This is a genomic window from Streptacidiphilus fuscans (genome assembly GCF_015690355.1).
Classification (GTDB): domain Bacteria; phylum Actinomycetota; class Actinomycetes; order Streptomycetales; family Streptomycetaceae; genus Streptacidiphilus; species Streptacidiphilus fuscans.
This window is the reverse complement of sequence record NZ_JADPRT010000027.1, coordinates 1-57,671: the sequence shown is the minus strand read 5'-3', so window position 1 is coordinate 57,671 and position 57,671 is coordinate 1. Positions and strand designations below refer to the sequence as shown.

At 71.7% G+C, this 57,671-nt stretch carries 40 protein-coding genes and 1 rRNA gene (1 of these 41 running past the window's edge); 12 read left to right on the top strand and 29 right to left on the bottom strand.

Annotated elements, in window-relative coordinates; all coding sequences use genetic code 11:
• The 4 genes from I2501_RS38180 to I2501_RS38165 form a co-directional block, all read right to left on the bottom strand.
• Positions 1-1,216 carry the 5' portion of a polyribonucleotide nucleotidyltransferase gene (locus I2501_RS38180; RefSeq protein WP_196198715.1) on the bottom strand. 986 nt of this gene lie to the left of the window's left edge, so the window shows 1,216 of its 2,202 coding nt (coding positions 1-1,216); it begins with the start codon at positions 1,214-1,216; its stop codon lies beyond the left edge, outside the window.
• Positions 1,217-1,608: 392 nt separating this feature from the next.
• Positions 1,609-1,899 carry a 30S ribosomal protein S15 gene (gene rpsO, locus I2501_RS38175; protein ID WP_196198702.1) on the bottom strand — a complete coding sequence of 97 codons (291 nt, stop codon included), beginning with the start codon at positions 1,897-1,899 and terminating at the stop codon, positions 1,609-1,611.
• 112 nt (positions 1,900-2,011) lie between these two features.
• Positions 2,012-3,451 (bottom strand): type VII secretion integral membrane protein EccD, encoded by a 1,440-nt coding sequence (gene eccD, locus I2501_RS38170; RefSeq protein ID WP_196198701.1) that lies wholly within the window; start codon positions 3,449-3,451, stop codon positions 2,012-2,014.
• A 281-nt stretch (positions 3,452-3,732) separates the two neighbouring features.
• Positions 3,733-4,596 (bottom strand): LysR substrate-binding domain-containing protein, encoded by an 864-nt coding sequence (locus I2501_RS38165; RefSeq protein ID WP_196198700.1) that lies wholly within the window; start codon positions 4,594-4,596, stop codon positions 3,733-3,735.
• A gap of 105 nt (positions 4,597-4,701) precedes the next feature.
• On the opposite strand from I2501_RS38165, the gene I2501_RS38160 reads away from it, so the two are divergent.
• From I2501_RS38160 to I2501_RS38150, 3 genes are all read left to right on the top strand, one after another.
• Positions 4,702-6,627, top strand: a complete 1,926-nt coding sequence (locus I2501_RS38160; RefSeq protein ID WP_196198699.1) for an alkyl/aryl-sulfatase — start codon at positions 4,702-4,704, stop codon at positions 6,625-6,627.
• A gap of 114 nt (positions 6,628-6,741) precedes the next feature.
• Complete coding sequence (gene eccCa / locus I2501_RS38155) at positions 6,742-10,692, top strand: type VII secretion protein EccCa (RefSeq protein WP_196198698.1); 3,951 nt, start codon at positions 6,742-6,744, stop codon at positions 10,690-10,692.
• 430 nt (positions 10,693-11,122) lie between these two features.
• Positions 11,123-12,556 (top strand): APC family permease, encoded by a 1,434-nt coding sequence (locus I2501_RS38150; RefSeq protein ID WP_196198697.1) that lies wholly within the window; start codon positions 11,123-11,125, stop codon positions 12,554-12,556.
• A gap of 201 nt (positions 12,557-12,757) precedes the next feature.
• Here I2501_RS38150 and mycP read toward each other — a convergent pair whose 3' ends face one another.
• The 4 genes from mycP to eccB all read right to left on the bottom strand — a co-directional run bounded on the left by mycP (position 12,758) and on the right by eccB (position 16,666).
• Complete coding sequence (mycP, locus tag I2501_RS38145) at positions 12,758-13,945, bottom strand: type VII secretion-associated serine protease mycosin (RefSeq protein WP_328806892.1); 1,188 nt, start codon at positions 13,943-13,945, stop codon at positions 12,758-12,760.
• Between the two features lie 209 nt (positions 13,946-14,154).
• Positions 14,155-14,454 (bottom strand): WXG100 family type VII secretion target, encoded by a 300-nt coding sequence (locus I2501_RS38140; protein WP_196198695.1) that lies wholly within the window; start codon positions 14,452-14,454, stop codon positions 14,155-14,157.
• A gap of 115 nt (positions 14,455-14,569) precedes the next feature.
• Complete coding sequence (locus I2501_RS38135; RefSeq protein ID WP_196198694.1) at positions 14,570-14,881, bottom strand: WXG100 family type VII secretion target; 312 nt, start codon at positions 14,879-14,881, stop codon at positions 14,570-14,572.
• Between the two features lie 198 nt (positions 14,882-15,079).
• Positions 15,080-16,666 carry a type VII secretion protein EccB gene (gene eccB, locus I2501_RS38130; protein ID WP_196198693.1) on the bottom strand — a complete coding sequence of 529 codons (1,587 nt, stop codon included), beginning with the start codon at positions 16,664-16,666 and terminating at the stop codon, positions 15,080-15,082.
• Between the two features lie 218 nt (positions 16,667-16,884).
• Between eccB and eccE the strand changes: the two genes are divergently transcribed.
• The 3 genes from eccE to I2501_RS38115 all read left to right on the top strand — a co-directional run bounded on the left by eccE (position 16,885) and on the right by I2501_RS38115 (position 22,029).
• Positions 16,885-18,234, top strand: a complete 1,350-nt coding sequence (eccE, locus tag I2501_RS38125) for a type VII secretion protein EccE (protein WP_196198692.1) — start codon at positions 16,885-16,887, stop codon at positions 18,232-18,234.
• Entirely contained in the window at positions 18,234-19,013 is a 780-nt protein-coding gene (locus I2501_RS38120; protein ID WP_236048036.1) for a hypothetical protein, read from the top strand. Before eccE ends, I2501_RS38120 begins: the two co-directional genes overlap by 1 nt.
• A gap of 484 nt (positions 19,014-19,497) precedes the next feature.
• Entirely contained in the window at positions 19,498-22,029 is a 2,532-nt protein-coding gene (locus I2501_RS38115) for a nucleotide-binding protein (protein ID WP_328806891.1), read from the top strand.
• An 80-nt stretch (positions 22,030-22,109) separates the two neighbouring features.
• On the opposite strand, the gene I2501_RS38110 is transcribed toward I2501_RS38115, so the two are convergent.
• From I2501_RS38110 to rimP, 10 genes are all read right to left on the bottom strand, one after another.
• The gene (locus I2501_RS38110; protein WP_196198691.1) at positions 22,110-23,054 is read right to left on the bottom strand and encodes a bifunctional riboflavin kinase/FAD synthetase; all 945 of its coding nucleotides are present in this window, start codon (positions 23,052-23,054) and stop codon (positions 22,110-22,112) included.
• A 68-nt stretch (positions 23,055-23,122) separates the two neighbouring features.
• Complete coding sequence (locus I2501_RS40065; RefSeq protein WP_196198690.1) at positions 23,123-26,524, bottom strand: serine protease; 3,402 nt, start codon at positions 26,522-26,524, stop codon at positions 23,123-23,125.
• Positions 26,525-26,795: 271 nt separating this feature from the next.
• On the bottom strand, positions 26,796-27,710 hold the full coding sequence (truB, locus tag I2501_RS38100; protein WP_196198689.1) for a tRNA pseudouridine(55) synthase TruB: 915 nt from the start codon (positions 27,708-27,710) through the stop codon (positions 26,796-26,798).
• Between the two features lie 7 nt (positions 27,711-27,717).
• Positions 27,718-28,863 carry a DHH family phosphoesterase gene (locus tag I2501_RS38095; protein WP_196198688.1) on the bottom strand — a complete coding sequence of 382 codons (1,146 nt, stop codon included), beginning with the start codon at positions 28,861-28,863 and terminating at the stop codon, positions 27,718-27,720.
• A 2-nt stretch (positions 28,864-28,865) separates the two neighbouring features.
• Positions 28,866-29,354, bottom strand: a complete 489-nt coding sequence (gene rbfA / locus I2501_RS38090; protein WP_196198687.1) for a 30S ribosome-binding factor RbfA — start codon at positions 29,352-29,354, stop codon at positions 28,866-28,868.
• Positions 29,355-29,438: 84 nt separating this feature from the next.
• Positions 29,439-29,735, bottom strand: a complete 297-nt coding sequence (locus I2501_RS38085; RefSeq protein ID WP_196198686.1) for a DUF503 domain-containing protein — start codon at positions 29,733-29,735, stop codon at positions 29,439-29,441.
• A gap of 143 nt (positions 29,736-29,878) precedes the next feature.
• Positions 29,879-32,947 (bottom strand): translation initiation factor IF-2, encoded by a 3,069-nt coding sequence (infB, locus tag I2501_RS38080; RefSeq protein ID WP_196198685.1) that lies wholly within the window; start codon positions 32,945-32,947, stop codon positions 29,879-29,881.
• 139 nt (positions 32,948-33,086) lie between these two features.
• Entirely contained in the window at positions 33,087-33,386 is a 300-nt protein-coding gene (locus I2501_RS38075) for a YlxR family protein (RefSeq protein ID WP_196198684.1), read from the bottom strand.
• 164 nt (positions 33,387-33,550) lie between these two features.
• A complete protein-coding gene (nusA, locus tag I2501_RS38070) occupies positions 33,551-34,546 on the bottom strand; it encodes a transcription termination factor NusA (RefSeq protein WP_196198683.1) in 996 nt (331 codons plus the stop codon).
• 36 nt (positions 34,547-34,582) lie between these two features.
• Entirely contained in the window at positions 34,583-35,170 is a 588-nt protein-coding gene (rimP, locus tag I2501_RS38065; RefSeq protein WP_196198682.1) for a ribosome maturation factor RimP, read from the bottom strand.
• 144 nt (positions 35,171-35,314) lie between these two features.
• On the opposite strand from rimP, the gene I2501_RS40895 reads away from it, so the two are divergent.
• The 3 genes from I2501_RS40895 to I2501_RS38050 all read left to right on the top strand — a co-directional run bounded on the left by I2501_RS40895 (position 35,315) and on the right by I2501_RS38050 (position 38,056).
• A complete protein-coding gene (locus I2501_RS40895) occupies positions 35,315-36,328 on the top strand; it encodes a ferritin-like domain-containing protein (protein ID WP_328806890.1) in 1,014 nt (337 codons plus the stop codon).
• Positions 36,329-36,461: 133 nt separating this feature from the next.
• Positions 36,462-37,388 carry an aminoglycoside phosphotransferase family protein gene (locus tag I2501_RS38055; protein ID WP_196198681.1) on the top strand — a complete coding sequence of 309 codons (927 nt, stop codon included), beginning with the start codon at positions 36,462-36,464 and terminating at the stop codon, positions 37,386-37,388.
• A 101-nt stretch (positions 37,389-37,489) separates the two neighbouring features.
• The gene (locus I2501_RS38050; RefSeq protein ID WP_196198680.1) at positions 37,490-38,056 is read left to right on the top strand and encodes a hypothetical protein; all 567 of its coding nucleotides are present in this window, start codon (positions 37,490-37,492) and stop codon (positions 38,054-38,056) included.
• On the opposite strand, the gene I2501_RS38045 is transcribed toward I2501_RS38050, so the two are convergent.
• From I2501_RS38045 to I2501_RS38000, 10 genes are all read right to left on the bottom strand, one after another.
• Positions 38,016-38,585: a GNAT family N-acetyltransferase gene (locus I2501_RS38045; RefSeq protein ID WP_196198679.1), complete on the bottom strand. Its 570-nt coding sequence runs from the start codon at positions 38,583-38,585 to the stop codon at positions 38,016-38,018. The genes I2501_RS38050 and I2501_RS38045 overlap by 41 nt on opposite strands.
• 49 nt (positions 38,586-38,634) lie before the next feature.
• On the bottom strand, positions 38,635-39,483 hold the full coding sequence (locus I2501_RS38040) for a GNAT family N-acetyltransferase (RefSeq protein WP_196198711.1): 849 nt from the start codon (positions 39,481-39,483) through the stop codon (positions 38,635-38,637).
• Positions 39,484-39,660: 177 nt separating this feature from the next.
• Positions 39,661-40,821 carry a flavodoxin-dependent (E)-4-hydroxy-3-methylbut-2-enyl-diphosphate synthase gene (ispG, locus tag I2501_RS38035; protein WP_196198678.1) on the bottom strand — a complete coding sequence of 387 codons (1,161 nt, stop codon included), beginning with the start codon at positions 40,819-40,821 and terminating at the stop codon, positions 39,661-39,663.
• A gap of 119 nt (positions 40,822-40,940) precedes the next feature.
• A complete protein-coding gene (locus I2501_RS38030; RefSeq protein WP_196198677.1) occupies positions 40,941-42,251 on the bottom strand; it encodes a M50 family metallopeptidase in 1,311 nt (436 codons plus the stop codon).
• A 114-nt stretch (positions 42,252-42,365) separates the two neighbouring features.
• Complete coding sequence (dxr, locus tag I2501_RS38025; RefSeq protein WP_196198676.1) at positions 42,366-43,598, bottom strand: 1-deoxy-D-xylulose-5-phosphate reductoisomerase; 1,233 nt, start codon at positions 43,596-43,598, stop codon at positions 42,366-42,368.
• A 232-nt stretch (positions 43,599-43,830) separates the two neighbouring features.
• Positions 43,831-46,245 carry a S53 family peptidase gene (locus I2501_RS38020; protein WP_196198675.1) on the bottom strand — a complete coding sequence of 805 codons (2,415 nt, stop codon included), beginning with the start codon at positions 46,243-46,245 and terminating at the stop codon, positions 43,831-43,833.
• Positions 46,246-46,546: 301 nt separating this feature from the next.
• Positions 46,547-48,502, bottom strand: a complete 1,956-nt coding sequence (locus I2501_RS38015; protein ID WP_196198674.1) for an acyl-CoA dehydrogenase family protein — start codon at positions 48,500-48,502, stop codon at positions 46,547-46,549.
• A gap of 87 nt (positions 48,503-48,589) precedes the next feature.
• A complete protein-coding gene (locus I2501_RS38010) occupies positions 48,590-50,035 on the bottom strand; it encodes an aldehyde dehydrogenase family protein (RefSeq protein ID WP_196198710.1) in 1,446 nt (481 codons plus the stop codon).
• Between the two features lie 170 nt (positions 50,036-50,205).
• On the bottom strand, positions 50,206-51,771 hold the full coding sequence (locus I2501_RS38005) for a PucR family transcriptional regulator (RefSeq protein WP_196198673.1): 1,566 nt from the start codon (positions 51,769-51,771) through the stop codon (positions 50,206-50,208).
• A gap of 210 nt (positions 51,772-51,981) precedes the next feature.
• A complete protein-coding gene (locus I2501_RS38000) occupies positions 51,982-54,108 on the bottom strand; it encodes an ATP-binding protein (RefSeq protein ID WP_196198672.1) in 2,127 nt (708 codons plus the stop codon).
• 337 nt (positions 54,109-54,445) lie between these two features.
• On the opposite strand from I2501_RS38000, the gene gabT reads away from it, so the two are divergent.
• The 3 genes from gabT (at position 54,446) to I2501_RS37985 (ending at position 57,418) form a co-directional block, all read left to right on the top strand.
• Positions 54,446-55,801, top strand: a complete 1,356-nt coding sequence (gabT, locus tag I2501_RS37995) for a 4-aminobutyrate--2-oxoglutarate transaminase (RefSeq protein WP_196198671.1) — start codon at positions 54,446-54,448, stop codon at positions 55,799-55,801.
• A gap of 145 nt (positions 55,802-55,946) precedes the next feature.
• Complete coding sequence (locus I2501_RS37990; RefSeq protein ID WP_196198670.1) at positions 55,947-56,558, top strand: C40 family peptidase; 612 nt, start codon at positions 55,947-55,949, stop codon at positions 56,556-56,558.
• A gap of 251 nt (positions 56,559-56,809) precedes the next feature.
• Positions 56,810-57,418: a phosphatase PAP2 family protein gene (locus I2501_RS37985; protein ID WP_196198669.1), complete on the top strand. Its 609-nt coding sequence runs from the start codon at positions 56,810-56,812 to the stop codon at positions 57,416-57,418.
• Between the two features lie 128 nt (positions 57,419-57,546).
• Here the strand turns inward: I2501_RS37985 and rrf are convergent.
• Positions 57,547-57,663 (bottom strand): 5S ribosomal RNA (gene rrf, locus I2501_RS37980).
• Positions 57,664-57,671: the final 8 nt, after the last annotated feature.

Here is a 57,671-nt window from a genome sequence, read left to right as displayed (position 1 = left end):
AGTACGGCGGGAAGTTGTAGTTGTGCATGTAGCGCTTGCGCGTCTCCGGGGAGAGCGTGTCGAGCTGCTGCTCCATCCGGAGCATGTTCAGCGTGGTGACACCCAGGATCTGGGTCTCGCCGCGCTCGAACAGCGCCGAGCCGTGGACGCGCGGGACGACCTCGACCTCGGCGGCCAGGGTGCGGATGTCCGTGATGCCACGGCCGTCGATGCGGACCTTCTCCTTGACGATGCGCTGGCGGACCAGCTTCTTCGTCAGCGCGCGGTACGCGGCGGAGATCTCCTTCTCGCGACCCTCGAACTCCGGCAGGAGCTTCTCGACGGCGAGGTCCTTGACGCGGTCCAGCTCGGCCTCGCGGGCCTGCTTGCCGGGGATGGTCAGGGCCTGGGCCAGCTCGTCCTTGACCGCGGCGGTCAGCGCCTCCAGGACGTCGTCCTGGTAGTCGAGGAAGACCGGGAACTCGGTGGTCGGCTTGGCCGAGTGGGCGGCCAGCTCGGCCTGCGCCCGGCACAGCTCCTTGATGAACGGCTTGGAGGCCTCGAGGCCGGCGGCCACGACCTCCTCGGTCGGCGCGGTGGCGCCGCCCTTGACCAGCTCGATGGTCTTGTCGGTGGCCTCGGCCTCGACCATCATGATCGCGACGTCGCCGTCCGGGAGGGCGCGACCGGCGACGACCATGTCGAAGACGGCCTCCTCCAGCTCCTTGTGCGTCGGGAAGGCGACCCACTGGCCACGGATCAGCGCGACGCGGACGCCGCCGATCGGGCCGGAGAAGGGCAGGCCCGCCAGCTGCGTGGAGGCGGAGGCGGCGTTGATGGCGACCACGTCGTAGAGGTGGTCGGGGTTGAGCGCCATGACCGTCACGACGACCTGGATCTCGTTGCGCAGGCCCTTGACGAAGGACGGGCGCAGCGGGCGGTCGATCAGGCGGCAGGTGAGGATGGCGTCCTCGGAGGGACGGCCCTCACGGCGGAAGAAGCTGCCGGGGATGCGCCCGGCGGCGTACATCCGCTCCTCGACGTCGACCGTCAGCGGGAAGAAGTCGAAGTGCTCCTTCGGCTGCTTCGACGCACTGGTCGCGGAGAGGACCATGGTGTCGTCGTCGAGATAAGCGACCGCCGAACCGGCGGCCTGCTTGGCAAGGCGGCCGGTCTCGAAGCGGATGGTGCGGGTGCCGAAGCTGCCGTTGTCGATGACGGCCACGGCCTCGTGCATGGTGTTGTCTTCCACCCGGAAGATCTCCTTCTTTTGTCCTCTAGGTGGAGCGCCCCCGCGCTTGTCCTGAGTCTCACGGCCTGGACCTGGCCGGTCTTCGATCGAAGCTGCCGGGCGGAGCACGCGTCCTGCGTCTGCTCCTCCGGCGGCCACTACCGAGGACCGGCGCCTGGCTGGCGCTGGCTCGGAATGCGTGTGGACGCTCCGCGTCCGTGCCCGACCGCCGTGTGCGGACGGACACCCTTCCCTTCACACCTTACGCACGGACTCTTTCCCACGCGTGCGTAAGGCACAACCACGCGGTGTGGCGTGGCCGGCCGCGCCGGAAATCAGCGTGGCCACATGTGCCGAAGGGCGGCCCCCCGATTGGGAGCCGCCCCCGAGCGAGGTGACTAGCGAGCGGCGCCGGCGGCACCACGGCGGATGCCGAGGCGGTCCACCAGGGTGCGGAAGCGCTCGATGTCGGTCTTGGCCAGGTACTGCAGCAGGCGACGGCGCTGACCGACCAGAAGCAGCAGACCACGACGGGAGTGGTGGTCGTGCTTGTGGAACTTGAGGTGCTCGGTCAGGTCCGAGATGCGGCGGGAGAGCAGCGCGATCTGCACCTCGGGGGAGCCGGTGTCGCCCTCCTTCTGGCCGTACTCGGCGATGATCTGCTTCTTGACGTTCTGGTCGAGGGCCACGCCCACTCCTTAGGTGTTCGGTTGCCGAGCGCCCCTGGTCTGCTTCACAGGTTCTGATGTACTCGGCGGGCGGGACGGTCCACAGGGGAGTCCCGGCGGACCAGCCTACCAGTCAGCCGGTGAGGCCCCTGACCGTCGAGTAGATGTCCAGGACGGCCAGCGCCAGCGGGATCAGCGCGGCCAGCGTCAGGCCGTCGATCACGTCGAGCAGGCGACCCCAGAACGGCGAGACGCCCTTCTCCGGGACCACCAGCGCGATCGCGACCAGGATCGCGGCGCCCGCGCCGATGCCCGCGGCCATGATCAGCGTGCGGATGTCGATCGCCGACGAGTTGCGCATGTTCATGTAGAGGAACAGCGGCATGTGCAGCGCGATGCCCACGACCAGCAGCGCGAGGCTGCCGAGGCCGGACGCCAGCAGGCACATGACCTGCGAGGTGTGGCGGAACAGGCGGGCCCGCATCATCGTCGAGACGCCGAGGGCGAGCGCCAGCAGCTCCGGCCAGGTGCTGTCGGTGAAGGCCAGCACGACGCAGCTGCCGAGGACGACGGCGGCGCAGCCGCCGACCATGCCGACCAGCAGCTCGTGACCGCGACGCGCCTGCATGGCGATCCGCTTGAGGTCGACCGGCTCGGGCTCCTCGTTGCGTGCGCTGGAACCGCTCTGGGTCGGCGCGTGGAAGCCGACGGGCAGCCGGGCGAAGCGCGAGGAGAGCGAGGGCAGGAAGCCCATCAGCCCGACGGCGACGACCGCGGACCCCGCCGCGACCTCGGTCGCCGAGGCGTTGGTGAGCACGCCCGCGAAGGTCGACAGCGTGCCGACGGCGGAGACCAGCGCGGCGGCGACGAAGACCGCGTCACCGGCCGGCATCAGCGCGGCGAGCAGCACGGAGGCGAGCAGCACCACGATGCAGCCGACCAGGAACTGGATCCGGCCGGGCCCCTGCATCTGACCGGGCGAGACGATGCCCGTACCGGCGAGCAGGGCCAGCGGCAGCGAGGCCAGGCCGAGGGCGAGCGCGGAGCCGCGGTCGTCGTAGACGCGCGCCCGCACGCCGGAGAGCGCGATCAGGACGACGGCGCTGACGCCGGCGATCACGCCGGGCAGGCTGTGCATGTCGTGCGTCAGGTCCGAGAACCAGAGCGCGAAGCCGAGCAGCGCGAGCACGATCACGCCACCGATCAGGCCCGCCATCCGCATGAGGCCCGGACCCCACTGGCTGCGGTCCTCCGCGACGCTGGACGCGATGGCGTCGGCGACGTCGTCGTAGACGGCGGGAGCGAGCGACTCCGCGAACGGACGGAGGCTCAACAGCTCTCCGTCACGCACCTGTTGGGCCTGCAGCGGCAGGCTGCTGTCCAGGACGCTGCCGTCGCGCCGTACCAGGTGGAACCCGGTGGGCGCGCCGTCCGCCTGCTGCTGTCCGGAGAGCCGGAGCACCTCCGGGTAGATGTCTGCGAGCGGAACGTCCTCTGGCAGCGCGACATCGATGCGGCTGTCCGGTGCGACGACAGTGACCCTGCAGAATCCGGTCGTGGCGCTGGTGCTCACGTGGTGGCCTCCCCCTAACCGTGGCTGACAGCCGTTCACCCTATACGGACACGGACATGACGTACGCCCAGGGTTCCCGGGAACCGCTGCTCGGATGTGAACCTTTTGTACAGATCACGGATGCCCTTGGGCTGCGAGGGAGGTTGCACCTCCAGGGGCGCGGGGAACTGCGCGAACAACCACTGATGAGCGGATGGCCCTGTGCGTTCGCCGAACCATCTGCGTGGGTGGCTTGGCGCGCAGTTCCCCGCGCCCCTGGAGGAGTTGCAACTCCCCCAGGGCTACGACTCCTTCGCCGTCTGCAAGAACGCCTCCGCCGCAGGCGGGAGGGTGCCGGGGCGGCGGAGGAGCGCCAGCGTCCGGCTGACCGGTGGGGTGAGGGCGCGGACGACCGCGCCGCGCGGTGCGAGCGTGGGTGGGGCGATCACGGCGAGGCCGCCGGAGGCGATCAGCGGGCCGACGGCCTCGCGGTACGCGGACTCCACCGCGATGGTGGGCGTCACGCCCGCCTCCGCGAAGAGGCCGTCGGTCATCTCCCGCCAGGCGGTGCCCGGCGCGCCCACCGCCATGGGCAGGCCAGCGAGTTCGGCCAGGGTCACCGGCTCCTCGCCGGACCCGCACTCCGCGCCCGGCGGGAGGATCGCCGCCATCTCGACCTCCCGGAGCGGCTCGACGACGAGCCCCTGGCTCTCCGCGACCGGCACGTAGGACAGGCCCAACTGCGCGTCGCCCTCGCGCAGGTCGCGGGCGAGGAACGGCGGGCGGCGCGGTTCGACGAGGCGGACGGTGACCGCCGGATGGCGCCTGCGGAAGCGGGCCGTGAGCTCGCCCGCCGCGTCGACCGCCGCGGGCTGGACGACCAGGTCGACCCGGCCCGCGACCAGGCCCACCACCGAGGCGACCGCCTCCCGCGCCGCGACGAGGTCCAGGGCCACCCGCCGGGCGGGCCCGACCAGCGCCTCGCCCGCCGAGGTGAGCACCACGCCGCGTCCGGCGCGTTGGAACAGCCGTGCGCCGAGCTCGCGTTCCAGCGCGCGAATCGCCTGGGAGAGGGAGGGCTGCGCCAGATGCAGTGCGTCAGCCGCGCGGGTGAAGCCGCCGTGTTCGACGACCGCGAGGAAGTAGTCGAGTTGCCGTGCGTCCATGCCCCCACCCTGTCATCACCCCGCCACGACCCATAGGACCGACCTATGGATCCGGTGCACAACGCGTATTGGACGCCTTGCTGACCGCCCGGCGTTACTGGTGCGATGACGACCGACCCGCGCGCCCCGAAGGGCGCCACCGAGGCCACCCGCGCGGCGCACGCCGCCCTCGCCGCGCGACTGCGGCTCGACGACCGCGCCGACTTCGAGCGTGCCGAACGCGGCCTGCTGGCGCGGACCGAGGACGACGCGATACTGAACGCCTTCGGGCTGCCGAGCTGGGACTTCACCGCCAACCGTGCGCTCGCCGCGACACCTGCGGCGCCGGAGACGGTCAACCCCTCGCTGTGGCGGCAGGCCCGGCTCAACGCGGCGCACGGGCTCTACGAGGTGACCGAGGGGATCTACCAGGTCCGCGGCTACGACCTCGCGAACATCACCTTCGTGCGCGGCGAGCGCGGCTGGATCGTGATCGACCCGCTGACCGCCGCCGAGACCTCCGCCGCCGCGCTGGCCGCGGTGACCGCGCACTTCGGCGAACTCCCCGTCACCGCCGTGGTCTACACGCACTGCCATGTCGACCACTTCGCCGGCATCCGCGGTGTGGTGAGCGACGAGGACGTGGCGTCGGGCCGGGTCCGCGTCATCGGCCCCGAGGGGTTCCTGCAGCACGCCGTCAGCGAGAACGTGATCGCGGGGACCGCGATGAGCCGCCGCGCGCTGTACATGTACGGGATGCTGCTGCCCAAGGGCGCGCACGGGCACGTCGACACCGGCCTCGGCCGGGCCGTCGCGGGCGGGACCTGGGGGCTGGTGCCGCCGACCGAGACCGTGTCGGAGACCGGGACCGAGCTGGTGGTCGACGGCGTCCGGATGGTCTTCCAGGTGACGCCCGGCACGGAGGCTCCGGCCGAGATGAACTTCCTCTTCCCCGACCACCGCGCGCTCTGCCTCGCCGAGAACTGCTCGGCGGTGCTGCACAACCTCTACACCCCGCGTGGCGCGGAGGTGCGCGACGCGCTCGCCTGGTCCGGCTACATCGACGAGGCGCTGCGCGACCACGCGCCCGCCGCCGACGTCGTCTTCGCCTCGCACCACTGGCCGCGCTGGGGCGCGGAGGACATCACCGCGTACCTGACCAAGCAGCGCGACGCGTACCGCTACCTGCACGACCAGACCATGCGGCTGGCCAACCAGGGCCTGGTCGCGACCGAGATCGCCGAGCAGCTGGAGCTGCCGCCGGGGCTGGCCGACGAGTTCTTCCTGCGGGACTACTACGGCACGGTCAACCACAACGCCAAGGCCGTCTACCAGAAGTACCTGGGCTGGTTCGACGCCAACCCGGCCCACCTGCACCCGCTTCCGCCGGTCGAAGCGGCGCGGAAGTACGTGGTGTACATGGGCGGAGCCGAGGCCGTCCTGGAACGGGCCAGGGAGGACTTCGCCAAGGGCGAGTACCGCTGGGTGGCCGAGGCGGTCAACCACGTGGTCTTCGCCGACCCGTCCCACCAGGATGCGCGGCTGCTGCAGGCCGACGCCCTGGAGCAGCTGGGCTACCAGGCCGAGTCGGGGCCGTGGCGCGACTTCTACCTGACCGGCGCGCTCGAACTCCGGCAGGGCACACCGGAGTTGCCGGGGCTACGCAACCCGGTCCAGCCGGACGTGCTGCGCGGGATGCCGGGTTCGATGCTGCTGGACTACCTGGCGGTCCGCCTTGACGGCCCGCGTGCGGCCGGGCGGGCGCTCCGGCTGGAACTGCGCCTTGTCGACGCGGGCACCGCGCATCTGGTCGAGCTCTCCCACGGCACGCTGCATCACCGCGTCTGCGCGCCGGGCACGGTGACGGAACCGGACGCCGTCGTGTCCCTCACCCGTGCCGCGCTGGCTGGGCTCGCGGACGACGCCACGACGTTTCCGGAACTGCTGAGTGATCGAACGATCGAGGTGCTGGACGGACGATCGGATGCCCTTTCGGACTTGCTCGAACTGCTCGTGACGTTCGATCTGTTCTTCCCCGTGATCGAGCGGTGAGCGTGGACCGATAGGATCGCCGCCTGCGGACAGCGGTGCCAGGGGGCGCAAGCGCCTGCCGGTCACCGGGGGACTAGGGGCCGATCCGGCCCGAGGGACAAGGCTGGTGCCGATTTGAGTGTGGTGACCGTCAAGCGACCGCCAAGGGCGTACCCCCCGGCGGTTCCGACCGAGGACGTGAGGCTGGAGTCTCCTCCGGAGCTCCCTCGCGACGACGGTCAGGCCTGGTGGCAGTCGTTGCTGCCGATGTTGGCGACGGCCGGTTCTGCGGCCTTCTTCTTCATGCCCGGCGCCCAGACCATGATGAAGGTCATGGGCGGTCTGATGGTCGCCTCCACGGTGGCCATGGCCATCGCGCAGCTGAACCAGCAGCGGCGCGGAGGCGGCGGCAGCATCGACGACGAGCGCAGCGACTACCTCAAGTACCTGTCGCAGGTGCGCAAGCAGGTCCGTCGTACCGCGACGCTGCAGCGTGACTCACAGCTGTTCACGCACCCGCAGCCGGACCAGCTCTGGTCGGTCGTCGCCGACGGCCGCCGGCTCTGGGAGCGCCGCCCGAGCGACCCCGACTTCGCCCAGGTGCGCGTCGGCCGCGGGCCGCAGCAGTTGCTCACCCGGCTGGTGCCGCCGCAGACCGCGCCGGTCGACGAGCTGGAGCCGCTGACGGCCGAGGCGATGAAGACCTTCCTGTCGTCGCACAGCACGCTGCCCGACCTGCCGCTGGCGGTCTCGCTGCGCGCCTTCTACCACCTGAGCGTCTCCGGCGACCCGGACACGGTCTACGGGACGCTGCGGTCGATACTCGCGCAGCTGACCACGCTGCACTCCCCCGACGACCTGGTCGTCGGCGTCGCCGCCGCGCCCGGTGCGCTGCCGGACTGGGAGTGGGCCAAGTGGCTCCCGCACACCCAGCACCCCCGGGAGACCGACGGCGCCGGCTCGCTGCGGATGCTCTGCACCTCGCTGGACGAGCTGGAGGAGCTGCTCGGCGAGGAGCTCTCCGGCCGCGCCCGGTTCCACCGCGACTCGGCGCCGGTCCCGGACCAGAAGCACCTCGTGGTGGTGCTGGACGGCGCGGCCGTCGGCGCCGACTCGGTGCTCGCGAACGGCGACGGCCTGCAGGGCGTCACCGTGATCGAGGTGGTCCCCGGCGACATGGACGAGCCGCGCGGCGCGCTGTCCATCACGGTCACCCCCGACCAGATGCAGCTCCGCTCCGCCTCCGGCGCGGTCTACAGCGGTTCGCCGGACATCCTGTCGGCCTGGCAGGCGGAGGCGCTGGCCCGCCAGCTCGCACCGCTGCGCCTGTCGGCGGGCGGCGACGACGAGCCGCTGCTGGCCAACCTCGACTTCACCGACCTGATGGGCGTCGGCGACGCCGCCTCGGTCGACACCGCCCGCACCTGGCGTCCGCGCCCGGTGAACGAGCGGCTGCGCGTCCCGATCGGTCTGGGCGCGGGCGGCGAGCCCGTGGTCCTGGACCTCAAGGAGGCCGCACTCGAGGGCATGGGCCCGCACGGCCTCTGTGTCGGCGCCACCGGTTCCGGCAAGTCGGAGCTGCTGCGCACCCTGGTGCTCGGTCTCGCGCTGACGCACTCGTCGGAGACGCTGAACTTCGTCCTCGCCGACTTCAAGGGTGGTGCGACCTTCGCCGGTATGGCGGACATGCCGCACACCTCCGCGATCATCACCAACCTGGCCGAGGAACTCACCCTGGTCGACCGCATGCGCGACTCGATCACCGGTGAGCTGAACCGCCGTCAGGAACTGCTGCGCGCGGCGGGCAACTTCGCCAACATCCACGACTACGAGCGGGCCCGCGCCGCCGGCGCCCCGCTGGAGCCGCTGCCCTCGCTGCTGCTGATCATCGACGAGTTCAGCGAGCTGCTCACGGCCAAGCCGGACTTCATCGAGATGTTCATCCAGATCGGCCGTATCGGCCGATCGCTGGGCGTGCACCTGCTGCTCGCCTCGCAGCGCCTCGAAGAGGGCAAGCTGCGCGGCCTGGACACCTATCTCTCCTACCGCATCGGTCTGCGCACCTTCTCGGCCGCCGAGTCGCGCGCCGCGCTGGGTGTGCCGGACGCGTACCACCTGCCGCCGGTCCCCGGCGTCGGGTACCTCAAGTTCGGCACCGACGTGATGGCTCAGTTCAAGGCCGCCTACGTCTCCGGCCCCTACCGGGCGGGCAGTGCGCAGACGTCGTCCGGCCGGGTGCGGAAGGCGCTGCCGGTGCTGTTCACCGGCTCGCCGGTGGCGCTGCCGCTGCAGCCGATCGACGAGGAGCCCATCGTGGCTCCCGTGGCCAGGCAGGACGACGCGCTCGTGGACACGGTCCTCGACGTGATCGTCGACCGGCTGGAGGGGCAGGGTCCGCCCGCCCACCAGGTGTGGCTGCCGCCGCTCAACGAGGCGCCCTCGGTCGACCAGCTCTTCGGCGCGCTTGCCGTCACCCCGGACCGCGGCCTGTCCGCGCCCGAGTACACCGCGCAGGGCCGCCTGGTGGTCCCGGTCGGTCTGGTGGACAAGCCGTTCGAGCAGCGCCGCGACCTGATGTACGTGGACTTCTCCGGCGCGGCCGGTCACGGTCTGGTCGTCGGTGGTCCGCTGTCCGGCAAGTCGACGATCCTGCGCGCGATGATGACCTCGTTCGCGATCAGCCACACGGCCGCCGAGGTGCAGTTCTACTGCCTCGACTTCGGCGGTGGCGGCATGATCGGCATGCAGGGCATGCCGCATGTCGGCGGCGTCGCCGGGCGGCTGGACGCCGACAAGGTACGCCGGATGATCTCCGAGGTCTCCGGCGTGCTGAACCGGCGCGAGGAGCTGTTCCGGTCCCAGCAGATCGACTCCGTGGCGACCTTCCGCTCCCGTCGCAAGCAGGGGATGCTGCCGGACGAGCCCTACGGCGACGTCTTCCTGATCATCGACGGCTGGCTCAGCTTCCGCCAGGAGTTCGAGCAGCTGGAGCCGCTGGTCGCGGACATAGTGCAGCGTGGTCTGGCCTACGGCATCCACGTGCTGATCACGGCCAACCGCTACGGCGAGGTCCGGCCGGCGCTGAAGGACCTGCTGCAGACGCGCATCGAGCTCAAGCTCGGTGACCCGATGGAGTCCGAGATCGACCGCAAGGTCGCGCAGAACGTGCCCGCCGGTGCGCCGGGGCGCGGTCTCACCTCGGACAAGCTGCACTTCCTCGCCGGTCTGCCGCGCCTGGACGGCTCCAGCAACGTCGAGGACCTGTCCGACGGCGTGGCCGCGTCGGTCCGCGCGATCTCGGACAACTGGCAGGGGCCGCGCGCTCCGCAGGTCCGGATGCTGCCCGACCTGCTGCCCGCCGAGCAGCTGCCGAAGGCCTTCGAGACGCCGGAGCTCGGCATCGCCATCGGTGTCGACGAGAACGCGCTGGCGCCGGTGTACCTCAACTTCGACACCGACCCGCACTTCATCATCTTCGGTGACGGCGAGACCGGTAAGACGGCGCTGCTGCGCCTGCTGCTCAAGGGCATCACCGAGCGGTACACCCCGGAGCAGGCGCTCATCGTGATCGGCGACTACCGCCGCTCGCTGCTGGGTGTGGTCAACACGCCGCACCTGTTGGAGTACGCCGCCGCGCAGCCCGCGCTGCAGGCCTTCCTCGGCGACGTGCGGGGCTCGATGGAGCGCCGCATCCCGGGCAAGGACGTCACCCAGGAGCAGCTGCGCGACCGCAGCTGGTGGAGCGGGCCGGAGCTGTTCCTGGTCGTCGACGACTACGACCTGGTCGCCACGTCCACCGGCAACCCGCTGCAGCAGCTGCTCGAGGTGCTGCCGTTCGCCAAGGACGTCGGTCTGCACATCATCATCGCCCGCCGCTCCGGCGGCGCCGGGCGTGCCCTCTTCGAGCCGATGATGCAGCGGCTGAAGGAGCTGGGCGCGCAGGGCATCGTGCTCTCCGGCGACCGGGACGAGGGTGTGCTGCTGGGCAACGTGCGACCGCAGATCCTCCCGCCCGGCCGAGGTGTGCTGGTCACGCGTCGCCGTGGCTCGTTCACCGTCCAGACGGGCTGGTCGCAGCCGCAGTAGCCGCATCGTTATCCGGACGGTTTGGGTCCAAGACCGCTCGATCCGTAGCAGGCCGAAAGGGCCGCTGAGTGATTCGTCACTCGGCGGCCCTTTTGTCATTGTGCGAAGGGTGGATCTCGATCACATGATCATTAATGCGCGTTAGCATCGATGGCAAGGCTGTTGCATGGCCATGCATTGGATCGGAAGGCGATGGAAGCTTTGAGTCATTTCAGACATATCGCTGACTGGACATCAGATTAGTTGTGTTAGCGAATCCCGGCAACGGAATCCGAAGCAAAACCGGCCTTGACGCCCCGTTAACGGCAGGGTTCCATAACGGGGACCGGGAGCGACTCACAGCAGCACCAGCGACAGCGCCAGGAGGCGATAGCGCTCCCCCGCGACCCGACCGTTGCAGCACCTGATGCACGAGCCGAACGGAACGCCCATGACCGACATCCTGCGCCGCCCAAGTGACGGCACAGCGGAGTCCACGCCGCACATCGAGGCGGCCGAGCCGCAGAAGCTCAAGCGTTCCATCGGCGTGGTCGGCGGCACCCTGCTGACCCTGTCGTGCCTGACCCCGGCGTCCTCGCTCTTCGTGATCGTGCCCGCCTCGCTGGCCGTGATGGGCACCGGCACGGCGCTCGCGCTGATCATCGCCATCGTGCTCTGTATCGGCGTGGCCTGGTGTTACTCCGAGCTCGGCACGCTGGTCCCCAGCGCCGGCGGCGAGTACGCCATGGCCGGGCACACGGTCGGCCGGTTCACCGGCTGGCTCGCCTTCATCCAGGCGCTGCTGGTCGTCCTGATCGTCCCGCCGGTGATCGCCCTGGGCACCGCCCAGTACCTGTCGCCGATCGTCCACATCGACCCCAAGGTCATGGGCGCGATCGTGATGCTCGCGGCCACCGTCATGGGTCTGCTCGACCTGCGCGCCAACGCCTGGATCACCGGCATCTTCCTGGTGCTCGAGGTCGTCGCCGCCAGCCTGGTCGCGATCCTCGGCTTCGCGCACAGCAACCGCTCCGCCTCGGTCCTGTTCCACCCGGAGCTGCCCGGCGCGCACGGCGGCGTCAGCATCGTGACCATGGGCACGATCATCGCCGGCCTGGCCGGCGCGCTCTTCATCACCCAGGGCTTCTCCACCGCGGTCTACCTGGCCGAGGAGATGGAGCGCCCGCACCGCACCGTCCCGCGCACCGTCCTGTGGACGCTGGGCATCGGCTCCGCGGTCATCCTGATCCCGGTCATCGCGATCACCCTCGGCGCCCCCAGCCTCGACGCCCTGGCGGGCGGCGACATCTCCTCGATGGTCACCCAGTGGAGCAACTCGGCCGTCGGCACCTTCGTCAGCCTGGCGATCGCGATGGCGATCATCAACGCGGCGATCGTCATGGTCATCCAGAACTCCCGCGTGCTGTACTCCTCGGCCCGTGACAAGGCCTGGCCGGAGCCGATCAACCGCGCCTTCACCAGCCTGAGCAAGCGCTACGGCTCGCCGTGGATCTCGACCCTGGCGGTCGGCGTCCCCGGAGCGATCCTCTGCTTCGTCAACCTGGACACGCTGAGCGCGGTCACCGGCGTCTCCGTCGCCCTGCTGTATCTGTGTGTGGCCGTGGCTTCCCTGGGTGCACGTCGCGGCCCGCACAAGGCCGCGAAGGCCTACCGGATGCCGCTGTGGCCGGTCGTCCCGATCATCCTGATCGTTGTCCTCCTCTACGTGGTCAAGGTGCAACCGCTCTCCGCGCTCTGCTGGACCGGCGGAATCACCGCGGCGGCGGCCCTCTACTGGGTCTTCTACCTCCGCCCCCGCCCGGACACCCGCTGGATCATCACCGTCCCCGAGGACGAGAAGGAAGCCTCCGAGCTGGTGGACTGACGTCCGTAGCCCCACACCCTGAGAGCCCGCCCCCGCGCAGTGCGCGGGGGCGGGCTCTCACGTTTACGCAGAGGGACGTTGCACTACCTCAGGGGCGCGAGGAACTGCGCGACAAGCCACCCACGCAGGTAGAGCACCGAACGAGCAGGGCCATCCGCATGTCAGTGGTTTCTCTCGCCCTGAGGTCGTGCAACTGAACGTTCAGCGGGTGACCGGGCGCGCGGCGCGCTTCTTGTTGTCGCGGAGGACCGTGGCCGTGCCGGCGATGGCGACGAGGCCGATCGCACCGAGCGTCAGAGCGAACAGCGCCGCGCGCTGGTCCTTCTGCTGCTGGGTCTCGCCGAGGGCGAAGGGGCGGGCCTGGACCGGCGACGCGCCGGTCGAGTTCGGCGCGGTCGGGACCGCCGCGTCCTCCGGCGGGGAGTTGTCGGTGACGGCCGCGACCGGGTCGACGATCCCCCAGCCGATGTCCGCGTTCGGGCCGGAATCCGTGCGCTGCGCGGTCTGCTCGATACGGGCGACGATCTGCGCCGGGGTCCAGTGCGGGTACTTCTCCCGCAGCAGCGCCGCCACCGCCGCCGCGTACGGCGCGGCGAAGCTGGTGCCGTTGTCGACGCACTGGCCGCCCTTCGGCACCGTCGAGACGATGTCCACGCCGGGCGCGGCGACGGCCACCGACTTGCCCATCTCCGAGAAGCCGTCGGCACGCTCGTTGTTGCGGTCGGAGGCGCCGACGCCGAGGACGCCGGGCAGCGCGGCCGGATACGTGGGCACGCTCTCGTTCTCGTTGCCCGCCGCGGCCACGACCACGATCCCCTTGGCGATCGCGTTCGCGACCGACACGGCCAACTGGCTGCTCGCGTTGATGCCCTGGTAGGGCTGGCCGTTGGAGTCGGTCAGGTCCTGCGAGATGTTGATGACCTGCGCGCCGTGGTTGGCCGCCCAGTCGATCGCCTGGCTCAGCGTCTGCTCGGTCGCGGTGCCGGGCTGGCCGTCGTTCTGGCGGATCGACAGGATCGTCGCGTCCGGCGCGAGACCCTGGAAACCGGTGCCCGAGCCCGGGCGGGCGGCGATGATGCCGGCGACCATGGTGCCGTGGCCGATCGGGTCGGTGGTCGAGGTGCCGGACTGGCTGCTCTTGAGGAAGTCCTGGCCCGCCACGACCGCGCCCGCCAACTGCGGGTTGTTGTCGTCGACGCCGGAGTCGATCACGGCGACGGTGACGTTCTGGCCCTTGAGGTTGCCCAGCTGGGACATCAGCACCCGCTGGAGCGCCCACGGCTCACCGGGGATCGACGCCGCAGGGAAGGTGCACTGACCGTCGGAAGCGAGCGTGGCCTGCGCGGGACCGGAGGAGCCCAGGGGTTGTCCGAAGGGCAGAGCGGGCACGGCGGTGCATGCGAGGGCGCATGCGGCGACGGCCAGAGCCCTGCGGTGGTGCCTGTTCACGAATCCGGTCCCCCAGGATGATCAGGAAAGACGCCGCACGCGCCCGCGCCGGCCCCCGCGTGAGCGGGAGACCGGCGCGCGGCGCGTCGACGCGATGTTCGCGCGCGATACGGCGCGCGGACGGGCACGCTCAGGAGCGTGCCGAGGCGTCAGGCGCCCCAGATCGAGGCGTTGCGGTTCTCGGTCGCCTGGTAGTTCTGCGCGGCGCTGTCGAGCGCACCGGCGATCTGCTCCAGCACGGAGTGCAGGTCGGCGGCGGAGGTGTCCCACTCGCGCTGGCGGGCCTGGTAGCCCTCCTGCGCCTTACCCTCCCAGCTCGCGGCGATGCGCTGCACGCCCGCCTTCAGGTCGTCCAGCTGCTGCTGGACGCGCTGGGCGGTCTGGCGCACGTCGGACGACGCCTGGGACACGGTGCCGAAATTGACGAGAATGTGGCCGGAGTTGGCCATGGTGTCTCCCTCATCGGTTCTGAACAGGTGATCGCGGACTCACGCGACACGCGTCGTCCGCCGCGGTCGGGCGGCCCGCCCTGGGCGGGCCGGGAACAAGCCGTACGGCTCGGCGTCAGCCGAGGGCCGAGGTGATCTTGTTCAGGCCCGAGTGCTGCTCCTGCTCCGTCGCGGTGTACTGCTTCGAGGTGTTGTCGATCGCGTCCTTGATCTCGCTCAGCACGCGGTTGAGCTTGGTCGCGTCCTCGTTCCACTTCTGCTGAAGCGCCGAGTACGCGGACGCAGCCTCACCCTGCCAGCCACTCGTGATCGAGCTGACCACGTTGTTCAGCCGGCTGAGCTCCTGCTGGATCTGGGAGTTGACCTCGGAGATGCGGGAAGAGAAAGCCCGCATCTCGTCGGCAGTAGTCCTGAACTGACCCGCCATGTAGCACCGTCCCCCATGAGACAGACCTGTGAGAAGAACCGGATGTCCGACATGTGCCGCCCCCGGCCGACGTCACCGAGAGGTGATGTCTTGTAGCACTCTAGCCGTCCTGTACGACAGCCCCAACACCAGGTCTGGCCGAAGTTCGTGCCGATGCGGTACGGAAACGGTCACAGCCCGGTGTCGTCTGACCGATCGTCAGGACCCTTGCGGCGTCTCGGCTGCGTCCTTCGAGAGCATCGGTCCCGAGGGCACCATGCCCGCGAACGAGCCGGGGACCGGGAGCGGCTGGACCTGCCCGTAGCCGAGCCGGGCCGCCGCGGTGTCGTTCTGGCCCGAGCCCGCTCCGGCACCCGCCGCACCGCCTGCCGCACCGCCCGCGGCGCCGGCCGAACTCCCGCCGCTCGCACCGCCGTTGGAGCCGGACGTGCCGCCCGAGGTGCTGCCGGACGTGCCGCCGGACGTGCTGCCGCTGTTGCCGTCCGAGTTCATCTGCACGGGGTAGCGCAGTCCGGTGTCGGTCAGCAGGTAGACCTGACCGCTGCCGCCCTGGCCGCTGACGGCCTGGAGCAGCATGCCGGTGCCCGGCGTGACGTAGACACCCGCGCTGCCCGAGTTCTTGTTCACCGGGAAGTTCTGCCCGACCCAGACGCCCAGCTGCGCGCCGGACTGACCCATGCCGCCGCCGTACACCGCGCAGGCGGCCATCGCGTTGCCGGACACCCCGTTGTTGGCCTGGGTGACGCTGTCCTGCGGCCAGTTCTTGGTGCTCTCGAACGGCGCGAGCTGGTTGGCCCCGGCCATGTTGAACTGGCCGACGGACTGCTCCTGGGTGCTGTTGTGCAGCGCCGCGACCAGGCCCCGGGCGAAGTCGGAGATCCGGTGCGGCCCGTCCTGCAGCAGTACGTAGTGCATGACGTTGCCGCTCGGGTCGGTCGCCTGGAGCAGGTCGCCGATCTTCGCGCCGGAGTAACCGACACTCTGGCCGGAGTACGGCGTGCCGTAGCCCGGGATGTCCGCGCGCGGCAGCGAGATCGCGTCTCCCTGCTGCAGCGTCGCCAGCCACGCGTCGGTGACCTGCTGCGGCTTGCCGTAGCTGAGACCGAAGGCGGCGTCGGCCAGGGTCTGCCCCGAGTCCCCGTTGGTCTCCAACTGGTGTGCCACACCTGACGAGTCGACCAGGTAGGAGTTCTCCGGGGTCTGCACGTACAGCGCCTGGTGCGGGCTCAACCGGCCCTGGCCGCCGACCGCTCCGGCCTCGGAGCCGCCCAGCACGAACAGCTTCTGCCCGACCGGGTCGCCGCTCGTCGCGTCCGAACGGTCGCACGCCGCCCAGGTCTTGGGCGTCGCGGCGTCCGTCGCCGACGGCAGGCTGTCGGGAGCGTAGGGAATGCCGACCGTGACGCCGTGGGAGACGCCGGGCGCGTTCAGCGCCGAGTCCTCGATGTACTCGACACCCGAGTTGCCGCTCAGCAGCAGCCGGGCCGACGCGATGTTGAGCACCGGGTGCAACTGCCCACCCAGCATGACGTATCGGGTGGTCGTCTCCTTGTCGACGATGACGTCGTTGGCGCCCTGCCACCCCTTGGGCGCGGACGGCTTCAACATCCCGTAGGCGCCGAAGGCCGCTATCGCGACCGCACCGAGGACCAGGCTCGGCACCACCGCACGCAACGCCTTGGGCGCGTCGTCGACGTTCCCGCCACCCGAAGGCTGCAGGAACGCCGCGACCGTGCGCCGCCGTGCGAACGTGTAGGCGCTGAGCTCATTGCGGCGTGATGCCATCCCCTTGCTCTCCCCGTTCCTTCGAGCTTCCCCTCGCGCATGCCGTACGTACGGTACGGGTACGGTGTTGCGATCAGCCAACCGGGCCGGGGTTTTGCTCCCGGGCGGTTTTCCGGAAAGCTTCACTCGCGGGTTCCTCGGAACCGGCTCACCAGCACGCCGCACCGAACTCGCCAGAGGCGGTGCGGAGCAGACGACCTGAAGGGGTGCCTCGGGGGATGCCCAGCCAGACCGCTTCGCGCCGCGCGCCGTCGGCGCCAGCTCGCGCGCAGGCCGCGCCGCCGGCCCAGAACGCGCCGGGCGACGTCACCGTCCGGATCCGACCGCGACCGGGGCTGCTCGGTCCGGTGCGGCTGTCCCAGCTGATCGTGGTCGAGGCCGTCGCCGCGGCCGTGCTGATCGGCTGGGTGCACGGCCGGATCGCACTGATCGTCGGCGGAGCGATCGGGGTCCTGCTGCTGATCGCGGCGCTGCTGCGCTTCGGCGGCCTGCCGCTCGGCGACTCGATGCGCGCCCGTGCCGCGCTGAAGAACCGCACCCGCCGCGCCGCGTCGGCCCCTCAGGGCCCGGACGTCGACCCGGCGTTGGCCCCGGTGCTGGAGTGCGAACCCGCGCTGCGGGTCGTGCAGCACACCATCGAGGCCGACGGTGTCGGCACGGTGCGCCGCGACCGCCGCGAGATCGGCATGGTCGGCGACGGCACGTTCCTGAGCGCGGTGATCCAGATCGAGGCCCCCGACCGGCCGCTGCGCCCGGTTCCGGGCACCGTGAGCCTGCCGCTCGACCTGCTGGCGGAGGGCCTGCGGGCCGACGACGTGGTGGTCGACTCGGTCCAACTGGTCCAGTACGCCCAGCCCGCGCCCGCGCCGCACCTGCCCGAGCAGGCGCTGGCCTCCCGCGCCTACCGCGAGCTCCCGCACGGCGCCACCACCCCCGGCCTGCGGATGACCTGGGTCTCCGTCCGCCTCGACCCGGAGCTGTGCCGCTCCGCCGTGGCGGCCCGCGGCGGCGGCGAGCTCGGCGCCCGCAAGGCGCTCCAGCGCGCCGTGGACCAGCTCGCCAGCCGACTTTCCGCGACCGGCCTGCGCGCCACGGTGCTCGACGCCGCCCAGGTCACCTCGGCGATCGCGACGGCCACCTGCCCCAACCCGGTCACCACGACCCAGGGCCGTGGCGCGAACGCGGGCCAGGCGGCCGCCGCCGGAGCGGTCGCGCGTCGCACGGCCGAGACCGCCAAGGCCTGGCGCTGCGACGACCGCTGGCACCGGACCTACTGGGTCGGCCAGTGGCCGCACCTCGGCCCGCAGACCACGCCCGAGCTGGTCAACCTGCTCACCGGCACCCCGGTGCTGGGCAGCAGCTTCGCGCTGACCCTGCGCCAGGCCGGGACCGGTGCGGTCGCACTGAGCGGCCACATCCGCGTCATCGCCCGTGGCGAGAGCGAACTGACCGCAGCCGCACGGCAGTTGGAGACGCGCGCACGCAGCGCCGGGGCCGGGCTGGTACGACTGGAACTGGAGCAGGTGCCGGGCGTTCTGGCGACCCTGCCGCTTGGGGGGACGCGCTGATGGCCACTTCCACGCACCGCCGGGGCCCGTCCGGCCCGGTCACCGACTCGACGTCCCGCAGCGGGGGCCCCCTCCGGCGCGCCGTCGCCGGCTTCGGCCTGCCCGGCCCGCACCGGGAACAGCACGTGCTGACCCTCGACCAGTTGTCCTCGGTCCGCCTGCCCATCGGCGACGACGGCGTCGTCGTCGGCCAGGACGGCAGCGGCGGACCGGCCGTGCTGAGCCTCTTCCGGCCGCGCCCGTACGACGTGGTGCTGGTCGGCGGCATCTGGACGGCCCAGCTGATCGCGCTGCGTGCCGCCGCGACCGGCGCACGCGTCGCCGTGGAGACCGGCCGTGGCCAGGCCTGGGGCCCGGTGGCCCAGGCGGCGGGCGGCGGCCAGCCGTGCATGACGGTGCATCCGATCGGCCGGCTCGGCCCTCAGGGCGCCACGGTCGCCGGTCCGGTCCTGGTCGTGCGCGACGCGGGCCCGCGGCCCGGACGTTCCCGGCTCTCCGCCGCGCCCTGGCAGGCGATGCTGACGCTGATGCCCTACCTCGCGGAGGGCGCGGACCGCCTGCTCGGCTCCGCGGACCTGGTCGGCGTGCAGCGAGTGGCCCCGCAGGAAGCCGAGTTGATCGCCCGGGTGCTGCAGCTCCCGGCGGCGGAGGCGGCGGCGCTGCCCAACCTCGGCGACGGCGTGACACTGTGGACCAACCGCCGCACCCGGAGCTTCGTCCAGGGCGGCCCGACCCCGTCCGAGGCCCAGGTGCTGGGCCAGGCACGACGCATGGACTGACCCCCGGACGCGGGCCGAACGCGGGCTGGTGCACGCGGACCGAACGCGGGTTGTTGAGCCCGCGCGGCTGACCGCGCATGGTTGAACGGAGCGGACCGCCGACGGTGGCGGTCCACCTCCGGGTCGGGGCGGTTCCCGGCCCGGAGCGCGTCGTCCGATGGGGATCCAGTGCGCATCGGGTGAACTTTCGACAGATTTTCGACGGTCCGTCGGGACGGTGAACGGGGTTCGGGCGAACGTCGGGTCCGCGCCGGACGGGCGTGGTTCCGGCCCCCGGTGAGTCCGCGTCGGATCCGGGCAGGTCCGTGCCGGTCCCCGGCCGTGACCAGGTGTGGACAGAGCTTGACGTGTTGAGCGACTTCGGGACACCGTCAGGTGGAGTGACGGACGCTGCCTGGAGCCTGCTCCGGCGGAGGGGCTGCCGAGCCGTCGGTTCCGCCGATTACTCTGGTGGTTCTGCGAGGCAAACGAGAGGGCGAGCACAGTGACCAGCGATCGCGACGGCGTCTATGTCGGCGACCAGACGCCCGACGAGGACGAGGAGTGGTCGGACGCGCCTGACTACACCCCTCCCGCCTGGTACATGCAGAATGCCCCGCAGGTGGGGAGCCAGGCTCCCGCGCCCGTCCCCCAGCAGGGCGGATACCCGGCGCCCGCACCCGCACCCTCGGGTGAACCCGGCGCGCAGCAGCAGTCCTTCGCGCCCCCGGCCCCCGCGGCCTACGGTCCGCAGGGCGGCCAGCCGCCTGCGCCTGCCCCCTTTCCGCCTGCGCCGGTTCCGCCCATGCCCGCGCCGACGGACGGCTCCGCCATGCCGCCGCAGCTGAGCGGCACCCCCTTCGGCCCGCCCGCGCCCGGTGCGCCGGGTACGCCCGGCGTCGATCCGGCACTCGCGGCGTTCGGCCCGACGCCCGGCCCCGCAGCTCCTCCGGCAGCTCAGACTCCCCCGGTTCCTCCCACGCCTCAGGCGCCGCCGACGGGTCAGCCATCGGGCGGCGACCCGGCGCTGGCAGCCTTCGGGCCCGCTCCGGCGCCCGCTCCGGCGCCCGCCCCGGCGGCGGGTCCCGACAAGCCCGCAGAGCAGACGCCGGCACCGTCGGCTCCGGCTCCGGGTGCGCCCGGCGTCGACCCGGCGCTCGCGGCGTTCGGCCCGACGCCCGGCCCCGCTGCTCCCGCCCCGGCACCGGCAGACGGCCCGGAGAACGCCTCCGACGCCCCCTCGGCCGAGAACTCCGCCGCGCCCGGCGCCCCGGCCCAGCCGCTGCCCGGCCCGCCGCAGAACACCTCCAACGGCGGGGTCCCGTCAGCTCCTGGCATCCCGTCAGGTCCTTTCGCGCCGCCTGCCGGTCCGGCTGCGGACGCGGCGGTTCCGGGCCAGCCGCCGTTCGGCCCGCCGCCGGGCCAGCCGCCGTTCGGCCCGCCGCCGGGCATGCCGTCGCCCGTGCCCGGGCCGGGGTACCCGCCTGCGGGCGCACCGGAGGGTCAGCCCCAGCCGCCCCAGCCGGGTCCTTTCGGGCCGCCGTCGGCCGACGCTCCCCCCGGCCCGCCCGCCGGGCCGGGTTACCCGATGCCCCCGCAGCCGGGGCAGCCGACGGCTCAGCCGCCGATGCCGCCCGCGACCCCGTACAGCGCGGACCAGCAGCCGTACCGACCGGCCACCCCCGCGGGTGAGCTGCCGGTCCCGCCGCAGTACCAGCAGGGCATGCCGCCCCAGAACGAGAACCCGTGGGGTGCGCCGCAGGCCGGTCCGCCCCAGGCGCCGAACTCGCCGTGGGGCGCTCCGCAGGCCCAGCCCGTCGCGCAGGGCGCACCGCTCGGCTACACCGCCGCCGTGGAGCTCTCGTCCGACCGCCTGATCCGCAACCAGGCGCCGGAGCGCCGCCAGAACGTCGGCGGCCGGTTCCGTCTGGGCGGAAAGGCCGCCGAGGCGGACCGCCAGCAGAAGCTCGCGGTGATCCGCACGCCCGTGATGACCAGCTACAAGATCGCGGTCATCAGCCTCAAGGGCGGCGTCGGCAAGACGACCACGACCACCGCGCTGGGCTCGACACTGGCCAGCGAGCGGCAGGACAAGGTCATCGCCGTCGACGCCAACCCGGACGCCGGCACCCTGGGCCGCCGCGTCCGCCGCGAGACCGGCGCGACCATCCGCGACCTGGTCACCGCGATCCCGCACCTGCGCAGCTACATGGACGTGCGCCGGTACACCTCGCAGGCGAGCAGCGGTCTGGAGATCCTGGCCAACGACGTCGACCCGGCCGTCTCGACGACCTTCAACGACGAGGACTACCGCCGCGTCATCGGCTTCCTCGGCGAGCAGTACCCGATCATCCTGACCGACTCCGGCACCGGCCTGCTCTACAGCGCCATGCGCGGCGTGCTCGACCTCGCCGACCAGTTGATCGTCGTCTCCACGCCCAGCGTCGACGGCGCCAGCAGCGCCAGCACCACGCTCGACTGGCTGACCGCCCACGGCTACGCGGACCTGGTCCAGCGCAGCATCACGGTGGTCTCCGGGGTCCGCGAGACGTCGAAGATGATCAAGATCGACGACATCGTGGCGCACTTCCAGACCCGCTGCCGCGGCGTCGTGGTGGTGCCGTTCGACGAGCACCTGGCGGCCGGCGCCGAGGTGGACCTGAACCGGATGAAGCCCAAGACCCGCGAGGCGTACTTCCACCTCGCCGCCATGGTCGCCTCCGACTTCGCCCGGATCCAGCCGCAGGCGCTCGGCTGGGGCCAGCAGCCCGGCCAGATGCCCGGCGGCCCGGGTGGTCCGGGGGCTCCCGGTGAGCAGGGCTACCCGGGTCAGCCCCCGCAGGGCCCGCCGCAGCAGCCGTACGACCCGCGTCAGCAGCAGTACCCGTACCCCGGTCAGCAGCAGGGGTACGACCCGCGTCAGCCGCAGCAGCCCCCGGCGCCGCCGCAGCAGGGTCAGGCACCGGGTGCGCCCGGTCAGCCGCCGCAGCACGACCCCCGGCAGCAGTGGGGCTACGGCTACCCGCCGCAACAGTAGGCATGTAGGCACGGAGCAGTGACGGAGGGCCCGCACCGATCATCGGTGCGGGCCCTCCGTCGTGGGGTGGTGACGATCGCTCAGGCGCCGTCGGTCAGCTCCCGTGCGCGCTTGACGTCGTCGGCCATCCGGTCGAGCAGCGCCTCGATGGAGTCGAACTTCTCCATACCGCGCAGGTAGGCGAGGAAGTCGACGGCGACGTGCAGCCCGTAGAGGTCCAGGCCGACGCGGTCGATGGCGTAGGCCTCGACCGTGCGCTCGGTCCCGTCGAAGGTGGGATTGGTGCCAACCGAGATCGCTGCGGGCATCCGCTCCTGATCCACCGTCAGCCAGCCCGCGTAGACGCCGTCCGCGGGCACCGCGGTGTGCGGGAGCGTGGCCACGTTGGCGGTCGGGTAGCCGAGTTCGCGTCCGCGCTGCGCGCCGCGGACGACGGTGCCCTCCACCCGGTGCGGGCGGCCCAGCACCTCGGCCACGCCCGTCATGTCGCCCTCGGCGACCAGGCGTCGGGCCAGCGTCGAGGAGAACGGCGCGCCGCCTCCGGCCTGGCCGCTGATCTGCAGGTCGAGCACGTCGACGGAGAAGCCGAACCGCTCGCCCAGCTCGGCGAGGAGCTCGACGTTGCCCATCGCCCGGTGTCCGAAGCGGAAGTTGGGGCCCTCGACGACCGCGGCCGCGTGCAGGCCGTCGACCAGCACCTGCCGCACGAAGTCCTCGGCGGAGACCTGCGAGAAGGCCGCGGTGAAAGGCAGTACCAGGACTGCGTCCACGCCCAGCTCGCCCATCAGCTCGGCACGCCGGTGGTACGGGGCCAGCAGCGCCGGGTGGCTGCCGGGGCGGACGACCTCGCTCGGGTGCGGGTCGAAGGTGACCACGACGCAGCGCGCGCCCAGCTCGCGGGCACGGTCCACGGCGTGGCCGATGATCCGTTGGTGGGCCCGGTGCACCCCGTCGAAGGACCCGATGGTGACGACGCTGCGTCCCCAGTCCTCCGGCACTTCCGTCAGGCCACGCCAGCGCTGCACTCTGACCGCTCCTCGTCCGTCCTGCGTCCAGACCTGCTCGGGGCGCAGGCCCAAGTGGTTACAACCCCCTATACCTTGCCATGCGCGTGGTGCTGAGATCTCATCGGACTCGTCACACCGCTCGTCGCACCAGCCTCCGACGGCACCGCGGGCACAGTCCCGGGCTGCGTCCCGGGCTCGGTGCCCCACGAGGTCTCCAGCAGTCCGCGCAGTTCGGCCGCCAGCGGCCCCTCCGCATCGCGCAGCGCCCCGGCGAAGACCCGTCGGACGTGCTCCGGCTGCTCGGCGACGAGGCCGGAGACGAAGGCGCGCAGCGTCTCGCGCTCGCCGGGGCCGTGCGCCAAGCGGGCGCGCAGCCATCCCGCCACCTGGAGCGCGCTCTCGGGCCGCCGCCGCAGGTGCTCGTGGACCAGCTCCGCGGCGGCTGCGCGGGCATGCGGTGCCGGGGTGGCCGCGAGCGCCCGGAGCACCGCTGCCGTCTCCTCTCCGGGCTCTTGGAGCCTCGCCGCGTACCCGGCCAGGACGTGCACGGGGTCGCTCTCCAGCGCGGGTGTGAGCGCGGCGGCGCGCAGCAGCGGATCGGCTTCGACGTAGCGGGCCAGTGCCGTCCGCAGATGGCGCGGCCGGGAGAGCGGGTCACGGACCAGCGCGGTCAGCGCCGCCCCGTGCAGCGCTTCGGCCTCGGGCCGAGCGAGCAAGGCCTCGGCGGCGAAGCGGACGAGCGATCGATCAGCCTCTGCTTTCGGATGAGCGGATCCGAGCACGAATGCCGCCGCGACCTGTCGTTCCGGTCGCGGATCGTGGGCCCAACGATCGATCGCTCGGCAGAGTGCCGACGGCTCCCGCTCGGCCAGCTCCCGCAGCAGCGCGTCCGCACGCGGCTGCGCCGCCTCGACCAGCGCCTCCGCTAGCTCGTCGAGGCCCGACCCGCGATGCTCCAACAGCAGCACGGCGGCGGTTGCGGCGACCCGGTCGTCCTCCAGCCAGCGGCAGAGCGCCGGGAACGCGACCGAGGGCCGCGCCGCGAGCAGTCGTCCGACCAGCGCCCGGGGCTCGGGCGCAGGGCTGCGCGCCAGCAGCCGCAGCACGTCCATCCGGTCCTCGACCGACAACGGGACGCGCTCCCAGAACTCCCACGGCACAAAAGGCCCAGCCTCCGGCCGGAAGGCGAGGCGCTCCGCCAGGGACCGCAGCAGCGCCCTGTGCGGCCCGGCGTCCGGCACCCGCTCCAGGGTCCCGGTCAGCAGCCGTTCGGCCCACCAGCGGGGCTCCGAGCCCCACGCTGCGGCATCCGGGCCGTCCAGCCGCCGCACCAGCCGCGCGAGCGCGGGCTCGACGGCACTCGGGTCCACCCCGGCGGCGAGGCCGACCAGCGCCTCCCGCAGCACGCCGATCCGCCAGCGCGCGACCGCGCCACCACGCGCCGCACGGCCGCGGCTACCGCCCGGGGCCGTGGTCACGTCGGCCGCCCTCGGGCCGGGGACGGAGGCCGGCGGCACGGGCGCGGGAGCGCCGGGAACAGCGGGAGCGCCAGGAACGCCGGGCTTGCGAGGCGGACCCGACGGCCCCGGCCGGGGTACCGGTGGCGCCCAGCCGCGCGGCCCTCCGCGCCGGTGCGCGCCCACCCGACGCCCCGCGAACGCCTCCCGCTCGGCGGGCCCGGCGGCCTCCGGCGGGACGGGCACAACGGGCCGGACGGGTTGCACCGGCTGGACCGGCTGGACGGCCTGGACCGGCCGCGCAGACTCGGATCGGTCGACCGAGGGGCCGGGGTCGGCGAGGACCAGTCCCAGGGCCGAGGAGAGGTCGAGGTGGGCGCTCTGCAGCCACTCCCCCATCGCGCCGAGGGCGAATCGGTAGCCCGTCCCCGCCGCCACCAGCAGGCCCTCGTCCAGCACCGCCTGGGCCCAGCCGCCCTCCCAGGGGAAGAGCGCGTCGAAATCGGCCGCGGCCAGCCCGCCGTCAGCGGCGGAGAGCATCAGCCGGGCCGCCTCGTGGCAGCGTCCGGCGACCGTCGCGGCGACGCGCTGGACTGCCGCAAGTCGCCCGCGCCTGCCTGCCGTTCGATCGGCTCCCAGTGCCTCGGCGACCCGCAGGCAGGCGAGGTCGAGGCGCGCCGCCAGCAGTTCCGCCCGCGTGGGCGGCCCGTCTTCCGGCAGCGCCAACTCCGGGCAGGCGCTGCATAGTTCGGCTAGCAGACGCAGGCGCAGCGGATCGGTCGGCACAGCTGGGAACAGCCCGCCGAGTCCATGCCGGTCCGCCACCACGGTCGCCGTGACGGCGTCCAGCGGCCCGAGCGACCAGCAACTGTGGACGTCGTCCGGCCCGAACGCCGGGCCCATCCCCTCCCAGAACTCCGGCAGGCAGCCGAGCGCCAGCCGGGCGTCGACCCGCCGCAGCCGACGTACCGACTCTGCGCACCAGGCCCTCCATCGGGCCAGCAGCTCCGGCGGAGCCTCCTCGGGGCCGTCCAGAACCACCAACAGCGGTCGCCGGGCACCCGCCGCGACACGCGCCACCTGGCCTCCGAGCGGCGCGGCGGCAGGGCAGTCGAGGATCGAATGAGCACGGCGCAACGATCGATCGATCGCATCGATCACACTGGCGTCGCCCGCGGCCAGATCCGCGCCGCGCAACCAGACGGTCGGCAGCCGGTACGCCGCCCGGCTCCGCCGCAGGGCGAGCGCGGCCAACTCCGTGGTCCGCCCGCTGCCGGTCTCGCCGACCAGCGCGAGCACCGGCCGGACCGGGTCCCACCCCTCCGCGGACTCCGGCAGCCCCACGGGACGCGGCACCCGCCCTTCCCCTGCCTCGGCCACCGCCGTCCCGAGCGTCGCGGTGGTCAGCTGCAGCACCCCGGCCAGGTTGAGCGCCCGTCCGTGCGCGGGCACGCTCTCCGCGTTCCGCGCCAGCAGGTCCGCCACGACCGGCTCGTGCACGACCGTCCCGAGCGGCACGGCGAGCACCGCGCCCCGACGTCGTGTACGCAGCGCGGCAGTCGCGACGCCCACCGCCGCGCCCGTCTCCGCGTCGACGACGGGCGCGCCCGCTGCCTGCACGGGCAGTCCGTAGGGAGCCTGCTCGACGCCGAGCAGCCAGATGTCGGGGACCAGCCAGAACCGTTCGGACGACTCGTAACGTGCGGTCACCAGTCCGGAGATCCCGCCGGACAGCGCGGGCGCCAGCCCGGGCAGGGTCACCAGGCGCGTTCCGTGCCCGTCGGCGAGCGGCCAGGGGCCGCCGGGCGGCGACCGGTCCGCCCGGATCAACGCCAGCCCGTGCGCCGGCAACGGCACGATCCGCTCCGCGCGGACCCGCACCGTGGTGCCGCCCGGGTACACGAGGGTGACGCCGGTCAGGCCGTCGACCACCTCGTGCGCCGTGAGCAGCGTCCCGTCCCGGTCCGCGCCGAACGCGAGTCCTCGCGGACCGCCCCGCAGATCCCCCACCTGCACCAGCCCCGGCCCCACAGCGCCTCCCGGATGTCGCCCACCGCGTCATCCGTGAAGCTGCCCGCGTCAGGTCACCACCTGCGCGTCACCCACCCGTCCGCCCCCACCGCGCGCCGCGCGCTCGCCCGTGGGAGGGAAGAAGGTTTGAGTGCGAGAAGAAGATTCAGGCGCGAGGGGACGTTGCACTTCCCAGGGGCGCGGGGAACCGCGCGAGCAACCACCCTCCCCCAGCCTTCGGCCGGGGGTACCCCACCGGATGGCCCTGCAACGTCCCCCACTGCAGAAGTGATCAGACGAAAACGGCGAGCGAGATCGCCTTCCCGCCCCGTTCCTCGATCAGTGCCAGGAACCGACCCTCCGGGTCGAAGACCGCGATCGGGTCGTCGCCGCCCAGCCCCGGGGCGTCGACGCGGACGCCGTGCGTCAGCAACCGGGCCTGCTCCTCGTTCACGTCCCAGCGGCGGAACGCCGCCGCAGCAGCGTCCGCGATGGGCAGGACGCGGTCGGCGAAGGACTCCTCCAACTGCTCCAGCGTGTACGCGGTGTCGATCCCGTACGCGCCCACCCGGGTTCGCCGCAACGCGGTCAGATGGCCGCCGACGCCCAGCGCGGAGCCGAGGTCGCGGGCCAGAGCCCGGATGTACGTACCGGAGGAGCAGTCGACCGTGACGTCCAGGTCGACCACCGGGGTGCCGTCCTCCGCGACGACGTCCCGCCGCGCGTGGACCTCGAAGCGCGACACCGTGACCGGGCGGGCGGCCAGTTCGACGTCCTCGCCGTCGCGGACCCGCGAGTACGACCGCTTGCCGTCGATCTTGATCGCGCTGACCTTCGACGGCACCTGCTGGATCTCGCCGGTCAACTCCGCGACGCCCGCCGCGATCGCCGCGTCGGTGACCGCCGAGGGGTCCACCGCCACGGAGGCGGTGACCTCACCCTCGGCGTCGTCGGTGACCGTGGCCTGGCCGAGGCGGATGGTGGCCTCGTAGGTCTTGGTCGTCAGGGCCAGGTGGCCGAGCAGGCGGGTCGCCCGCTCGCTGCCGACGACCAGGACGCCGGTGGCCATGGGGTCGAGCGTTCCGGCGTGGCCGACCTTGCGGGTGCCAGCGAGACGCCGGACGCGGGCGACAACGGTGTGGGAGGTGATCCCGGCGGGCTTGTCGACGATGATCAGACCGTCGGGGCCGGTGCCCTTGCGCTTCAAGAGGTGATCAATCTTTCGTTTCAGTCATGGAGTTGATCGACGTCCGGGCAGCGATCGCGGCCCCGCCCAGCGCGGTGAGCGCCTCGCGGAAGGCCGCCACCGTCGCCGGCACGCCGATACGGGAGCCGAAACCGGCCGCGTAGGCGTGGCCGCCGCCGCCCAGCGCGGCGCAGGCCGCGGCGACGTCGACGGCGCCGTTGGCGCGGGTCGAGCCGCGCAGGCTGCCGTCCGGGTCCTCCTTGAGGACCAGGGTGACCTCGGCCTCGGCGGCCTTGCGGACCACGTCGATCAGGCCCTCGATCTCCTCCGGCGGCACGCCGTGGGCGACCAGGTCGGCCCAGGGGACCCAGGTCCAGACGAGGCCCAGGCCGCCCGCCGCCTCGGGTTCGAGCCGGGCCCGCTCGAGGGCGGCGGCCAGCACCTTGAGGTAGCCGAACGACTGGGTGTCCCAGAGCCGACGCGAGATCACGTCGTGCGGCACGCCGGTGGCCAGCAGTCGGGCGGCGAACTCGTGCGTCGCGGGGGTGGTCGCGGAGTAGCGGAAGGAACCGGTGTCGCTGGCGACCCCGGCGTAGAGGCAGGTGGCGATCGACCGGTCGAGCGGAACGCCGAGCCGGCGCAGCAGTTCGTCGACCAGCACGGCGGTGGCCGGCGCGAGCGGGTCGATCAGCCGACGCCGTCCGAAACCGCCGTTGGACGCGTGGTGGTCGATCACCACCAGCATCCGGGCGGACTCCGCCTTGCCCTGGAGCAGGCCGAGGCGGCGCGGGTCGGCGACGTCGAATGTGATCATCAGGTCGGGCCGGTCAGGCACCTCGGAGACCGGGACGATCAGCTCCTGACCGGGCAGGAACCCGAGCGACGCGGGCACCACCTGCGGATCGTCACCGAAGGAGACCCGTGCCCGGACGCCGCGCTGCCGCAGCGCGAGACCCATCGCCAGGGCCGAGCCCAACGCGTCCCCGTCGGGGAGCACATGAGCGACCAGATCGATCGATCGGGCCTCGGTGATCGCATCGATCACCGACTGCCAGTCCTGATCGTCCGGTCGGCGCAGCTCGGCGCGCGGCGCCGGGAGGGCGTGCGCGGGCAGCGCGGAGGCGCCCACCTGCGCGGTGGGCGCCTCCGACGCGTCCTCCTGCCGGCCGAGCACGGCTACGCGTCCTCTGCCTCGTCGCCGTCGTGGTCCTCGGCATCGGCGGCGTCGAGGTCCTCGTCGTCTTCCTCACCGGGCTTGCGGTACGGGTCCGCGTCACCGGCGAAGGACTTGCCGACGGCGACGCTGCGCACCTCGGCGTCCTGGGCCCGCGCGCGGACGAGCAGGTCGTCCAGGTGGCGGGCGGTGTCCGGGACGGCGTCCAGAACGAAGGTGAGCGACGGGGTGAACCGCACCCCGGTCTCCCGGCCGACGGTGGAGCGGAGCACGCCCTTGGCGCTCTCCAGCGCGGCGGCCGAGGCCTCGCGCTCGGTCTCGTCGCCGTGGACGGTGTAGAAGACGGTGGCCTCGCGCAGGTCACCGGTGACCCGGGCGTCGGTGATGGTGACGAAGCCCAGGCGGGGATCCTTGATCCGCCGCTGCAGGGTCTCCGCGACGACCACCCGGATGCGGTCTGCGAGCTTGCGCGCCCTCGCGGTGTCGGTCACTGGTCCTCCTCGTGCTGTGGGCACCGACGCACAGTACCCAAACGCGCCCACCTAGGGGCGTCCTGAATGCCCTGAATGATTGTCCTACTCGTCCTCGTCATCGCGAAGCCTCCGCCTCGCGGCGAGCAACTGCACCTCGGGCCTGCCCGAGACGAGCCGCTCGCAGCTGTCCAGGATGTCGACGACGTAGGACGATTCGCCGGACACCACGGCCAGGCCGATCTCGGCCCGGCGATGCAGCTCCTGATTACCGGTCTCAGCCGCGCACACGCTGTACTTGCGCTGCAGTTCGGCCACGATCGGTCGTACGATCGACCGTTTCTCCTTGAGGGAGTGAACATCCCCCAGCAGAAGATCGAACGTAAGAGTTCCCACGAACATGTGTGACAGGTCACGCCGACCTGTGAGGCCCCGGGGACTGCTGATGTGATCACCGTACCGAGCGAGAAGGGGGCCGTCGACGGGAATTCAGCCCGTCTTCGGCCCCCTTGCTCGTTGCTCAGTCAGTCACGCACGTCAGACGCTCACGCGCGCGGCTTCTCCCGCATCTCGTAGGTCTCGATGGTGTCCTCGACCTTGATGTCGTTGTACGACCCCAGGGTGACACCGGCCTCGAAGCCCTCGCGGACCTCGGTCGCGTCGTCCTTGAAACGACGCAGACCCTCGATGGTGAGGTTCTCCACCACGACCTTGCCGTCGCGGATGAGGCGAGCCTTGGCGTTGCGCCGGATGAGACCCTCGCGGACCAGGACACCGGCGATGTTGCCGAACTTGGAAGAGCGGAAGACCTCGCGGATCTCCGCGGAGCCGAGACGCACCTCCTCGTACTCCGGCTTGAGCAGGCCCTTGAGCGCCGCCTCGATCTCCTCGATCGCCTGGTAGATGACCGAGTAGTAGCGGATGTCGACGCCCTCGCGGTCCGCCGCCGTACGGGCACGGCCCTCGGCCCGGACGTTGAAGCCCAGGATGATGGCGTCGGAGCCCATGGCCAGGTCGACGTCGGACTCGGTGATCGCACCCACACCGCGGTGCAGGATGCGGAGCTCGACCTCCTCGCCCACGTCCAGCTTGAGCAGCGCGTCCTCCAGGGCCTCCACCGAACCGGAGACATCACCCTTGATGATGAGGTTGAGCTGCTGGATGCCGCCGGCGGCGATGGCCTTGTCCAGGTCCTCGAGCGAGACGCGGACCGGACGACGCGCGAACATCGCGTTGCGGTCGCGGGCCGAGCGCTTCTCGGCGATCTGGCGGGCGGTGCGGTCCTCGTCGACGACGATGAAGCTGTCGCCGGCGCGGGGCACCGAGGTCAGACCGAGCAGCAGCACCGGACGGGACGGACCCGCCTCCTGCAGGTTGTTGCCGTTCTCGTCGAGCATGGCGCGGACACGGCCGTAGCTGTCGCCGACCACGATCGAGTCACCGACGTGCAGGGTGCCGCGCTGGACCAGGACGGTCGCCATGGCGCCGCGACCCTTGTCCAGGTGGGCCTCGATCGCGATGCCCTGGGCGTCCTGCTCCGGGTTGGCCCGGAGGTCCAGGCTGGCGTCCGCGGTCAGGACCACGGCCTCCAGCAGCTGCTCGATGTTCAGGCCCTGGCGCGCGGAGATGTCGACGAACATGGTGTCGCCGCCGTACTCCTCGGCCACCAGACCGAACTCGGTCAGCTGACCGCGGACCTTGGTCGGGTCGGCGCCCTCGACGTCGATCTTGTTGACGGCGACCACGATCGGCACACCGGCGGCCTTGGCGTGGTTCAACGCCTCGACCGTCTGCGGCATGACACCGTCGTTGGCCGCGACCACCAGGATCGCGATGTCGGTGGACTTGGCACCACGGGCACGCATGGCGGTGAACGCCTCGTGACCCGGGGTGTCCAGGAACGTGATGGCACGCTCCTCGCCGTTGACCTCGGTGTTGACCTGGTAGGCACCGATGTGCTGGGTGATGCCACCGGCCTCGCCCGCGACCACGTTGCTCTTGCGGATCGCGTCGAGCAGGCGGGTCTTACCGTGGTCGACGTGACCCATGACGGTCACGACCGGCGGACGCGGACGGAGCTCGTCCTCGCCGCCCTCGTTCTCGCCGAAGTCGATGTCGAAGGACTCGAGCAGCTCGCGGTCCTCGTCGTCACGGCTGACGATCTCCAGCGTGAAGCCCATCTCACCGGCGAGCAGCTGCAGCGTCTCGTCGGAGACCGACTGGGTCGCGGTGACCATCTCGCCGAGGTTGAACATCACGGAGACCAGGGCCGCCGGGTTGGCGTTGATCTTGTCCGCGAAGTCCGTCAGCGACGCGCCGCGCGAGAGGCGCACGGTCTCGCCGTGACCCTTCGGCAGCATGACACCGCCGATGGACGGGGCCTGCATGGCCTCGTACTCCTGGCGCTTCGCACGCTTCGACTTACGGCCACGGGCCGGACGGCCACCGGGGCCACGGCCGAAGGCGCCCTGCGTGCCACCACGGGCACCCGGACCGCCGGGACGACCGCCGAAGCCGCCGCCACCACCCGGACGGGCGCCGCCGAAGCCACCGCCGCCGCCACCACCGGGACGCGGGCCGCCGAAGCCGCCGCCACCGGCCGGACGAGCGCCCGGACCGGCCGGACGACCCTGGAAGCCGGGACGACCGCCGCCGGCACCGCCGGGACGACCGCCGGGACCACCCGGACGACCGGCACCGCCGGGGCCCGGACGCGGACCGCTGGCCGGACGCTGCGGCATCATGCCCGGGTTCGGACGCGGCATGCCGGACGGGCTCGGCCCACCGGGACGCGGAGCGCCCTGCGGACGCGGCATCCCACCGGGGGCACCGGCGCCACCGGGGCGGGGCCCACGGTCGCCACGCTCGCCGGCGCCGGGAGCGCCGGGACGCGGAGCGCCACCGGGACGGGGACCGCGGTCACCGCGCTCGCCACCCGGAGCACCGCCCGGACGCGGAGCACCCGGACGCGGACGGTCGCCACGCTCGCCACCCGGAGCCCCACCCGGACGCGGAGCGCCGGGGCGGGCCATGCCGGTGTTGCTGGACGTGAACGGGTTGTTGCCCGGACGCGGACCGGACGGGCGGGCACCCGGCGTGGCCGGACGCGGGGCACCCGGACGCGGCGCGTTCCCGGAGGGACGCGGAGGCACGGGCGCGGAGGGGGTCTCCGGCTGGGCCGGAGCCGGGGCCGAGAACTCGGCGGCCGGCGCGACGGGGCGCGGGGCAGCCGGGCGCGGACCCGGGGTTGCGCCCGCGGGACGCGGCGCGGCGGGCGCGGCCGGGGCGGCGGGCGCCTCCGCGGCAGCGGCCGGACGCGGCGCAGCCGCAGCGGGCTTGGGGGCCGGCGGACGCGGCGCGGCGGGGCGCGGAGCGCCCGGCTTCGGGCCTGCACCGGCCGGCTTGGGCGCGGCGGGCTTCCCGGAGGAACCCGACGCGGACTTGGCGGGGGCACTGCCACCACCGAACGCAAGCTCCAGCTTGCGTACAACAGGCGCCTCGATGGTCGACGACGCCGAACGGACGAACTCACCGAGCTCCTGGAGCTTGGCCATCACGACCTTGCTCTCGACGCCCAAATCCTTGGCGAGTTCGTATACCCGGACCTTAGCCACTTCGCTCCTTCTGGTCCGGGACTCCGCCGGACCGTCGCTATTGCTTCATGCTCGTACTCATCGCGTACTCATCGAGTGCTCATCGCAATCTCGACCTACTTTCGACTTCGCGAGGTACCTGTTACCTGACAACTTCACTTCACCGAACACCTGCGGTCGCCCCGGCGGCGATCTGCTCGACGTACCGCTCGAGTGCGGCGGTGTCGAGCGGTCCCTGCAGGCGGAACGCCCGCGGGAACGCCCGTCGGCGCAGAGCCGACGCGAGGCAGCCCGGCTCGGGGTGCAGGTACGCGCCCCTACCGGGCAACGTGCCACGGGGATCAGGGACGCATGCGCCCTCCACCGCCGTGACACGCAGCAGATCGTGCTTGACCGATCGCTTCCGACACCCCACGCACGTACGTTCCGGGCATGCTGCGGTACGCGTCCGGCCAGACACGTCCAAGTCTACCCCTCTGATGGTCTTGGATCCGACTCGGTTATCCGCAGGCGATCGAGCGCTGCGCCACCGAGCGGCTCCTCTTCGTCACTCCCGAGCCACTCCCGGGCTACGTCCGGGCCAGGCCCGGCTCATGTCCGGATCACGTCCGGCCCGGGTTCCGCTCAGGCCTGGTCGGCCTCGGTGCCCTCGGTGTCCGGGCGGATGTCGATACGCCATCCGGTGAGCCGGGCGGCCAGGCGGGCGTTCTGCCCCTCCTTGCCGATGGCCAGCGAGAGCTGGTAGTCCGGCACGGTGACCCGGGCCGAACGGGAGTCGTAGTCGACGATCTCGACCTTCGTCACCCGCGCGGGGGACAGCGCGTTGGCAACCATCTCCGCCGGGTCCTCGGACCAGTCGACGATGTCGATCTTCTCGCCCATCAGCTCGCCCATCACCTGGCGCACCCGGCCGCCCATCGGGCCGATGCAGGCGCCCTTGGCGTTGAGTCCGGGCTTGTCGGTCCAGACCGCGATCTTGCTGCGGTGACCGGCCTCGCGCGCGATCGCGGCGATCTCGACGCTGCCGTCGGCGATCTCCGGGACCTCCAGCGCGAAGAGCTTCTTCACCAGGTTGGGGTGGGTCCGCGAGAGCGTGACGGACGGGCCGCGGACGCCCTTCTTGACCGAGACGACGTAGCACTTGAGCCGCAGCCCGTGCTGGTACTCCTCGTTCGGGACCTGCTCCTGGGCGGGCAGGATCGCCTCGATCTTGCCGATGTCGACCAGCACGTTCTTCGGGTCCTTGCCCTGCTGGACCACACCGGTGACGATGTCGCCCTCACGCCCGGCGTACTCGCCGAAGGTGACCTCCTCCTCGGCGTCGCGCAGACGCTGGAGGATCACCTGCTTGGCGGTGCTGGCCGCGATCCGGCCGAAGCCGGTCGGGGTGTCGTCGAACTCGCGGGGGGTCGACCCCTCCTCGACCTCGTCGGGGTCCTCGGTGGCCCAGACCGTGACATGGCCGTTCTCACGGTTCAGCTCGACGCGGGCCTTGGACCGCGAACCCTCAGTGCGGTGGTACGCAATGAGGAGGGCCGACTCGATCGCCTGGACCAGCAGATCGAAGTTGATCTCACGTTCGCGGACAAGCCCGCGCAGGGCGCTCATGTCGATGTCCATCGCTACGCCTCCTCTTCTCTCTTCAGTTCTCTTCGTTCACGCCTCGTCGGAGGCGTCGTCCTCGGTGTCGTCAATGTCTTCGGCGTCGTCGATTCCGTCGACGTCCGCAGCGTCTTCGTCCACAAAGTCTTCATCGGCAGCCGAGTCCTTGCGGTTGAACTCGATCTGCACCCGGGCCTTGGCGACCTCGGTGAAGGCGAGACGGCGCTCGGTGGCCTTGCCCCGGCCCTTGACCGGCGGGATCTCCAGCAGCACGCCCTCGTCGTCCGACTCCAGCACCCGGCCGGTCACCTCGGCACCCGTGGTGAGCTGCACCTTGACCAGGCGCGTCGTGGCACGCCGCCAGTGGCGCGGCTGCGTCAGGGGACGGTCGACACCCGGGGAGCCGACCTCCAGCCGGTACTCGCCGTCGCCCATCAGGTCGGAGGCGTCCAGCGCCTCGCCGAAGACCCGGCTGAGCTCGGCCACGGCGTCCAGGTCCACGCCGCCGTCGGCGTCGACGACGACCTCCAGCACGCGGCGTCCGCCGACCTTGCCGAGCCTGACCTCCTCCAGATCGGCGCCCGCCTTGGCGGCGAGCGGCTCCAGCAGCTCGTGCAGCCGATCGTTCTGGGTGGTGCTCATCCGGGTTACTCCTCGGCCGCGTCTGCTGTTGTCGGAAGGTCTAAGTGCGCCCATAGCCTATCCGGTCGGCCGTGCGCGCGCCGATTCGGCACAAATCACCGCGTGACTCCCACGTGCCCGGCGCACACGGTAACGTCCCTGCTCATGGCCGTTCTCCTTCGCCGCCGCAGCCTGCTCTCGGCCGGGCTGCTCACCGTTCTCACCGCGTGCGGGGGCACGACGGGGCACTCCGGCGCATCGGCGACCGCCGTCGACCCGGACACGGCGGCCCGGCGTCGCGTGGGCACGGCGATGACGGCGCTGGTGACGGGCTACGAGAACTCCCGCGAGGAGACTCCGGACCTGCAACGGCTGCTGGTGGCGGAGCTGACCGCGGTGGATCCGGGCGCGGCCCGGGCGGCGGGAGCCCCTGGAACCACGGGAGCCGCGAAGGCGATGGCAACGGCGTCGGCGGCAGCGAGCGCGCAGGCGACCATCGGCGCGAGCCCTTCGGCACGGGCCTCCGCCTCCGCGACGTCGGCGTCGGCCGCTCCGGTCGGCAACGCGGTGCTCGCTGCGCGGGAGTCGGCGCTGGCCACCCTGTGCGCCACGGAACTGCTCGCGGTCTCGCCCGCGTTGGCGCGGCTGCTCGCGTCGGTGTCGGCGGGTGCGGCGCAGCGCGCGGTGGTGCTCGGCGCACAGGCGCCCGCCGCCTCGGATCCGACGTCGGCCTCGGCCCCCACCCGTCCCAGCGCCGCCGAGCTCAGCTCGCTCCAGGCCGCGCTCGGCGCGGAGGACGCCGCCGTCTACGGCTACGGAGTGATAGGGGCGCAGCTCAGCGGCTCCGACCGGGGCCTGGCTTCGACCGACTTCGACCTGCACCGCGCCCACAGGGACGCCCTGTCCGCCCGGATCACGGCGGCGGGGGCGCGCCCCCAGGCCGCGGCGGCGGCCTACCTGCTGCCGTTCGACGTCACGGATGCCGGATCCGCCCGCCGGCTGGCCACCCTGCTGGAGACGCGCCTGGCCGCGGTGTACGCCAACGGTGTGCAGGCCGCGACGGGCGCGCCGCGAAGCGAGGCCGCCACCGAGCTGCGGGCCGCCGCGTTGCGCAGCCTCTCCTGGGGCGGGACGCCGACGGCCTTCCCCGGCCTCCCGGACCCGGCCTCCTCGGCCTGAGGCCCGCCCGGGCTCTCGGACCTGTGCGGACTGCCCGGACTGCCGTGGCCGGCTTGTTGTCCGGGGCAGATGCCGGGAGCCGCGCAGCATGGTCGACAATGGGAAACGGCACGATCACCGAAGAAGGGCGAGCATGACGGCACCAGGCTTCCGTATCCCCGCCCGGCTCCAGGACACCGTCAGGCGCTGGACCGACGGCGCCGGAGAGGCGTGGCTGACCGCGCTCCCCCGGCTCGCCGCCGAGAGCCTCGCGCGGTGGGACCTCGTGCTGGAGCGCGTGTGCGAGCCCGGCGGCCAGATCAGCCTGGTGCTGCTGGTCCGCCGTGCCGACGGAACACCGGCCGCGCTGAAGATCGGCTACCCGCACCCCGAGGGCGCCCAGGAGCACGCCGCGCTGACGCACTGGGACGGTCACGGCGCGGTCCGCCTTTTGGAGTCCGCACCGGAGGACGGCACCCTGCTGCTGGAGCGCCTCAACAGCGAGGTGCCACTGCTCTCGCTGCCGGAGGGCAAGGCCATGCTGGAGGCGCTGGGCGCGCTGCGGCTGCTCTGGGTCGCGCCCCCGGAGCAGCACGACTTCACGCTTGTTGCCGACTACGTGCAGGGGCTGCGCGAGGCGCTCGCCCGGCGTCGCGATCTGCCCGCCGCGGCGGAGCTGCTTCCGCTGGTGGACGAGGCGTTGGAGCTGTCCGCCGCACTGCTGGCCGACGCGACCACCCGCGACGAGCGGCTGCTGCTGCACGGCGACTACCACCACGGCAACGTCCTGGCCGCGGAACGCTCCCCCTGGTTGGCCATCGATCCCAAGCCGTTGGTGGGCGAGCGCGCCTACGACCTGGCCTGGCTGGTCCAGGACCGACTGGAGACGCTGGCCGGCTCCCCCGGGCCGGAGGCCGCCGCCCGTCGCCGCCTCCACCGGCTGGCCGACGACGCCGCCGTGGACCGGGACCGGCTGCGCGGCTGGACCCTCTTCCGCACCGTCGAAGCGGGGCTGTGGAGCCTGGACGTGGGCGACACCCAGCATGCCTCGCTCTACCTGGAATTCGCTGCCATGATCTGATCCCCATCGACTGCGACCGTTCCGGTCGAACGATCTACTGAACGACCGACCGAACGATCACCTGATCAACCGCCCGTTACCGAGTCCGGAGTGATGTACCTGTGGCAGTGCCGCCACGCCGCCGACGGCTGACCGACGAGGAGATCGAGCGGGCCTGGCACTTCAGCCCCTACCTGCTGTTGCCCTGGGTGCTGCTGGTGCTGGTCCCGCTCTACTCAGACGTGCTCCACGGGGGTTACCCCCGGCCGTCGTTCGCGCTGCTGGGACTCGGGATCTTCGCCTTCCTGTACTGCGCCACCGTCGTGACCGCGCTGCGCCCGCGCCTGCACCACGCCCGGCTGCCGATGGTCTTCGCCGCGCTGCTGGTGCCGGTGACCGGTGCCCTCGCCGGGTCGCTGACGCACGGGTTCCTGCTCTTCCCCTTGCTCGCGGCGGCCGCTGCCCTGGTGGTCCCTGGACGGTGGCCGCTGCTGGTGCTGCTCGGGGTGCCCGGTCTGGCGGCGCTGACCGCCTGGATGCGCGGCCAGTACGACGTGATCTTCTACGGTCCGCTCGGCAGCTTCCTGGCCGCCGCGCTGGTGCTGGCGATGTTCCGGCTCTCGGTGGTGACCGAGCAGCTCAGGGAGGCTAGGCGCGCCAAGGCAGACGAACCCGACGAGCGCTCCTGACCGGCGGGAATGGCAGCGGCGCGCCCATCACCGCGTACGGGAGCGGCGTGTTGGGGAACATCACCCGCCGGGCCAGGTCCTGGTAGCCGAGCGAGCGGTACAGCCCGCGCGCGGGCGTCTCCCGGTCGACGGCGGAGAGGATCGTCCGCGGCAGCGGACTGGCCCCGCAGAGCATCGTGATCAGTGCACGTCCCAACCCCTTGCCCTGGTGGCGCGGATGGACGTGCAGTTCGGTGACCGAGAAGGCGTCGTCCAGCCAGCCCTCGTTGCCGTTGGCGGCGAGGTACGGCTCGATGACCGAACTCCACCAGTGCTCACGGTTGTTGGGCATGCCGTAGCCGAAGCCGACCAGCTCGTCCCCGTGCAGCGCCCCGAAGGCGCGGACGCCCGGCACCTCCGCGTGACGCAGGACGATCTGCAGCCGCACCGCCAGCTCGTCCGGGGTCAGGCCGAAGGCGGCGGCCTGGACATCGAGCGCCGCGGACGCCCTGGTGGCGAGATCGATCGGTTCGATCGTGACATCGTCCATACGCGGACGCTATCGCCTCGGGCCGACGATCAGCCATCCATGTCCGGGATCAGAACAGCACGCTCATGAAGGCGCCGATCTCGGTGAAGCCCACCCGGCGGTACGCGGCCCGCGCGACGACGTTGAAGTCGTTGACGTAGAGGCTGACCACCGGCGCGACCTCGCGCAGCGCGTACTCGACCACGGTGGCCATGCCGCTCTCGGAGTGCCCGCGGCCGCGGAACTCCGGTGCGACCCAGACACCCTGGACCTGGCAGGCGCGGTCGGTGGCCGCGCCGATCTCCGCCTTGAAGACCACGCGGTCACCCTCGAAGCGCGCGAACGCCCGTCCGTTGGTGACGAGTTCGGCAACCCGCGCGCGGTAGAGCAGGCCGCCGTCACCGGCCAGCGGGGAGACGCCGACCTCCTCGGTGAACATCGCGACGCAGGCGGGCAGCAGCTTGTCCATCTCGTCCCGGCGCACCCGGCGGACGTGCGGGTCGGCGGCGATCTCCTGGGACGGTTCCCAGGTGGCCATCAGCGGCTGACGGGGGCGGAGCTCGCGGGCGGAACCCCAGTGCGGTTCGAGCAGCGACCAGAGCTCGGCGGTGGCCTCGGCGGCGCCGACGATGGACGAGCAGCGCCGTCCCTGACGGCGGGCCCGCTCGGCGAAGGCCTTGACCGCGGCGGACGAGGCGCTGAGCGGCACCAGGTTGGCGCCGGCGTAGCAGAGCGCGTCCAGCCGGCCGTTCTCGAACCAGCCCCACATCTCGCCGCCGAGCCGCCACGGGTCCAGCCCGGCGACGTTGACGCGCGCGGCGACGAAGGCGTTCTCGATCGGGTCGCGGTCCAGCACCTCGAGGGCAGCGGGAAGGTCTGCGGGGGTCAGCACGCGCGTCGTGGCCACCGAACTGCTCAACACGGGGGCACCCTATCCCTTCATCCCGTGCCGGCGACCCCCTGTGCCAGAACGAGCGCTCTTCCGAACATCAAGCTGGGATTGACGGTGACCTGTACCGCAGGCCCACGTCAACCCCAGGGTGATTACGACAGTGATCGATCGATCAATCGCCGACCTGATCGCTCGTCGACCTGATCACTCGCTGACGGCCACGGACGGGGCGCCCGACTCGACTCCGGCGTCCTGCATCTGCTCGGCCAGCTTCATGGCCTCCTCGATCAGGGTCTCCACGATCTTCGACTCCGGCACGGTCTTGATGACCTCACCCTTCACGAAGATCTGCCCCTTGCCGTTCCCGGACGCCACACCCAGGTCGGCCTCACGCGCCTCACCCGGACCGTTCACGACACAACCCATCACCGCCACGCGCAACGGCACCTCCATGCCCTCAAGCCCGGCGGTGACCTCCTCCGCCAGCTTGTACACATCCACCTGCGCACGCCCGCAGGACGGGCACGACACGATCTCCAGACCGCGCTGACGCAACCCCAGCGACTCCAGGATCTGCGTCCCGACCTTGATCTCCTCCGCCGGCGGCGCCGACAGCGAGACCCGGATCGTGTCGCCGATGCCCTCGGCCAGCAGCGCGCCGAACGCCACCGCGGACTTGATCGTCCCCTGGAACGCCGGACCGGCCTCGGTCACGCCCAGGTGCAGCGGGTAGTCACACGCCGCGGCGAGCTTGCGGTAGGCGGCGACCATCACGACCGGGTCGTTGTGCTTGACCGAGATCTTGATGTCCCGGAACCCGTGCTCCTCGAACAGCGAGCACTCCCACAGCGCCGACTCCACCAGCGCGTCCGGGGTGGCCCGGCCGTACTTCTCCAGCAGTCGCTTGTCCAGCGAGCCCGCGTTCACACCGATCCGGATCGGCACGCCCGCGTCCGAGGCGCGCTTGGCGATCTCCTTGACCTGGTCGTCGAACTGACGGATGTTCCCCGGGTTCACCCGCACCGCCGCACAACCCGCGTCGATCGCCGCGTACACGTACTTCGGCTGGAAGTGGATGTCCGCGATCACCGGGATCTGCGACTTCTTCGCGATGATCGGCAACGCGTCCGCGTCGTCCTGCGACGGACACGCCACCCGCACGATCTGACACCCGGACGCGGTCAACTGCGCGATCTGCTGCAGCGTCGCGTTCACATCCGACGTCACTGTCGTCGTCATCGACTGCACCGAGATCGGCGCACCCCCGCCGACCGGGACATTCCCCACCATGATCTGACGGCTCTGACGACGCGGAGCGAGCGGCTCCAGCGGCACGGACGGCATTCCCAGCGAGATCGCGGTCATTGCTTGCGTAATCCCCAAGGTGCGGCGAGGGCCACCCGGGCGCTCCGGGCAAGCCGGGCGCGCGGTTTGTCGGTGGCGCACCCAGGCCAACGGTACCCGACCGAAGTGACCGCTCCGGTTCAGCCCACGTGGACCGGGTTGACCACGTCCGCGATCATCACCAGGACGGTGAAGCAGAGGAAGATTCCCGCCACCACGTAGGCCACCGGCATCAGCTTGGCCACGTCGAACGGGCCCGGGTCCGGGCGCTTGAACAGTGCGGCCGCGCGGCGGCGCACCGCCTCCCAGAGCGCGCCGGCGATGTGCCCGCCGTCCAGCGGCAGCAGCGGCAGCATGTTCAGCAGGAAGAGGGAGAGGTTCAGGCCCGCGAGCAGCTGCAGCATGGTCGCGATCCGCGCGCTGGCTGGAGCGTGCATGGCCAGCACGTCGCCACCGACCCGGGCCACGCCGATGACACCGACCGGCGAGTCCAGCGAGCGCTGCTTGCCCTCGAAGGCCGCGCCCCAGAGCGAGGGGATCTTCGACGGCAGCGCCACGATCGAGGAGACGCCCTGGCTCGCCATGCTGCCCATCTGGTCCAGGCTCTGGCCGATGCCGAGCTGGACGGTGGGCGTGATCGGCGCGATCCCGAGGAAGCCGGCCTTGACCGTTCCTTCGGTCGGGTTGCCGTTCGAGTCGATCGCCTGAAGCGTGTTGGTGGTCAGCTTGACGGTCTTGGTGAGCGACTGACCGTTTCGTTCGATCCCGAGCGTCACCTGGTCGTCCGGGTGCTGCCGGATCTGGTTCTGCAACTGGTCGTAGCTGGTGACGGTGACCCCGTCGAAGCTGGTGATCTTGTCACCCGCCCGGAGCCCGGCCGCCGCGGCGGGGGTCTCCGGGTCCGTCGCGCCGCAGGTGCCGGTCTGCGCGGCGGTCGAGTTGGTGGCCACCACGCACTTCTCGACCAGCGAGATGGTCGGCTGGGCCTGCGGGATGCCGAAGCCCATCAGCACGACCAGGAAGAGCACGAAGGCCAGGATCAGGTTCATGAACGGGCCGAAGAACATGATGATGACCCGCTGCCACGGCTTGCGCGTGTAGAAGAGACGCGTCTCGTCGCCCGGCTGGATCTCCTCGTAGGACTGCTCGCGGGCGTCCTCGATCATGCTGCGCCAGGGCGAGGTCGAGCGGGCGGTCACCTTGCCGTCCGCGCCGGGCGGGAACATGCCGATCATCCGGATGTAACCGCCGAGCGGGATCGCCTTGACGCCGTACTCGGTGTCCCCCTTGCGGCGCGACCAGATGGTCGGCCCGAAGCCGACCATGTACTGCGGCACGCGCACCTTGAAGACCTTGGCCCAGGTGAGGTGGCCCAGTTCGTGCCAGGCGATGGAGAAGAGCAGACCGAGCACGAAGACCACGATGCCCAGGATCGTCATCAGTGTCGTCATCGCCCAGCTGCTCCCTCTACTGCCTCTGTCGGGTACTGCCTCTGTCGTGCCCGTGTCGTCACTCGCCCAGGCGTGGCCGCGCCGTCCGGTCCGGCCACGCCCTACATCATGCCGTCACCCGGCGGCGATCGCCTGCGCCCTGGACCGGGCCCAGCTCTCCGCTGCGAGGACGTCCTCGACGGTCAACGAGGTTCCCTGCTGCGGAGTGCCGTGTTCGGCAACGACCTTCGCCACGGTATCGACGATGCCTGTGAATGCGAGCCTTCCCTGCAGGAACGCCTCGACGCACTCCTCGTTGGCGGCGTTGAAGACGGCCGGCGCGGTGCCGCCCAGTCGGCCGACCTCGCGGGCCAAGCCGACCGAGGGGAAGGCCTCGGTGTCGAGCGGGAAGAACTGCCAGCTCGCGGCCTTGGTCCAGTCGCACCCCGGGGCGGCGTCGGGGACGCGGTCCGGCCAGCCGATGCCGAGCGAGATCGGCATCCGCATGTCGGGCGGGCTGGCCTGCGCCATCGTCGAGCCGTCGGTGAACTCCACCATCGAGTGGACGATCGACTGCGGATGGACCACGACCTCGATCCGCTCGAACGGGATGTCGTAGAGCAGGTGCGCCTCGATGACCTCCAAGCCCTTGTTGACCAGGGTCGCCGAGTTGATCGTGACGACCGGGCCCATGGCCCAGGTCGGGTGGGCCAGCGCCTGCTCCTTGGTGACTCCGGCCAGCTTCTCCCGGCTCCAGCCGCGGAACGGGCCGCCGCTGGCGGTCACCACCAGCTTGCGCACCTCCCGCCGGGAGCCCGCCGTCAGCGCCTGGAAGAGCGCGGCGTGCTCGGAGTCGACCGGCACGATCTGGCCCGGCCTGGCGACCGCCTTGACCAGCGGCCCGCCGACGATCAGCGACTCCTTGTTGGCCAGCACCAGCACGCGTCCCGCCCGGAGCGCGGCCAGGGTGGGCGCCAGGCCGATGGAACCGGTGATGCCGTTGAGCACCGAGTGGCACTCCATCCCGGCCAGCTCGGTCGCCGCGTCCGGACCGGCCAGGATCTCCGGCAGCTTCGCCCCTGCGGGCGCTCCGGCCGCCAGCGCGGCGCGGAGCGGCTCGGCCGCCTCCGGGCGCGCCACGGCGACCACCGCGACGCCCAGCTTCAGCGCCTGCTCGGCCAGCAGCTCCACGCGCCCGCCCGCCGCGGAGAGCCCGACCACGCGGAACCGGTCGGGGTTGCGCAGCACCACGTCGATGGCCTGGGTCCCGATGGAACCGGTGGATCCGAGGATCACCAGCTCCCGCGGGGCGTCCGGGTCGGCGACGGCGGGCTCGAAGCGCAGGTGCGGGTCGGCGAGAAGTGTCATACCGCCATTGTGTCGTGCCTCGACCGGCGCCAGGGACGAGGCCCGGGCGGGTTGACCGGATCTTGGCGTACGTGGTCGTCGGTGAGGACGTTCGGCCGTCGGTGAGGACGTTCTCGGAGAAAGCCGTTCTCGGCGAAAGCCTTTCTCGGAGAAAGCGCAGACCCGGCCGCCGGGAGCCCGGGGCCGGGTCTGCGTCATCGCTCGGTCATCCCCCAGTTCTGGAGGAGCGGGGTCACTGCCCTGTCGGATGGGCCTTGAACCAGGAGACGAAGTCGGCCGTGGGGCTGCCCAGGCCGGTGGCGTCGTCGTAGCCCTGCGCCGCGGTCAGCGAGCTGTCCTTGGCCATCAGGTAGAGGGCGGGGTTGCCCGCCTGGTCCGCACCCTCGAAGGCGGGGTGGTGACCGCCGAGGGCGGCGGGCGAGTCCGTCACGTCGTGGAAGGCCGGCGTGCCGGAGAGCTTGTAGAGGACCGGGTTGGCGAAGCCGAACGCGCTCCCGCTCTCCTGCATGGCCAGCGCCTCCATCGCGCTGAACATCGGGCAGGCGAGGCTGGTGCCGCCCATCGTCCCGTGCTGGTACTGACCGCCGGACATGGAGAACGTCTGACCGCCGTCGGCCGTGGGCGTGGCCTGGGCGTTGCCCATGGTCTCGCCCAGCAGGATTCCGGTCCCCGGGTCGGCCAGCATCCCCACGTCGGGCACCTCACGCTGGGCCTTGCCCGAGATGTTCGCCAGCGAGGTGGGCACGATGCCGGACTGGAACGGCGGCGCGGGGAAGACGGCGCTGTTGCCACCGCCGCCACCGCCCTGGAACGTGCCGGTCGAACCGTACGAGGTGCCGCTGATGGGGTACGACTCGTCGCCCCAGGACGTCTCCCACTTGTAGTTGCCGGCCGGGTCGGTGCCGAGGGCCGTGCCGCCCACCCCGGTCGCCCAGGGGTCGGACGCGGGGAAGCTCACCGCCGGCTGGGACGACGGCTGCTGCTGCGCCTGGGTGTAGTCGCCGCTGTCGCCGCTGGAGAAGTTGAAGTTGATGCCCTCGATCGCGCCCTGCTGGAAGATCTGCGCGGCGGCGTTGAAGTCGTTGGGGTCGGTGCCCGCCTCCTGACCACCCCAGGAGTCACTGACGATGCTCGCCGTGTGACCGGAGACGATCTTCTGGAAGGCGCCGAAGAAGTACTGGTCGTCAGGTGCCTGGACGCCGTAGTAGACGATCTTCGCGTCCGGCGCGATCGCGTGGACCGTCTCGATGTCGAGCGTCTCCTCGCCCCACCAGCCGGAGGCGTCGGCGGCCTGCGCCGTCGACGGGTACTCGGCGGGCACGTCCTGCGTGAACTGGCCCGGCGTGAGCTGGGGCAGGCCCATCTCCTTGGACCACTGGTTCACGTCCTGCACGATGGTCGGCGACGCGTAGGCGTCCACCACCGCGATGGTGACGCCCTTTCCGGTCATCTTGCTGGCCGCCGCACCGTAGGCGGTACGGAGCTGACTCGCGGTGTACCCGCACATCTGCTGCTGCACCGGGCTGCCGTCCGACGTCGCGGGCAGGCCGGAGGGGCGCTGCCCCCAGAAGGTGCTGCAGTCGGCGGAACCGGCGCCCACCGCCAGGTGCGGCGTCTGAATCGGGCTGGAGGTGGTCAGACCGGTGACGGCGGAGACGTAGTTGCCGACGTCGGAGGGGTACTGCGGCTGCGAGGTCGGCGCGATGTCGACCCGGCCCCCGTGCTTGAAGCGGTGGATCTGGACCTTGAGCGTCTGCTCGACCTCGCCGATCGTGGTGGAGACGGTGATCGACTGCGCGTCCTTGTTCAGGACCTTCATGCCTGCCTGCTGCACCCACTGGGTCACCGCGGCACCGGAGTTCGCACCGTTGGCAAAGGTGGTGTTGAACTGGTCCGGCGTCAGGAACTGGTGGTACTTGGGGTCGCCCGGCGTACCGACGGACTGGGCGTAGCTCTGCAGGTTGGCCGGCGACGCCTTGGCGAACCACACCTGGCCGGACACCACGGTCTTGGGGTTGGCCGCGCCGATGTCGTTGGACGCGACGGCCCACGACGGCGGCGACCAGGAGTCGCCGCTCTGGAAGGCCATCGTGCCGTCCTGGCTGCCGGACTTGGAGTCGCTGCTGCCGCCGCCGTGGGACGAGGCGATGACAATGCCACCGACCGCCACGACGGCGATGGCGACTCCCGCGCCGATGAGCATCTTGCCGCGGCTCCGCTTGGGCGGGCGGTTGGATCCGCCGGAGCCGCCGGAGCCGCTGGGTCCGCCGGGGCCGGAAGGACCGAACGGGCCGCCGGGACCACCCGGTCCGCCGGGGCCGCCGCCGAAGGGCGGTTGCTGCGGAGGCTGCTGGCCGCCGCCGTACGGGTTCGGGGGCTGCTGCGGTGGCTGCTGGCCGCCGTAGGGGTTCTGCGGCTGCTGCGGCTGACCGCCGTACGGATTCGGCGGAGGCTGCTGGCCGCCGCCGTACGGGTTCGGCTGCTGGGGCGGCTGCTGGCCCGGGTAGGGCTGCGGCTGCTGCGGCGGCCGGCTATAGGGGTTCGGGGGCTGCTGCTGCGGAGGCTGCTGTGGATAGGGCTGGGGTGGGCCGCCGTACGGCGGCCTGGGCGGCTGCTGCGGGTTCTGCCCGTACGGCGGGTAGCTCACCTTGGGACCTGCTCCTCGTCATAGGTCACGCCGGGAGCGGCCGTACAGCGGCCTCACAAACACGCTTCGCGGCGAGCGATCCCCCGGCGACCTCATTCATCGCACGCCAGAGCGCATCGTAGTGGTGAGCACCTGTCAGCCGACCAGGGGGTGGCCCGGATTCACGTAACATGTTCACAAACGAGAGCGGTGTCCCTCGCGTTGCGGTCGCCGGACCGGCCTTCCGGTCGATCGATCGGCCCACCGACCCACCCGATCACCGATCCGCCGATCTGCTGCTCCACCGATCAACTGATCGCCTTCACTCGATCGTTCGGTGCACGTTCTCCCGCCGGGCCGGGCCCGGCGTGGCGTCGGCGATCCAGGGCCCCTCGCCGGAGGGGTCCAACACGCCTTCCTCCAACCAGAGATAACGACCCGCCATCACCTTCCGGCTGAGCGTTCGATCGTCCCGATCGGTGTTGGTCCACAGCCGCTCGAAGAGTTCGTCCGTCCGAATCCGCGCCTGTGCGCAGAAGACGTCGGCGAGTTCGTACGCCGCCCGGCCTGCCTCCGCACCGTCGCGGGTGCGCAGCAGTTCGGCGCGGACGCAGACCGCGCTCATCGCGAACAGTTCCGCGCCGATGTCGACGATCCGGGCCAGGAAGCCCTGCTTGGTCTCCATCCGGCCCTGCCAGCGCGACATGGCGTAGAACGTCGAACGCGCCAACTTCCGTGCGCTGCGCTCGACATACCGCAGGTGCGGGGAGAGGTCGCGGCAGCCGGACGGGTGGAACTCGCGGTACGAGGTCGGCACCTGGCCCGGTCCGGTGACCAGCTTGGGCAGCCAACCGGCGTAGAACGCACCGGCCTTGGCCGCGGCACGTCCCTTGCGGCGCAGGTCCGCCTCAGGCTCGATCAGGTCGCCGGCGACCTTCAGGTGCGCGTCGACCGCCTCGCGGGCGATCAGCAGATGCATGATCTCGGTCGAACCCTCGAAGATCCGGTTGATCCGCATGTCGCGCAGCACCTGCTCGGTCGGGACCGCGCGTTCGCCGCGCGCCGCCAGCGAGGCCGCCGTCTCGTAGCCGCGTCCGCCACGGATCTGCACCAGTTCGTCGGCGATCAGCCAGCCCATCTCCGAGCCGTAGAGCTTGGCCAGCGCCGCCTCGATCCGGATGTCGTTGCGTTGCTCGTCGGCCATCTGACCGGACAGTTCGAGCACCGCCTCCAGCGCGAAGGTGGTCGCGGCGATGAAGGAGATCTTGGACGCGACGGCCTCGTGCTCGGCGATCGGCCGTCCCCACTGTTCGCGGGCGGCCGACCACTCGCGAGCGATCTTCAGACACCACTTGCCCGCACCGACGCACATCGCGGGCAGCGAGAGGCGGCCGGTGTTGAGGGTGGTCAGCGCGATCTTCAGGCCTTCGCCCTCACGGCCGATCCGGTTCTCCACCGGGACCTGGACGCCGTCGAAGCGGGTCACCCCGTTCTCGATCCCGCGCAACCCCATGAAGGCGTTGCGGTTCTCCACCGTGACGCCCGCCGATTCCGTCTCCACGACGAAGGCGGTGATCCCGCCGCGGTGCCCCTCGGACTTCGGCACCCGTGCCATCACCACCAGCAGGCTCGCCACGACGCCGTTGGTCGTCCAGAGCTTCACCCCGTCGAGGACGTAGCCGCTGCCGTCCTCGGTGGGCGTGGCCGTGGTGGCCAGGCGGGCCGGGTCGCTGCCGACGTCCGGCTCGGTCAGCAGGAAGGCGGTGATGTCGGTGGTCGCGCAGCGCGGCAGGAAGGCGCGCTTCTGCTCGGGCGTGCCGAAGATCTTGAGCGGCTGCGGCACGCCGATCGACTGGTGGGCGGAGACCAGCGCCGCTATCGCCGGACTGACGCTGCCGAGCAGCGTCAGCGCCCGGTTGTAGTGCACCTGGGTGAGGCCGAGCCCGCCGTACTCGCGGTCGATCTTCATCCCGAAGACACCCAGCTGCTGCAGGCCCTTGACCACCTCGTCGGGGATCCGCGCGTCGCGCTCGATCACCGCGCCGTCGATCTTCGTCGCGCAGAAGTCGCGCAGCCGGGCGAGGAACTCCCCGCCCTCCCGCTCCGCCGCCTCGTCCGGCAGCGGGTGGGGGTGGATCAGGTCCAGACGGAAACGACCCAGGAACAGTTCCTTGGCGAAGCTGGGCTTTCGCCAGTCCTGTTCCCGGGCCTCTTCCGCGACACGACGGGCTTCACGCTCGGTGACCTTGGGGGCGGCGTTGGGGACGGAGCCGGACATGGGGCATCACCTCGACGGTGGGATACCTGCCAGTATGACCCGACCGTACGCTGTGTGCCCCCATGGTCACCAGGGGTGAGACAGAGCTCAGAGAGCCAGACCGGTGAGCACGAGGACGCGCTCGTAGGTGTAGTCGGCCATCGCGTAGGCGACGCCCTCGCGGCCGATGCCGGAGTCCTTGACGCCGCCGTAGGGCATCTGGTCCGCGCGGTAGGACGGCGCGTCGCCGATCACGACGCCGCCGACCTCCAGCTCGCGGTGGGCCCGGAAGGCCACCTGCACGTCGTGCGTGAAGACGCCCGCCTGCAGGCCGAACTTCGAGTCGTTGGCAGCGGCGAAGGCCTCGTCCACACCGTCGACCTTCTGCAGCGACAGGACCGGGCCGAAGACCTCCTCGGTCGCCAGCGTCACGCCGTCCGGCACCTCGGCGACGACGGTCGGCGCGTAGTTGGCACCGTCCCGCTTGCCACCGGCGAGCAGCTTGGCGCCCGCGTTGACGGCCTCGTCCACCCAGGACTCGACGCGCTTGGCGGCGTCCTCGCTGACCAGCGGGCCCACGTCGACCGCGTCGTCGGTCGGGTCACCGGTGACCTGCGCGCCGACCTTGGCGACGACCTTCTCGACCAGCTGGTCGTAGACCGACGCGTCGGCGATCACGCGCTGCACCGAGATGCAGGACTGGCCGCCCTGGTAGTTGGCGAAGGTCGCGATACGGGACGCGGCCCACTCCAGGTCCGCCTCGGAGTTCCAGTCACCGAGCACGACGGCTGCGGCGTTGCCGCCCAGCTCCAGGGTGACGTGCTTGCGCGGCACCGAGTCGAGGATCGAGTAGCCGACCTTGTCGGAGCCGGTGAAGGAGATGACGGGCAGACGCGGGTCCTGGACCAGCGCCGGCATCCGGTCGTTCGGCACGGTCAGCACGGACCAGGAACCGGCCGGCAGATCGGTCTCGGCAAGGATCTCGCCGAGCACGAGGGCGGAGAGCGGGGTGGCCGGGGCCGGCTTGAGGATGATCGGGGCGCCGACGGCGATGGCCGGGGCGACCTTGTGCGCGACCAGGTTCAGCGGGAAGTTGAACGGCGCGATGCCGAGCACGACGCCGCGGTTGAAGCGGCGCACGATGCCGAGACGGCCGGTGCCGCCGGCGTCGGTGTCCAGCCGCTGGCCCTCACCGCTGTTGAACCGGCGCGCCTCCTCGGCGGCCCAGCGGAAGACGGAGACGGCACGGCCGACCTCGCCACGGGCCCACTTGATCGGCTTGCCGTTCTCGGCGGTGATCAGCTGCGCGATCTCCTCACTCCGCTCGGCGAGGCGCTTGGACACGTGGTCCAGCGCGGCCGCGCGTACGTACGCGGGGGTCGCGGCGAACTCGTCCTTGACGGCGTAGGCGGCGGCGACCGCCTCCTCGACCTGCGCCTCGCTGGCGATGCTCACCTTCGCCACGACGCTGCCGTCGTACGGGTGGTGCACGTCGTGCGTCTCGGGACCGGTCTCCTGCCGTCCCGCCAGCCAGAATGCGTAGGTGGTGGTCACCGCGGTCACCGGCCCTTCCGTCGTGGTCTTGAGGTGTCTACGCCTTCAACGGTAGGGCGCGGAGGACGTGATGAAGCTTGTCCGGACTGTACGACTCGACCAGACGGACTCGACAGATCGGCCAGGCTCCCCTTAAGGGCGGTGCAACTCACCCGCCTGCACGGAGTGCGCTACTCACCCGAGGCGCGGAGCGCCAGCCAGAGCTCCATGCGGACGTCCGTGTCGTCCAGCGACCGCCCCAGCAGTTCCTCCACCCGCCGCATGCGATAGCGCAGCGTGTGCCGGTGGACGCCGAGGTCCGCCGCCGCCGCGTCCCACTGGCCGTGGCGGGAGAGCCACGCCCGCAGGCTGGCCTCCAGGTCGCCGCGCGACGTGCGGTCGTGCTCGCGCAGCGGCCGCAGCAGGCCGTCCGCGAAGGCCTGGACCGCCTCGTCACCGAGCAGCGGGAGCAGCGATCCCGCGCCGACCTCGGAGTGGTCGACGCTGCGTCGACCACTGCGCAGCGCGACGGCCAGCGCGCGCTCCGCCTCGGCCGCCGCTGCGCCCGCGGACTCCAGGGTGGTCGGGGAGGAGACGCCCACGGCCACCGACTCCAGGTCGACCGCCAGGTCCGTGCAGACCTGGTGCACCATCCCGCCGTCGACGGCGATCAGCACCAGCCGCTCGCCCTCGGGGGCCAGCAGCAGCGACTCGCCCGTCCGCGACGCGGCCTGCTCGACGCGGTCGCGCAGCTCGGCCAGGCCGTCGCCCTCGGCGACCAGCACGCGCACGGGCCCCTGCGGCAGACCGCCGAGCAGGGCGTCGGCGACCTCCTTGGCGATCACCGTCTCCCCGGCCAGGACCAGGCGCAGCAGCGCGGTCCGCATCCGGTCCTCGGCGCGGCGCAGGTCGCGCGAGCGCTCCAGGGTCAGCGTCAGCAGGGCGACGGCGGCATTGACGACGTAGCGCTCGCCCGAGGTCAGCCGATCCTCGGTGCCGACGGCGAGAAAGCCCCGGGCACGGCGGTCCGCGCCGAGGGACTGGAGCACCACGTAGTCCTGGGTGTCCTGGGTGTCGCCCTGCAGCGAGGCGCTTGCGGGTGCCGGGCGGCTGCGGAGCCGTTCCACCTCCGGGCGGAGGCGTCCGGCCCGGCGCGCGGCCCAGTCCGGCGCGGCCACGACGACCGTGCCGGAGGAGTCGTAGAGAGCGGCCCAGCCGCCGAGCCGGGAGGCGAGTCGGCCGACGACGGCCGCCGTCCCGTCCTTGCCGAGGGCCGCCCGGGTGAGCTCCTCCTGCGCCTCGAAGCTGGTCGCCACCGCCCGGTACTGCTCGGCGGCCAGCGCCGCCGTCACCGCCTTGCTGATGGCGATGAAGGGGGTCGGCTGCGGCACTTCGAGCAGCGGGAGCTCGCGCTCGGTGGCGGCCTCGATCAGCGCGACGGGGACCTCGGCGTAGGTCAGGCCCACCCCGATGCCCAGTCCGGCCACGCCGGCGTCGGCCAGCCGGTGCACGTACTGGCGCAGCTTCTCCTTGCTCTTGCCGAGCTTGAGCCCGGTGGTGAGCAGCAGTTCCCCGCCTTCCAGGTACGGCACGGGGTCGTCCAGCTCGCTGGTGTGCACCCACCGGACCGGCCGCTCCAGCGCGCCGTCACCAGCACGCACGAGCAGGCCGAGGCCGGGCATGGCCACGAGCGACTCGAGGGTGACGCCGGTCGCCCGGACGTCGTCGTCGGGGCGAGGGGGCTTCTCTTGAGACATGACACCTTCGACCGGCAGAGTCGGCGCACCGCGTCGTTGCGGCACTCCGGAGGAGCTGGTTGCGCGGAGTGGAGCTGATTGCGCACGGATGAACGGGCTTGGACGACACGTCCAAGCCTTTTCGACTGATTCTGCCTGAGCGGAGAACCTACTCGCGCGTCGGGAACCGGCCCTTGTCGACGGCGACGGCGCAGGCCCGTGCCGGTGGCGCTACGGCAGCTTGATCATCAGCGGCGGCACCTGCGTCCCGTCCACCGAGGTGAGCGAGACCACGGCATGCCCGCGCGGCAGCACCTGGGCCAGGTCGGACGCGGACCAGCGGCGCCGCTCGACCTTGCGGGTGGTGACGCTCTCGGTCTGCGCCCGCTCCCCCGCCAGCACCGTCCGCGCGCCGCGGAAGAACTTGCGGATCATGCCGCCGGACATGTCCGGTGCGCGGGTCACGTCCTTCTCGTCGACCCAGACCGTGCCCCACGACTCCGCGAAGAGCTTGCCGTCCCAGGGCGCGATGCCGGGGAAGGCCATCCGGCCGCCGACCGCGCCGAAGAGCGGGGCCCGCAACTGCTCGGGCAGGTCGATCAGGGTGCGCAGCATCAGCAGCGCACCCGCGTTCGCGCCGCGCAGGCGCTGGATCGTCCGGATCGCGTGCGAGTCGACCGCCGCCGAGGCGTCGTCCACGACCAGGCCCGCGAAGAGCGAGCGGTCCTGTCGACTGGCCGCGGCGTGCAGGAACTGACCCACCGCCAGACGCGCCAGGATCCGGGACGCCTCCGGGTGACTGTGGTCGGGCAGCGCGACCCGCACCCGCAGCGGGTGGTCCAGGGCGCGCAGCGCGAAGAGCGGAAGCGGCTCCGGGTCGCCCTCCGAGGGGTTGAAGAAGCCCGCGAAGACGGGCCGGTCCAGCAGCGCCAGACGGTCCGCAAGCAGCGTGCCCGGGTCGTCGACGGTGCCGTGCATCCGCTCGCGCTGGGCGAGTTCGTGCTGGTAGGCGGGCAGCGCGCCCGACTCCTCGACGCCGTCGAGCAGCGCCGCCCAGGCGGCCCGCTCGCCGCGCAGCAGCAGCACCAGCTCCCGGACGCCGGGCAGCCGCCCGAACGCGGTGTGGAACGGCCCGACGATCTGCTGCAGCGCGAGACGCGCGCCCTCGGCGCGCAGCGCCAGCTCGTCCGGCAGCAGCGCGTCCGCGAGCCGCGCCGCGGCCTCGTCCAACTGCCGTGCGCCGCCGAAGAGATCGAGCCCGTAGCCGGAGTTCGGGTCGCCGGGCGAGACGACCACGTCGTACCAGTCCGCAGGCCCCAGGTCCGCGTCAGTGGCCCCGACCGCCACGACCACCGCCGAGCCGGTCAACGCCTGGAGGCAGAGCGCCTCAGCGACCGGCCGGGCCAGCCGGGAGGTCTTCCCGGTCCCCGGCGGTCCGACCGCGAGGAGGGAGGTGCCGAGCAGCAGCGGGTCCAACGCGAGGTCCGCGCCCCGGTACTCGGCCGGGTTCTTCGGCACGCTCTCGACCGCGCCGAGCCGAACCTGACGCAGCAGCAGGTCCTGCGCCGGACTCCGCCCGGCCAGGTCCCGCGCCCCCGACGGATGCCCACATGCCGCAGCCCCGTGATCCCGCACCGCCCCGAGCAGCGCGCCGAGCCTCTCCGGATCGTGCCGGACGCAGGACAGCGCCTGCAGCAGCCGCTGCCGGTCGACGTCCCCGACGTGCCGCTGCGCGGTCTCGGCGTCGAGCAGCGCGAGCGTCCCGGGATGCGCGACGTTCCGCAGCGGCTCCCAGACGTCCGGCAGTTCCTGCTCGGCAGGGCCGGTCGGCGCGGCCGGGCTCGCCGCTCCGCCGCGCTGCGGCTGCGCCGGCGGCATCGGCTCACCGGCGGTGGAGAGCTGCCGCAGCAGCGGACGCCCGTACCGCCGCCACACCAGCTTCCACCGGCCCATCCGGCCGAAGATCCAGACGAACAGCGCCAGCAGCGGGACGTAGAGGAGATAGGAGAGCGTGATCGCCCACCAGTCCTGCTGACCCGCTGCGTGGGTGAAGCCCGGGAGCAGGATGGAGATCAGCCAGACGAACGGGCCCTGGAGCAGGTCGAACAGCACGTAGGCCACCACCAGGTTGAGCCCGGCGCGCAGCAGCAGCTTCCAACCCGGGACCGCCTCGTCCGCGAGCGCCTGCTCGTCCTGGTCGATCGGCGCGGGGCCGAGGCCGAAGACGCCGACCGGACCCGAGTGCCGCGCCGTGGTCACCCAGCCGACGAGGTCGAACGAAGGGCCGCCAGCGCCCGACGCGCCGTGCTGCGGTGGGATCACCGTGGCCGCGGGAACCCGCGGCGGGGCGGTGGGCATCGGGGGGATCGGGGGAATCGCCGACGGATCGGGCGCCGTGTGTCCGTCGAGTGACATCGCAGTCCCGCTCCCTTGCCCCGCGCACAAAGCACCGCTGTCGAAGCTCCCAATCTAGTGGAGCGGAGCACGGCCAGGGGCGGAAGCACACGGTTCAAGATCAGTGTCCGCCACGGACAACTCGGGTTCCGGTTCACTCCCCTTCGGCGTATGCCGGAGCGGGGGTCCCGCCGTAGCCTGCTGAAAGGGACGATCCCCGTAGAACGTCCAGGCGCTCGATCGACTTCGATCACCCGCCGACTCGATCACCCGCCGATCTCAACGCATGGGAGACCACCTCATGAGCGCTGCCCAGCTTCCTGGCGGCCCCTCGCTTCCGCAGGAGCGCCGCCTCGTCACCGCGATCCCCGGTCCGAAGTCGCAGGAGCTGCACGCACGCAAGCTCAACGCGGTGGCCGCCGGTGTCGGCACCACCCTTCCCGTCTACATCTCCCGCGCCGGTGGCGGCGTGGTCGAGGACGTGGACGGCAACTCCCTCATCGACTTCGGCTCCGGCATCGCCGTGACCAACGTGGGCAACGCCGCCGAGCTGGTCGTCGAGCGCGCCTCGCAGCAGCTGGCCGCCTTCACGCACACCTGCTTCATGGTCACCCCCTACGAGGGCTACGTCGCCGTCGCCGAGCAGCTCAACGAGCTGACCCCGGGCGACCACGAGAAGCGCACCGCGCTCTTCAACTCCGGCGCCGAGGCCGTCGAGAACGCCGTCAAGATCGCGCGCTCCTACACCAAGCGCACCGCCGTCGTCGTCTTCGACCACGGCTACCACGGTCGCACCAACCTCACCATGGGCATGACCGCGAAGAACATGCCCTACAAGCAGGGCTTCGGTCCGTTCGCCCCCGACGTCCACCGCGTCCCGCTGGCGTACCCCTACCGCTGGCTGACCGGCCCGGAGAACTGCGCCGCCGAGGCCGCGGCCCAGGCGATCGACATGATCAACAAGCAGATCGGCGCCGAGAACGTCGCCGCCATCGTGATCGAGCCGATCCAGGGCGAGGGCGGCTTCATCGAGCCGGCCAAGGGCTTCCTCCCGGCGATCGTCGAGTACGCCAAGGCCAACGGCATCGTCTTCGTCGCCGACGAGATCCAGACCGGCTTCTGCCGCACCGGCCAGTGGTTCGCCTGCAACGACGAGGGCATCGTCCCGGACCTGATCACCACCGCCAAGGGCATCGCCGGCGGCCTGCCGCTGGCCGCCGTGACCGGCCGCGCCGAGATCATGGACGCCGCCCACGCCGGTGGCCTCGGTGGCACCTACGGCGGCAACCCGGTCGCCTGCGCCGCCGCGCTGGGCTCGATCGAGACCATGAAGCAGCTGGACCTCAACGCCAAGGCCCAGGCCGTCGGCGAGACCATGCTGACCCGCCTGCGCGCGATGCAGGAGAAGTTCGACATCATCGGCGACGTGCGTGGCCGCGGCGCGATGATCGCCGTCGAGCTGGTCAAGCCGGGCAGCAAGGACCCGAACCCGGAGGCGACCGCCGCCCTGGCGAAGTTCTGCCACAACGAGGGCCTGCTGGTCCTGACCGCCGGCACCTACGGCAACGTGCTGCGCTTCCTGCCGCCGCTGGTCATGCCGCAGGACCTGCTGGTCGAGGGCCTGGACATCATCGAGAACGCGTTCGCCGCGCTCTGATCCGCGGATCTGAGGAGCCGTGAGGCTCCTCTCGTTCGACTCACCTGTGCCCCCGTCGGATTCGTCCGATGGGGGCACAGTGCTGCTCCGAGTGGGCCAGGGATGCCAGTTCCGGGTAGTGATGCGGGCCATGACGCTCCGTCGCATGATCTCTCCGCTGACCACCGTGCTCTGCGCGGTCGCGATCGCGCTGGCCGCCGTGCTGGCGGTGCCCGTGTCCGCCCGGGCCGACGACGGCTCCTCCCCGATCGGCACCATCACCGAGCGGATGCGCGGCTTCCAGGCGGCGCAGGTGGCGCTGGCCGAACTCGGCATCCCGTACTCCTGGGGCGGCGGCAGCCTGCTCGGCCCCACCCTCGGCTTCTGCGACGGGACCAACGGCTACCTGAACGGGCAGTGCATGGCCGACCACACCATCGGCTTCGACTGCAGCGGCCTGGTCCGCTACGCCTGGTTCGAGGCCAGCGGCGGCTCGGTCGTCCTTCCCCACTACAGCGCCGCCCAGGCCCAACTCGGCCGGGCGATCCCCGACCGCTCCGATCTGCTCCCCGGCGACCTGCTCTTCTTCGCCGACCCGGGAGGCCCGATCCACCACGTCGGTCTTTACCTGGGTAATGGCGCGATGATCCACGCCGAGCACACCGGCACGAACGTCACCGTGCTCCACGACGTCTTCGACGACCCCACCTGGGGTCATCGGCTGGTGGCGACCGTGCGCCCCGAACCCGCCGATTCACAGCCGCCTGGCGTAGCGTGAAGAACGTGTGCGGACCTGATGGCGGGTGGGTGAGGCGGATCGATCGGCGTCCTGAGGTGACGTACTGTCATTGGCAGATGGAGAAGCACGACATCGCCGAGGACACCACGTCGGACTCGTCGTTGAGTCCCTTCAGCCGATCGACAGAACGCCGAGCTCAAACCCCCCGGGCCAAGCGGAACGTCGATCACATCAGCCGCCCCGGAGCTCTCCCCCCTGCTCCGGGGCGGCTACGTGTTGCCCTGACCTCGGTGTGGTTCCCGATCGTGCTGGGGCTCGTCCTTCTCGTGCTCACGGAGCAGGTCCTCACCAACGGCCCGCTGCTTGCGATCGACCGCTGGACACGCGCGACGGTCCAGGGCTGGGTGGCATCACTCCAACGCTGGCCGTGGGTCGACGACACCGCAGAACGCTGGACGGACATCGGCCTGCCGGAGATCTCGGGGACGGCGCTCGCGCTGGTGACCGTGGTGGTGACCGTATGGAAACGCTCCTGGCGGCCGTTGGCGACGGGCGTGCTGGCAGCGGTCGTACTCTTCGGGACGGTGATCCCGGGCAAGATCCTCATCGGCCGCCCAGGTCCCGCCGGCGCACCGGTGGCCTCCGGCGACTGGGGCTGGTTCCCGTCCGGCCACACGGCCACGGCCTCGATCTGCCTCGGCACGGCGGCCCTGCTCGCCGCCTGCGTTCTGCCGCGGCTTCGGACGCTGATCTACTCTGCGACGACGTTCGTCTGCGTGGGTGTGGGCTTCTGCCTGATCTGGCGGAACTACCACTGGCTCTGGGACGTGGTCGCCAGCGGCTGCATCACCGGCATCACGCTCTGGTGCCTCGACCGCTGGGTCGCTCACGAGCGCTGATCCGGGGGGACGGACCAGGGGCCTAGGGGACAGGCGCCCGGGAGGGGCCGGCCCAGTATGGATCCGTAGACGCCCACAACGCAGTGAAGCCCCCTGACACGAGGTCAGGGGGCTTCACTGGAAAGATTGTTCGGCGGCGTCCTACTCTCCCACAGGGTCCCCCCTGCAGTACCATCGGCGCTGTGAGGCTTAGCTTCCGGGTTCGGAATGTAACCGGGCGTTTCCCTCACGCTATGACCACCGAAACACGATG

Coding starts and splice junctions, on each gene's coding strand:
- I2501_RS38165 (WP_196198700.1), bottom strand. CDS start 4,596: ATGGACGCACGGCAACTCGACTACTTCCTCGCGGTCGTCGAACACGGC.
- I2501_RS38160 (WP_196198699.1), top strand. CDS start 4,702: ATGACGACCGACCCGCGCGCCCCGAAGGGCGCCACCGAGGCCACCCGC.
- I2501_RS38150 (WP_196198697.1), top strand. CDS start 11,123: ATGACCGACATCCTGCGCCGCCCAAGTGACGGCACAGCGGAGTCCACG.
- I2501_RS38140 (WP_196198695.1), bottom strand. CDS start 14,454: ATGGCCAACTCCGGCCACATTCTCGTCAATTTCGGCACCGTGTCCCAG.
- I2501_RS38135 (WP_196198694.1), bottom strand. CDS start 14,881: ATGGCGGGTCAGTTCAGGACTACTGCCGACGAGATGCGGGCTTTCTCT.
- eccB (WP_196198693.1), bottom strand. CDS start 16,666: ATGGCATCACGCCGCAATGAGCTCAGCGCCTACACGTTCGCACGGCGG.
- eccE (WP_196198692.1), top strand. CDS start 16,885: ATGCCCAGCCAGACCGCTTCGCGCCGCGCGCCGTCGGCGCCAGCTCGC.
- I2501_RS38120 (WP_236048036.1), top strand. CDS start 18,234: ATGGCCACTTCCACGCACCGCCGGGGCCCGTCCGGCCCGGTCACCGAC.
- I2501_RS38085 (WP_196198686.1), bottom strand. CDS start 29,735: ATGTTCGTGGGAACTCTTACGTTCGATCTTCTGCTGGGGGATGTTCAC.
- nusA (WP_196198683.1), bottom strand. CDS start 34,546: ATGGACATCGACATGAGCGCCCTGCGCGGGCTTGTCCGCGAACGTGAG.
- rimP (WP_196198682.1), bottom strand. CDS start 35,170: ATGAGCACCACCCAGAACGATCGGCTGCACGAGCTGCTGGAGCCGCTC.
- I2501_RS40895 (WP_328806890.1), top strand. CDS start 35,315: ATGGCCGTTCTCCTTCGCCGCCGCAGCCTGCTCTCGGCCGGGCTGCTC.
- I2501_RS38055 (WP_196198681.1), top strand. CDS start 36,462: ATGACGGCACCAGGCTTCCGTATCCCCGCCCGGCTCCAGGACACCGTC.
- I2501_RS38045 (WP_196198679.1), bottom strand. CDS start 38,585: ATGGACGATGTCACGATCGAACCGATCGATCTCGCCACCAGGGCGTCC.
- ispG (WP_196198678.1), bottom strand. CDS start 40,821: ATGACCGCGATCTCGCTGGGAATGCCGTCCGTGCCGCTGGAGCCGCTC.
- I2501_RS38030 (WP_196198677.1), bottom strand. CDS start 42,251: ATGACGACACTGATGACGATCCTGGGCATCGTGGTCTTCGTGCTCGGT.
- dxr (WP_196198676.1), bottom strand. CDS start 43,598: ATGACACTTCTCGCCGACCCGCACCTGCGCTTCGAGCCCGCCGTCGCC.
- I2501_RS38015 (WP_196198674.1), bottom strand. CDS start 48,502: ATGTCCGGCTCCGTCCCCAACGCCGCCCCCAAGGTCACCGAGCGTGAA.
- I2501_RS38005 (WP_196198673.1), bottom strand. CDS start 51,771: ATGTCTCAAGAGAAGCCCCCTCGCCCCGACGACGACGTCCGGGCGACC.
- I2501_RS38000 (WP_196198672.1), bottom strand. CDS start 54,108: ATGCCCACCGCCCCGCCGCGGGTTCCCGCGGCCACGGTGATCCCACCG.
- gabT (WP_196198671.1), top strand. CDS start 54,446: ATGAGCGCTGCCCAGCTTCCTGGCGGCCCCTCGCTTCCGCAGGAGCGC.
- I2501_RS37990 (WP_196198670.1), top strand. CDS start 55,947: ATGATCTCTCCGCTGACCACCGTGCTCTGCGCGGTCGCGATCGCGCTG.